General features: G+C 68.6%; 53 protein-coding genes and 1 pseudogene (2 of these 54 cut by a window edge). 27 read left to right on the top strand and 27 right to left on the bottom strand.

Annotation, left to right across the window (positions count from 1 at the left end; translation table 11 throughout):
• Window positions 1-88 carry the 5' portion of a nucleotidyltransferase family protein gene (locus tag ACSVDD_RS22860; protein WP_448191708.1) on the bottom strand. The gene continues 248 nt to the left of window position 1, outside the view, so the window shows 88 of its 336 coding nt (coding positions 1-88); its start codon is at window positions 86-88; the stop codon falls past the left edge of the window.
• Between the two features lie 190 nt (window positions 89-278).
• Between ACSVDD_RS22860 and clpB the strand changes: the two genes are divergently transcribed.
• The 3 genes and pseudogenes from clpB to ACSVDD_RS22875 all read left to right on the top strand — a co-directional run bounded on the left by clpB (window position 279) and on the right by ACSVDD_RS22875 (window position 3616).
• A complete protein-coding gene (gene clpB / locus ACSVDD_RS22865) occupies window positions 279-2909 on the top strand; it encodes an ATP-dependent chaperone ClpB (RefSeq protein ID WP_448191709.1) in 2631 nt (876 codons plus the stop codon).
• 82 nt (window positions 2910-2991) lie between these two features.
• Window positions 2992-3282, top strand: coding sequence for a nucleotidyltransferase family protein (locus ACSVDD_RS22870; protein ID WP_448191710.1), 291 nt, complete (start codon window positions 2992-2994; stop codon window positions 3280-3282).
• Window positions 3272-3616: pseudogene (locus ACSVDD_RS22875) on the top strand (HepT-like ribonuclease domain-containing protein). The gene ACSVDD_RS22870 and the pseudogene ACSVDD_RS22875 overlap by 11 nt, the downstream one beginning before the upstream one ends.
• Window positions 3617-3626: 10 nt before the next feature.
• Here the strand turns inward: ACSVDD_RS22875 and ACSVDD_RS22880 are convergent.
• The 3 genes from ACSVDD_RS22880 to ACSVDD_RS22890 all read right to left on the bottom strand — a co-directional run bounded on the left by ACSVDD_RS22880 (window position 3627) and on the right by ACSVDD_RS22890 (window position 6972).
• Window positions 3627-3983 (bottom strand): RT0821/Lpp0805 family surface protein, encoded by a 357-nt coding sequence (locus ACSVDD_RS22880; RefSeq protein ID WP_448191711.1) that lies wholly within the window; start codon window positions 3981-3983, stop codon window positions 3627-3629.
• 242 nt (window positions 3984-4225) lie between these two features.
• On the bottom strand, window positions 4226-6655 hold the full coding sequence (locus ACSVDD_RS22885; protein WP_448191712.1) for a methyl-accepting chemotaxis protein: 2430 nt from the start codon (window positions 6653-6655) through the stop codon (window positions 4226-4228).
• Window positions 6656-6819: 164 nt separating this feature from the next.
• Window positions 6820-6972, bottom strand: a complete 153-nt coding sequence (locus ACSVDD_RS22890; protein ID WP_448191713.1) for a hypothetical protein — start codon at window positions 6970-6972, stop codon at window positions 6820-6822.
• Window positions 6973-7156: 184 nt separating this feature from the next.
• Here ACSVDD_RS22890 and ACSVDD_RS22895 point away from each other — a divergent pair, with 184 nt between their 5' ends.
• The 5 genes from ACSVDD_RS22895 (at window position 7157) to rpmB (ending at window position 12013) form a co-directional block, all read left to right on the top strand.
• Window positions 7157-8965: an ABCB family ABC transporter ATP-binding protein/permease gene (locus ACSVDD_RS22895; RefSeq protein ID WP_448191714.1), complete on the top strand. Its 1809-nt coding sequence runs from the start codon at window positions 7157-7159 to the stop codon at window positions 8963-8965.
• Between the two features lie 24 nt (window positions 8966-8989).
• The gene (locus ACSVDD_RS22900) at window positions 8990-9547 is read left to right on the top strand and encodes a biliverdin-producing heme oxygenase (protein ID WP_448191715.1); all 558 of its coding nucleotides are present in this window, start codon (window positions 8990-8992) and stop codon (window positions 9545-9547) included.
• Window positions 9548-9566: 19 nt separating this feature from the next.
• Window positions 9567-10586 carry a methylmalonyl Co-A mutase-associated GTPase MeaB gene (meaB, locus tag ACSVDD_RS22905; protein ID WP_448191716.1) on the top strand — a complete coding sequence of 340 codons (1020 nt, stop codon included), beginning with the start codon at window positions 9567-9569 and terminating at the stop codon, window positions 10584-10586.
• Between the two features lie 201 nt (window positions 10587-10787).
• A complete protein-coding gene (locus ACSVDD_RS22910) occupies window positions 10788-11564 on the top strand; it encodes a phasin family protein (RefSeq protein WP_448191717.1) in 777 nt (258 codons plus the stop codon).
• A 149-nt stretch (window positions 11565-11713) separates the two neighbouring features.
• Window positions 11714-12013 carry a 50S ribosomal protein L28 gene (gene rpmB / locus ACSVDD_RS22915; protein WP_448191718.1) on the top strand — a complete coding sequence of 100 codons (300 nt, stop codon included), beginning with the start codon at window positions 11714-11716 and terminating at the stop codon, window positions 12011-12013.
• Between the two features lie 111 nt (window positions 12014-12124).
• Here rpmB and ACSVDD_RS22920 read toward each other — a convergent pair whose 3' ends face one another.
• On the bottom strand, window positions 12125-12691 hold the full coding sequence (locus ACSVDD_RS22920; protein ID WP_448191719.1) for a regulatory protein RecX: 567 nt from the start codon (window positions 12689-12691) through the stop codon (window positions 12125-12127).
• An 81-nt stretch (window positions 12692-12772) separates the two neighbouring features.
• Between ACSVDD_RS22920 and ACSVDD_RS22925 the strand changes: the two genes are divergently transcribed.
• From ACSVDD_RS22925 to ACSVDD_RS22950, 6 genes are all read left to right on the top strand, one after another.
• Entirely contained in the window at window positions 12773-13576 is an 804-nt protein-coding gene (locus tag ACSVDD_RS22925; protein ID WP_448191720.1) for an ABC transporter permease, read from the top strand.
• 127 nt (window positions 13577-13703) lie between these two features.
• Window positions 13704-14885: an aspartate aminotransferase family protein gene (locus ACSVDD_RS22930; RefSeq protein WP_448191721.1), complete on the top strand. Its 1182-nt coding sequence runs from the start codon at window positions 13704-13706 to the stop codon at window positions 14883-14885.
• Window positions 14882-15814 (top strand): ornithine carbamoyltransferase, encoded by a 933-nt coding sequence (gene argF, locus ACSVDD_RS22935; protein WP_448191722.1) that lies wholly within the window; start codon window positions 14882-14884, stop codon window positions 15812-15814. The genes ACSVDD_RS22930 and argF overlap by 4 nt, the downstream gene beginning before the upstream one ends.
• Window positions 15811-16794 carry an Hsp33 family molecular chaperone HslO gene (gene hslO, locus ACSVDD_RS22940; RefSeq protein ID WP_448191723.1) on the top strand — a complete coding sequence of 328 codons (984 nt, stop codon included), beginning with the start codon at window positions 15811-15813 and terminating at the stop codon, window positions 16792-16794. The genes argF and hslO overlap by 4 nt, the downstream gene beginning before the upstream one ends.
• A gap of 57 nt (window positions 16795-16851) precedes the next feature.
• Complete coding sequence (locus tag ACSVDD_RS22945; RefSeq protein ID WP_448191724.1) at window positions 16852-17313, top strand: PRC-barrel domain-containing protein; 462 nt, start codon at window positions 16852-16854, stop codon at window positions 17311-17313.
• A gap of 98 nt (window positions 17314-17411) precedes the next feature.
• A complete protein-coding gene (locus tag ACSVDD_RS22950) occupies window positions 17412-18011 on the top strand; it encodes a hypothetical protein (RefSeq protein ID WP_448191725.1) in 600 nt (199 codons plus the stop codon).
• A 213-nt stretch (window positions 18012-18224) separates the two neighbouring features.
• On the opposite strand, the gene ACSVDD_RS22955 is transcribed toward ACSVDD_RS22950, so the two are convergent.
• Entirely contained in the window at window positions 18225-18707 is a 483-nt protein-coding gene (locus tag ACSVDD_RS22955; protein WP_448191726.1) for a hypothetical protein, read from the bottom strand.
• A gap of 8 nt (window positions 18708-18715) precedes the next feature.
• Complete coding sequence (locus tag ACSVDD_RS22960; RefSeq protein ID WP_448191727.1) at window positions 18716-19687, bottom strand: GGDEF domain-containing protein; 972 nt, start codon at window positions 19685-19687, stop codon at window positions 18716-18718.
• 112 nt (window positions 19688-19799) lie between these two features.
• On the opposite strand from ACSVDD_RS22960, the gene ACSVDD_RS22965 reads away from it, so the two are divergent.
• Window positions 19800-20534: a GNAT family N-acetyltransferase gene (locus ACSVDD_RS22965; RefSeq protein WP_448191728.1), complete on the top strand. Its 735-nt coding sequence runs from the start codon at window positions 19800-19802 to the stop codon at window positions 20532-20534.
• A 23-nt stretch (window positions 20535-20557) separates the two neighbouring features.
• Here the strand turns inward: ACSVDD_RS22965 and xth are convergent, their stop codons facing one another.
• Window positions 20558-21352, bottom strand: coding sequence for an exodeoxyribonuclease III (gene xth / locus ACSVDD_RS22970; protein ID WP_448191729.1), 795 nt, complete (start codon window positions 21350-21352; stop codon window positions 20558-20560).
• Window positions 21353-21358: 6 nt separating this feature from the next.
• Window positions 21359-22042: a fumarylacetoacetate hydrolase family protein gene (locus ACSVDD_RS22975; RefSeq protein WP_448191730.1), complete on the bottom strand. Its 684-nt coding sequence runs from the start codon at window positions 22040-22042 to the stop codon at window positions 21359-21361.
• Between the two features lie 359 nt (window positions 22043-22401).
• Here ACSVDD_RS22975 and ACSVDD_RS22980 point away from each other — a divergent pair, with 359 nt between their 5' ends.
• The gene (locus ACSVDD_RS22980) at window positions 22402-22896 is read left to right on the top strand and encodes a MarR family winged helix-turn-helix transcriptional regulator (protein WP_448191731.1); all 495 of its coding nucleotides are present in this window, start codon (window positions 22402-22404) and stop codon (window positions 22894-22896) included.
• Window positions 22897-22900: 4 nt separating this feature from the next.
• Here the strand turns inward: ACSVDD_RS22980 and ACSVDD_RS22985 are convergent, their stop codons facing one another.
• The 7 genes from ACSVDD_RS22985 to glnK all read right to left on the bottom strand — a co-directional run bounded on the left by ACSVDD_RS22985 (window position 22901) and on the right by glnK (window position 30552).
• Window positions 22901-23647 (bottom strand): gamma-glutamyl-gamma-aminobutyrate hydrolase family protein, encoded by a 747-nt coding sequence (locus ACSVDD_RS22985; protein WP_448191732.1) that lies wholly within the window; start codon window positions 23645-23647, stop codon window positions 22901-22903.
• A complete protein-coding gene (locus ACSVDD_RS22990; protein WP_448191733.1) occupies window positions 23644-24285 on the bottom strand; it encodes a LolA family protein in 642 nt (213 codons plus the stop codon). Before ACSVDD_RS22990 ends, ACSVDD_RS22985 begins: the two co-directional genes overlap by 4 nt.
• A gap of 82 nt (window positions 24286-24367) precedes the next feature.
• Complete coding sequence (locus ACSVDD_RS22995; RefSeq protein ID WP_448191734.1) at window positions 24368-26863, bottom strand: DNA translocase FtsK; 2496 nt, start codon at window positions 26861-26863, stop codon at window positions 24368-24370.
• Window positions 26864-26870: 7 nt separating this feature from the next.
• Window positions 26871-28109 (bottom strand): aminotransferase class I/II-fold pyridoxal phosphate-dependent enzyme, encoded by a 1239-nt coding sequence (locus ACSVDD_RS23000; RefSeq protein WP_448191735.1) that lies wholly within the window; start codon window positions 28107-28109, stop codon window positions 26871-26873.
• 470 nt (window positions 28110-28579) lie between these two features.
• Entirely contained in the window at window positions 28580-28876 is a 297-nt protein-coding gene (locus ACSVDD_RS23005; protein ID WP_448191736.1) for a hypothetical protein, read from the bottom strand.
• Window positions 28877-28985: 109 nt separating this feature from the next.
• Complete coding sequence (locus ACSVDD_RS23010; RefSeq protein WP_448191737.1) at window positions 28986-29852, bottom strand: hypothetical protein; 867 nt, start codon at window positions 29850-29852, stop codon at window positions 28986-28988.
• Between the two features lie 361 nt (window positions 29853-30213).
• Window positions 30214-30552, bottom strand: a complete 339-nt coding sequence (glnK, locus tag ACSVDD_RS23015; RefSeq protein WP_448191738.1) for a P-II family nitrogen regulator — start codon at window positions 30550-30552, stop codon at window positions 30214-30216.
• A 327-nt stretch (window positions 30553-30879) separates the two neighbouring features.
• Here glnK and ACSVDD_RS23020 point away from each other — a divergent pair, with 327 nt between their 5' ends.
• The 4 genes from ACSVDD_RS23020 (at window position 30880) to ACSVDD_RS23035 (ending at window position 33039) form a co-directional block, all read left to right on the top strand.
• Window positions 30880-32130 carry a UbiH/UbiF/VisC/COQ6 family ubiquinone biosynthesis hydroxylase gene (locus tag ACSVDD_RS23020; RefSeq protein ID WP_448191739.1) on the top strand — a complete coding sequence of 417 codons (1251 nt, stop codon included), beginning with the start codon at window positions 30880-30882 and terminating at the stop codon, window positions 32128-32130.
• A 199-nt stretch (window positions 32131-32329) separates the two neighbouring features.
• On the top strand, window positions 32330-32539 hold the full coding sequence (locus ACSVDD_RS23025; protein WP_448191740.1) for a cold-shock protein: 210 nt from the start codon (window positions 32330-32332) through the stop codon (window positions 32537-32539).
• Window positions 32540-32619: 80 nt separating this feature from the next.
• Complete coding sequence (locus ACSVDD_RS23030) at window positions 32620-32799, top strand: hypothetical protein (RefSeq protein WP_448191741.1); 180 nt, start codon at window positions 32620-32622, stop codon at window positions 32797-32799.
• A 15-nt stretch (window positions 32800-32814) separates the two neighbouring features.
• Complete coding sequence (locus ACSVDD_RS23035; RefSeq protein ID WP_448191742.1) at window positions 32815-33039, top strand: hypothetical protein; 225 nt, start codon at window positions 32815-32817, stop codon at window positions 33037-33039.
• Between the two features lie 120 nt (window positions 33040-33159).
• Here ACSVDD_RS23035 and thpR read toward each other — a convergent pair whose 3' ends face one another.
• From thpR to ACSVDD_RS23060, 5 genes are all read right to left on the bottom strand, one after another.
• Window positions 33160-33696 carry an RNA 2',3'-cyclic phosphodiesterase gene (gene thpR, locus ACSVDD_RS23040; protein ID WP_448191743.1) on the bottom strand — a complete coding sequence of 179 codons (537 nt, stop codon included), beginning with the start codon at window positions 33694-33696 and terminating at the stop codon, window positions 33160-33162.
• A 36-nt stretch (window positions 33697-33732) separates the two neighbouring features.
• Window positions 33733-34437 carry a phosphate regulon transcriptional regulator PhoB gene (gene phoB / locus ACSVDD_RS23045; RefSeq protein ID WP_448191744.1) on the bottom strand — a complete coding sequence of 235 codons (705 nt, stop codon included), beginning with the start codon at window positions 34435-34437 and terminating at the stop codon, window positions 33733-33735.
• On the bottom strand, window positions 34434-35171 hold the full coding sequence (gene phoU, locus ACSVDD_RS23050; RefSeq protein WP_448191745.1) for a phosphate signaling complex protein PhoU: 738 nt from the start codon (window positions 35169-35171) through the stop codon (window positions 34434-34436). The genes phoB and phoU overlap by 4 nt, the downstream gene beginning before the upstream one ends.
• A gap of 131 nt (window positions 35172-35302) precedes the next feature.
• Complete coding sequence (locus ACSVDD_RS23055; protein WP_448191746.1) at window positions 35303-36745, bottom strand: ATP-binding protein; 1443 nt, start codon at window positions 36743-36745, stop codon at window positions 35303-35305.
• 93 nt (window positions 36746-36838) lie between these two features.
• The gene (locus tag ACSVDD_RS23060; protein ID WP_448191747.1) at window positions 36839-39115 is read right to left on the bottom strand and encodes an NADP-dependent malic enzyme; all 2277 of its coding nucleotides are present in this window, start codon (window positions 39113-39115) and stop codon (window positions 36839-36841) included.
• 287 nt (window positions 39116-39402) lie between these two features.
• On the opposite strand from ACSVDD_RS23060, the gene ACSVDD_RS23065 reads away from it, so the two are divergent.
• From ACSVDD_RS23065 to ACSVDD_RS23075, 3 genes are all read left to right on the top strand, one after another.
• Window positions 39403-39864, top strand: coding sequence for a (2Fe-2S)-binding protein (locus tag ACSVDD_RS23065; RefSeq protein WP_448191748.1), 462 nt, complete (start codon window positions 39403-39405; stop codon window positions 39862-39864).
• Window position 39865: 1 nt separating this feature from the next.
• Window positions 39866-42052 carry a xanthine dehydrogenase family protein molybdopterin-binding subunit gene (locus ACSVDD_RS23070; RefSeq protein WP_448191749.1) on the top strand — a complete coding sequence of 729 codons (2187 nt, stop codon included), beginning with the start codon at window positions 39866-39868 and terminating at the stop codon, window positions 42050-42052.
• 124 nt (window positions 42053-42176) lie between these two features.
• On the top strand, window positions 42177-43406 hold the full coding sequence (locus tag ACSVDD_RS23075; protein ID WP_448191750.1) for an MFS transporter: 1230 nt from the start codon (window positions 42177-42179) through the stop codon (window positions 43404-43406).
• 6 nt (window positions 43407-43412) lie between these two features.
• Here the strand turns inward: ACSVDD_RS23075 and ACSVDD_RS23080 are convergent, their stop codons facing one another.
• Complete coding sequence (locus tag ACSVDD_RS23080) at window positions 43413-44159, bottom strand: creatininase family protein (protein ID WP_448191751.1); 747 nt, start codon at window positions 44157-44159, stop codon at window positions 43413-43415.
• Window positions 44160-44327: 168 nt separating this feature from the next.
• Between ACSVDD_RS23080 and ACSVDD_RS23085 the strand changes: the two genes are divergently transcribed.
• Complete coding sequence (locus ACSVDD_RS23085; RefSeq protein ID WP_448191752.1) at window positions 44328-45860, top strand: YifB family Mg chelatase-like AAA ATPase; 1533 nt, start codon at window positions 44328-44330, stop codon at window positions 45858-45860.
• 367 nt (window positions 45861-46227) lie between these two features.
• Here ACSVDD_RS23085 and ACSVDD_RS23090 read toward each other — a convergent pair whose 3' ends face one another.
• Window positions 46228-47736, bottom strand: a complete 1509-nt coding sequence (locus ACSVDD_RS23090) for an alpha/beta hydrolase (protein ID WP_448191753.1) — start codon at window positions 47734-47736, stop codon at window positions 46228-46230.
• Window positions 47737-48504: 768 nt separating this feature from the next.
• Here ACSVDD_RS23090 and ACSVDD_RS23095 point away from each other — a divergent pair.
• The gene (locus ACSVDD_RS23095; RefSeq protein WP_448191754.1) at window positions 48505-48873 is read left to right on the top strand and encodes a MarR family winged helix-turn-helix transcriptional regulator; all 369 of its coding nucleotides are present in this window, start codon (window positions 48505-48507) and stop codon (window positions 48871-48873) included.
• Window positions 48870-50210: a chromate efflux transporter gene (gene chrA / locus ACSVDD_RS23100; RefSeq protein ID WP_448191755.1), complete on the top strand. Its 1341-nt coding sequence runs from the start codon at window positions 48870-48872 to the stop codon at window positions 50208-50210. The genes ACSVDD_RS23095 and chrA overlap by 4 nt, the downstream gene beginning before the upstream one ends.
• Before the next feature lie 4 nt (window positions 50211-50214).
• Here the strand turns inward: chrA and ACSVDD_RS23105 are convergent, their stop codons facing one another.
• The 4 genes from ACSVDD_RS23105 to ACSVDD_RS23120 all read right to left on the bottom strand — a co-directional run bounded on the left by ACSVDD_RS23105 (window position 50215) and on the right by ACSVDD_RS23120 (window position 53788).
• Complete coding sequence (locus ACSVDD_RS23105; RefSeq protein WP_448191756.1) at window positions 50215-50817, bottom strand: pyroglutamyl-peptidase I; 603 nt, start codon at window positions 50815-50817, stop codon at window positions 50215-50217.
• Between the two features lie 4 nt (window positions 50818-50821).
• Entirely contained in the window at window positions 50822-51820 is a 999-nt protein-coding gene (gene trpS, locus ACSVDD_RS23110) for a tryptophan--tRNA ligase (RefSeq protein WP_448191757.1), read from the bottom strand.
• 231 nt (window positions 51821-52051) lie between these two features.
• Window positions 52052-53620: a murein biosynthesis integral membrane protein MurJ gene (gene murJ, locus ACSVDD_RS23115; RefSeq protein WP_448191758.1), complete on the bottom strand. Its 1569-nt coding sequence runs from the start codon at window positions 53618-53620 to the stop codon at window positions 52052-52054.
• A gap of 9 nt (window positions 53621-53629) precedes the next feature.
• Complete coding sequence (locus ACSVDD_RS23120; protein ID WP_448191759.1) at window positions 53630-53788, bottom strand: hypothetical protein; 159 nt, start codon at window positions 53786-53788, stop codon at window positions 53630-53632.
• Between the two features lie 773 nt (window positions 53789-54561).
• Here ACSVDD_RS23120 and ACSVDD_RS23125 point away from each other — a divergent pair.
• A protein-coding gene (locus ACSVDD_RS23125) for an HNH endonuclease (RefSeq protein WP_448191760.1) crosses the window boundary here: on the top strand, window positions 54562-55302 show its 5' portion. 24 nt of this gene lie beyond the right edge of the window; only the first 741 of its 765 coding nucleotides appear in the window; the start codon lies at window positions 54562-54564; its stop codon lies beyond the right edge, outside the window.

Consider the following 55302-nt stretch of genomic DNA (forward strand, 5'->3'; position numbering starts at 1 on the left):
CCAGCGCCGCGCGGGCGCGCAGACAAGCCAGCCGGCGCCGCTCTTCGGCGCGCCGCTCCAGAAGCGCTGTCAGCTGCGTCTTCGCCATGGCCGTCTCCGAGACGATCTCTGGGGCCTTCAACCATCCGCCCAGCCAATAACCCTGCGCTGCGGGTGGTCTTGCATCGGCCCGGCCCCTCTCCATATCTACCACAGCATCCTCCTGGATCGCACACATCGCGTGGGTCATGGCCGAGCGAGCTGCCTGGCGGGCGGTCGGCCGCTGAATGGAGAGTCCTATGGATTTCGAGAAGTACACCGAACGCAGCCGCGGCTTCGTTCAGGCGGCGCAGACGCTTGCGCTGCGGCGCGGGCACCAGATGCTCACGTCCGAACATCTGCTGAAAACCCTGCTCGACGACAAGGAGGGCCTCGCGGCCAACCTGATCCGCAAGGCCGGCGGCGATTCCGCCATGGCGCTGGCCGGCGTCGATGCCGAGCTGGACAAGCTGCCGAAGGTGGAGGGCTCGGGCGCCGGCCTGCGCGGCATCACGCCGGAGCTGTCGCGCGTCTTCGAGCAGGCCGAGCAGATCGCCGGGAAGGCCGGCGACAGCTACGTCACCGCCGAACGCATCCTGCTGGCGCTCGCCATGGCCGACGGCACGCCGGCCGCGCGCATCCTGAAGCAGGCGAACGTCAACCCGCAGGCGCTCAACACGGCCATCAACGATGTCCGCAAGGGCCGCACCGCCGACACCGCCTCGGCCGAACAGGGCTACGACGCGCTGAAGAAGTACGCGCGCGACCTGACCGAGGCGGCGCGCGAGGGCAAGCTCGACCCGGTCATCGGCCGCGACGAGGAGATCCGCCGCACCATCCAGGTTCTCGCCCGCCGCACCAAGAACAACCCCGTGCTGATCGGCGAGCCCGGCGTCGGCAAGACCGCCATCGTCGAAGGGCTGGCGCAACGCATCGTCAAGGGCGACGTGCCGGAGGGGCTGAAGAACAAGCAGCTGATGTCGCTCGACCTCGGCGCCATGGTGGCCGGCGCCAAGTACCGCGGCGAGTTCGAGGAGCGGCTGAAGGCCGTCCTCCAGGAGATCCAGGCAGCGGCCGGCGAGATCGTCGTCTTCATCGACGAACTGCACACGCTGGTGGGTGCGGGCAAGGCGGACGGCGCTATGGACGCCGCCAACTTGCTGAAGCCCGCGCTGTCGCGCGGCGAGTTGCACTGCGTCGGCGCCACCACGTTGGACGAGTACCGCAAGCACATCGAGAAGGACGCCGCCCTGGCGCGGCGCTTCCAGCCGGTGTTCGTCTCCGAGCCGACGGTGGAGGACACCATCTCCATCCTGCGCGGCCTGAAGGAGCGCTACGAGGTGCACCACGGCGTGCGCATCACCGACAGCGCCATCGTCGCGGCGGCGACGCTGTCCAACCGCTACATCACCGACCGCTTCCTGCCCGACAAGGCGATCGATCTCATTGACGAGGCGGCCAGCCGCCTGCGCATGGCCGTGGACAGCAAGCCCGAGGAGATCGACGAGCTGGACCGCCGCATCATCCAGCTGAAGATCGAGCGCGAGGCCCTGAAGCGCGAGTCCGACGAGGCGTCGCGCAACCGTCTGGACGATCTCGAGGAGGAACTGGCCGATCTGGAGCAGAACTCCACCGAGCTGACCGCCCGCTGGCAGGCGGAGAAGGACAAGCTCAACAGCGCCCAGAAGATCAAGGAGGAACTCGACCATGCCCGCACCGAGCTGGACAACGCCCAGCGCGCCGGCAACTGGGCGCGGGCGGGCGAGCTGACCTACGGCGTCATCCCCGACCTCGAAAAGAAGCTGAAGGACGCCGAGCAGGCGTCGCAGTCCCGCATGCTGAACGAGGAGGTGCGCGACACCGACATCGCCTCGGTGGTCAGCCGCTGGACCGGCGTGCCGGTCGACAAGATGCTGGCCGGCGAGCGCGAAAAGCTGCTGAAGATGGAGGAGCGCCTGGCAACCCGCGTGGTCGGCCAGGACGAGGCCATCGTCGCGGTGTCCAACGCCATCCGCCGGGCGCGCGCCGGCTTGCAGGACCCGAACCGGCCGATCGGCTCGTTCCTGTTCCTGGGGCCCACCGGTGTGGGCAAGACCGAGCTGACCAAGGCGCTGGCCGAGTTCCTGTTCGACGACGAGACCGCCATGGTCCGCCTGGACATGAGCGAGTACATGGAGAAGCACTCCGTCGCCCGCATGATCGGCGCCCCTCCGGGCTATGTCGGCTATGAGGAGGGTGGTGCTTTGACCGAGGCGGTGCGGCGCCGGCCCTATCAGGTCGTGCTGTTCGACGAGGTGGAGAAGGCGCACCCCGACGTCTTCAACGTGCTGCTCCAGGTGCTGGACGACGGGCGTCTGACCGACGGCCAGGGCCGCACGGTGGATTTCCGCAACACGCTGATCATCATGACCTCGAACCTCGGCTCGGACGTGATCGCCGCCATGCCCGAGGGGCAGGACATCGACAGCGTGCGCACCGAAGTGATGGAGGTGGTGCGCGCCAACTTCCGGCCGGAGTTCCTGAACCGCCTGGACGAGGTGTTGCTGTTCCACCGCCTGACCCGCCGCCACATGAGCGGCATCGTGAAGATCCAGCTGGGCCGCCTGACGAAGATGCTCGCCGACCGCAACATCACGCTGGAACTCGACCCCGCCGCCACCGACTGGCTGGCCGAGGCCGGCTACGACCCGGTGTACGGCGCGCGTCCGCTCAAGCGGGTGATCCAGCGCGAGTTGCAGAACCCGCTGGCGACCATGATCCTCGAAGGCAAGGTCGCCGATGGGGACACGGTGACGGTCTCGGCGGAAGCCGGGGCGCTGACCATCAACGGCCAGCCGGTCGCCGCACACACCCGCACGGCGAAGGCGGGGGGCGAGGCGACGGCGCATTGAGCAGAGGGGGCGAGGGGCTTAGCAAAGCCCCTCGCCCCTTGGAACCCCGGCGCGACTCCGCTACCTTTTACGCATGGCCCATTTGGACGACATCACGGCGCGGTTGCGGAAGCACGAGGCAGAGCTGCGCGCCCGCGGCGTGCTGCACCTGGGCATCTTCGGGTCCGTTGCCCGTGGCGAGGAGCGCCCGGACAGCGACCTTGACCTCCTCGTCGCCATCGATCCGAAGGCGCGTGTCGGCCTCCTCCAGTTCGTTGCGCTGGAACGGCACATTGAGGAATTGATCGGTTGCCCGGTCGACTTGGCCGAATACGATGTCCTTAAGCCGACCTTTCAGGCTGAGGCGCTGAAGGATGAAGTGCGTGTCTTCTGAAAATCCGCGGCGGCGCTTCCAGGACATCGTCGAGAACATCGACCGCATCGAACAATACGTGCTGGGCTTGGATTGCGCTGCGTTTCTGGCGGACCGGAAGACCATTGATGCTGTCGAACGCTGCCTCGCCCGCGTCAGCGAAGCTGCTGTCAAGCTGGGGCCTGAGGCTTAACGTTTTGTTCCCGGTCTGCCTTGGCGTGATATTCGCGGAATTGGCAATCACCTGCGCCATGCTTACGACGCCGTAAGCCCGGCACGCATCTTGCAAATCATCAACGAAGACCTGCCATTGTTGAAGGCAGCCTGCCTGGATCAACTGCGCGAAACCGACTGAAGCCTTGCGCTTACCGCACCACGCGCCACGATCCGTCCGGCTGCTGGCACGCGGTCCCGTGCATCTGCTCCATGCGGCCGCCGATCAGGCCGGAGGTCTGGAACTCGCGACACGGGGCGCCGGCGGGGCCGGCGTACACCGGGCCGCTGGGCGCCGCGGACATGCCGGGCGGCGGGGCGTACACGACCGGCGGCGGGGCGTAATAATAGGCCGGGGGCGGCGGGTAATAGACGGGCGGGCCGTAGGCGAACAACGGGAAGCCCAAGCCGATCCCGATGCCGACGCGCGCGCCGCCCGCCGATGCCGGCGTGGCGGCCAGCGCCAGAGCGGCAGCGACCAACAGAACCCCTACGATCTTCCGTGACATGGCGCACCCCTGCCCGCGGGCAACGCGTTGCGAATACTGAGGATGTATAAAACACCCACAAGGCAGGCAAGGTCCAGAGCGCACTTGCGCCCCGACACGCAGGCACAAAAAAGGGGACCGTTTCCGGTCCCCTTTCTCACTGTCCGAGCCTGTTCGGCTCAGGACCCTCTCGCACATTGCTGCGCAATGTACTGCCGGGTTGAGCCGAAGGCGCTTGATGGAAAACATCAAGCGCCTTCGGCTCAGAACTCCTTCCAATCGTCGTCCGGCACGTCGCCGGTGTGGCGCAGCGTGCCGCTCGCGGCGATTTTGGGCGCCGCCGCCGGACGCGGCGCCGGGGCGGGGCGGGTCGCCTTGACCACGCGCTGCACTGCCGGACGCGCCGCCGGCTTGGCCGCCGGAGCCTGCCACGCCGCCGGACGGGCGGACGCGCTCTGCTCCAGCTTGAAGAAGCCGACCAGCGTCTTGAGGTCGCCGGCCTGCCCGGCCATCGCCTGGGCGGCGGCCGTGGTTTCCTCGACGAGCGCCGCGTTCTTCTGCGTCATCTCGTCCATCTGCGCGACGGCGGAGTTGATCTCGTCCAGAGCGCTGGCCTGCTCGCCCGACGCCGAGGCCATCTCGGAGATCAGGCTGGCGACCTGATGGACGCCCGAGACGATGCCGCCCAGCGCGTCGCCGGCCTTCTGCACCAGTTCCACGCCGTCGTGCACCTGACTGTCGCTGGCGAGGATCAGCGCCTTGATCTCCTTGGATGCCTGGGCCGAACGCTGGGCCAGATTGCGCACCTCCTGCGCCACCACGGCGAAGCCGCGCCCGGCGTCGCCGGCCCGCGCCGCCTCGACCGCGGCGTTGAGCGCCAGCAGGTTGGTCTGGAAGGCGATCTCGTCGATCACGCCGATGATGTCGGTGATCTTGCGCGACGCGTCCTCGATGCGGCGCATCGCCTCGATGGCCGAGCCGGCCACCGCACCGCCGCTCTCCGCCGCCTTCTTGGCGTCCTCGGCCATGCGGTTGGCGCGTTGCGCATTGTCGGCGTTGGAGCGCACGGTGGCGCCCAGTTCCTCCATCGACGCCGCCGTCTCCTCCAGGTTGGAGGCCTGCTGCTCGGTGCGCTCGGCCAGATCGGTCGAGCCCATCGACACCTCGGACGCCGCGCCGGCCATGGCGTCGGCAGCCTGGCTGATCTGGCCGACGATTTCGGCGAGCTTGGTCGAGGTGGCGTTGACGTCGGTCTTCAGGCGCTGGAAGGCGCCCTGGTAGTCCTTGTCGATGCGCGTCTGCAAGTCGCCCTGGGCCAGCGCGCCGAGCACGGTGCCAAGGTCGGCGATGACGTTCTCGACGGTGTCGGTCAGGCGGTTGATGCCCTCGGACATGGCCCTGTAGAAGCCGTCCTTGCCCTCCAGGTCGAGGCGGCGGGCGAGGTCGCCCTTGGACACGCCCTCGATCAGCGCGGCGATCTCCTGGCCGATGGCCTGCTCGCGCAGGCGCTGGGCCTCGGCGGCCTTGCGCTCGGCCTCCAGGCGGTCGCGCTCGGCCTCGTCCATGTGCTTCTTCTCGATGGCGTTGTCCTTGAAGACCTGGACCGCCTGCGCCATCTCGCCGATCTCGTCCTTGTCGGCCAGCGCCGGGATGGTCACCGACAGGTCGCCGTGCGCCAGATTGGTCATCGTCTCGGTCATCGCGCGCACCGGACGGACGATGGAGCGCGCCACCACCCACGCCAGAGCCAAGCCGAGCAGCACGGATGCGACGCCGATCCAGATGTTGGTGTTGGTGGTGCGGACCAAGCCGGCGTCGATCTCGACCATGGTCTTGGCGAGCGTTTCGAGCGCCGCGGCCTTGGTCGCGTCGGCGACCTGGGCGAACTCCGCCACGTCCCGACCCATCTGCGCCGTCACGCGGGTCGTCTCGTTGGCCGCTTCCACGGTTTCCATGAACGCCGGAAGGTACTTGCGGGCACCGTCCACCGCATCGGCGGCCAGAATCTTCAGCGCCGGGTCCTGCAACTGCGCCTGAAGCACCTCCACGTTGGCGAGGAACTGCACCGAACGCTGGCGGAACTGCTCGACCCACTTCATGTCGGCATCGATCAGGAAGCGCGCCGCGAAGAGGCGCATGGTCAGCACGTCCTCCACCGCCGCGCCGGCCAGAACGGCGCTCTGAGACTCGTTCCGCTCCTTCAGCACCTTGAAGATTTCGGCCAGGCTCTTGCGCGCCGTCTCACCCACCGGGGTCAGCACCCGGTACATCAGGTCGTCGCGCTTGTCGCGGGCCTTCGACATCGTCGCGAACTGCTGCGAGTAGGTGTCGAGGATGCGGCTCATCCGTTCCAGGCTGGCGCGGCGCGCCGGATCGCCGGACTGCGCGATGGCCTTGCCAAGGGTCGCCTTGAGGCCCTCCTGGAGTTCCAGCACGCGTTTCTGCGCCGCATCGTCGCCGGTGTTGGAGAAGTTCAGCACGTTCCGGCGCATGTCGGCCACCGTGCCGGCGATCTCCGACACCCGCAGCGCGCCGTCGGCGACACCGGCATACTCGTCGAGCTGCTTTTCCGCGGTGCCCATCGCCTGCACGCCGATGATGACGAGCACCACCAGGAGCACCAGGATGGAGAGGAAACCGCTGGAGATGCGCGTTGCCACCTTGAAGCGGCCGGCAAAGCTGGCGTTCTGCATGATCGACCTTCCCAACTGCGGATGCGCGCGACCGGCAGTCACTGGCCAAGCCACGCGTGAATGGGAAACGGGAACCCCGTTCCGGAAAACGGGGCAACATACTCCGATGACGACGACAAAAAACTACGCAAAAGCTTGGTACATGCCATGCGTTTCCATGACCTTTATCGGACAGGCGCCGTCACGACATCCACCGTCGTCTCGACCGCCGTCGTGGTGACGCTCACCGCCGTGCCGACGACGCTGGCCGCACCGGTCACCACGCCGCATCCGGCGAGGAACGACAGCGCGAGAACGAGACAGGCAAAGCGGGTCATGGCGGCGGGCTCCAAAGGTCGCACGGAAACCCTGAGAAAAGCATACATATGACAAGCAAAACGTTAATGCCGCCACGCAGCCTTTGCGAATCCGCTCTGCGCGCCTAGGTTAGCGACAGCACGCCTTTTCCCTCCCGCTGCCCGGCCATTGCCCATGCTCGCCCCCGCTCCCGACAGCCCTCCCATGCCCCGCCCCGGCGAGGGTGGGGCGTTGCGCATGCTGCTGCCCTATCTGTGGCCGCGCGATTCCGTGGAGATGCGGGTGCGCGTCGTCGTGGCCTTCCTGTTCCTGATCGCGTCGAAGTCGGCGACCGTCGTCATCCCGATCTACTTCAAGAAGGCCATCGACGCGCTGACCGTCACGCCGGAGCACGCGGTGCTCGCGGTCCCCCTGGGGCTGATCCTCGCCTACGGCTTGGCGCGGGTGCTGTCGCTGGCGTTCGGGGAGTTGCGCGACGCCACCTTCTCCAAGGTCGGCCAGCGCACCATCCGCCGGGTGGCGCTCAGCGTCTTCCGCCACCTGCACGCGCTCAGCCTGCGCTTCCATCTGGAGCGCCAGACCGGCGGCCTGTCGCGCTCGCTGGAGCGCGGCACCTCGGCCATCGAGACGCTGCTGCGCTTCTCGCTGTTCTCCATCGCCCCGACGCTGGTGGAGATCGCGCTGGTCACCATCATCCTGTGGCGGATGTTCGACGCGTGGTTCGCGCTGGCGACCTTCGTCACCGTGGTCGCCTACATCGGCTACACCTTCACCGTGTCGGAGTGGCGCACCAAGTTCCGCCGCCAGATGAACGAGGAGGACCGCCGCGCCAACACCAAGGCCATCGACAGCCTGCTCAACTACGAGACGGTCAAGTATTTCGGCAACGAGGAGCACGAGGCGCGCCGCTACGATCAGGCGCTGAGCGGCTACGAGGGCGCTGCGGTGAAAAGCCAGCGCACCCTGTCCCTGCTGAACGTCGGGCAGGCGGCGATCATCTCGGTCGGCCTGACGGTGGTGATGGCGATGGCGGCGCGCGGCATCGTGCAAGGCCGGATGACCATCGGCGACTTCGTTCTGGTGAACACCTACCTGCTCCAGCTCTATCAGCCGCTCAACTTCTTCGGCTTCGTCTACCGCGAGATGAAGCAGGCGCTGGCCGACATGGAGCAGATGTTCACACTGCTGTCCGTCGAGCGCGAGATCGCCGATTCGCCGGCCGCCAAGCCGCTGGTGGTCACCGGCGGCGCCATCGCGTTCGAGGATGTGTCCTTCGGCTACGACCCGCGCCGGCCGATCCTCAAGGGCGTCAGCTTCGCGGTGCCGGCGGGCAAAACGGTCGCCATCGTCGGGCCGTCCGGGGCCGGCAAATCGACGATCAGCCGCCTGCTGTTCCGCTTCTACGACACCTCGGGCGGGCGCATCCTCATCGACCGGCAGGACATCCGCGACGTGACGCAGGCGAGCCTGCGCGCCTCCATCGGCATCGTCCCGCAGGACACGGTGCTGTTCAACGACACCATCTTCTACAACATCGCCTACGGCCGGACCTCCGCGTCCCCGGCGGAGGTGGAGGAGGCGGCGCGGCTGGCGCACATCCACGACTTCGTCATGGCGCTGCCCGACGGCTACCAGACCACGGTGGGCGAGCGCGGGCTGAAGCTGTCCGGCGGCGAGAAGCAGCGCGTCGCCATCGCCCGCACCATCCTGAAGAACCCCGCCATCCTGATGTTCGACGAGGCGACCAGCGCGCTCGACACCCACACCGAGCGCGAGATCCAGGCCAATCTGCGCGAGGTCAGCCGCGGCCGCACGACGCTGGTGATCGCGCACCGGCTGTCGACGGTGGTGGACGCCGACGAGATCCTGGTGCTGGAGCAGGGCCACGTCATCGAACGCGGCCGGCATGCCGAACTGCTGGCGCTGAGCGGCGCCTATGCGGCACTCTGGGCGCGCCAGCAGGAATCCAGCCAAGGGCCGGAGCCGGTGCCTGGGGTGCTGGCGCCGACATAACGGCGTCCCAACGAAGGAACCTCCATGGGTCCCACCCGCCAAGCGTTGCGCGACGCCACCGAGGACATCCACGACCGCCTGGACCGCGCCGCGCTGCTGCGCCCGCTGACCGAGCCGACCCTCGACACGGACGCCTACCGCGCCGCGCTGGTCGCCCTGCACGGCTTCCACGCTTCCATCGAAGCCCAACTGGCTGAGGGCGGACGCTTGTCCTTGCTGCGCGCCGATCTCGCCGACCTGGGCGTGGACGCGGCGGCCCTCCCGGTGATGGACGACGCACCGGACCTCTCCACCACCCCCGCGCGGCTGGCGGCGCGCTATGTGCTGGACGGCTCGGCGCACGGCGGGCGGGCCATGCTGCCCAACATCACCCGCGCGCTGGGCTTCGACGCCACCCGTGGCGCGCGGTTCCTCGCCTCGGCGGGCGCGGACGTGAAGACTGACTGGGCGGCGCTGCTCGCCCGCCTGGAAACCGACATCGCCACCGCCGACGACCGCGCCCTCGCCTGCGCCACCGCGGTCGGGCTGTTCGCCGCCCTGGAGCGCTGGCTGGAGCGCTGCCCTCTTTATTCGCCGACCTGACGCCGCTAGGTTGGCGGTCATGACGACCACGCCCCTTAAGAACGTGTTGGCCGACCCCCACGCCCTCGCCGACGCCGTCCGCCGCGGCGAGCGCCGCGCGCTGGCCCGCGCCATCACGCTGATCGAATCCACCAAGCCCGAGCACCGCGCCGTTGCCGAGGCCCTGCTGGAATCCCTGCTGCCGCACACCGGCAACTCGGTGCGCGTGGGCATCTCGGGCGTGCCGGGGGTGGGCAAGTCCACCTTCATCGAGGCGTTCGGGCTGCACGTCATCGGCCAGGGGCACAAGGTCGCGGTGCTCGCCATCGACCCGTCGTCGCAGCGCACCGGCGGTTCGATCCTCGGCGACAAGACGCGCATGGTGGATTTGTCGCGCGACCCGCACGCGTTCATCCGCCCCTCGCCCGCCGGCTCGACGCTGGGCGGCGTGGCGCGCCGCACGCGCGAGGCGATGCTGGTCTGCGAGGCCGCCGGCTTCGACGTGATCGTCGTCGAGACGGTCGGCGTCGGCCAGTCGGAAACCGCGGTGGCCGACATGGTGGATTTGTTCCTGCTGCTGCTGCTGCCGGCCGGAGGCGACGAGTTGCAGGGCATCAAGAAGGGCATCATGGAGCTGGCCGACGTGGTGGTGGTCAACAAGGCCGACGGCGATCTTGCCACCACCGCGCGCCACACCGTGGCCGACTACCGCCACGCGCTGACCCTGCTGCGCCACGGCGGCGCGTGGCGGGTGCCGGTGCTGAGCTGCTCGGCCTTCCACAAGACCGGCATCGACACGGTGTGGGACACCATCGGCGAGCACCGCGCCGCCACCGAGGCCGCCGGCATCCGCGCCGCCCGCCGCGCCGAGCAGGCCCGCGCGTGGCTGTGGAGCGAGATCCGCGAGACGCTGCTGGACGCCTTCCGCCGCCATCCGGGCGTGCGCGCCGACCTTCCGACGCTGGAGGCCGGCGTCACCCACGGCACGCAGATCCCGACCGCCGCCGCTCGCACGCTGCTGGAGCGCTTCCTCGGGCGCGCGGTGGACCGTTTGGACTGACCGTCTATACCGCACTGCAAAAAAATGTTGCAGTGCGGCATACAGATGCCTACCCTAACATTAAGCGAAGTGCAGGCGCCGTCGGTGACGGCGCTGAGGCAGGGTCATGTCCGTGAGTTTTCCGGAGCGGCCGGCCAGGATCGCCCAGCCGGTGTGATGAACACGCCTCTGCCACATCAGAGTTTTCGGGAGACTTTACCAATGAACGCCAATCTCTTCGGTTTCTACGCCCAGGCCGGCGCGCTGGCCAAGACCAACGCCGAGACGGCCGCCGCCCGCTCCGCCCGCATCGCCGGCCTGCTCCAGGACGGCGCCCGCCGCTGGGTCGACGGCGTGACCGCCTCGGTCGGTGAGACCGCGCGCATCGTCCAGGATCTCGGCAAGGTGCGCAGCCCGGCCGACATCGCCGAGCTGCACCGCACGTGGCTCCAGACCGCCTCGGCCCGCGCCACCGAGAACGTGAAGTCGTTCATCGACCTGTCGCAGAAGATCGCCGCCGAGATCGCCGCGCCGGTCGCCCCGGCCGCCGCCGAGACGCCGAAGGCCGCCCCGGTCGCCAAGGCCGAAGCCCCGAAGCCGGTGGCCCCGAAGGTTGAGGCGAAGCCGGTCGCCAAGGTCGAGGCTCCGAAAGCCGCCGCTCCGGCCGCGAAGAAGGCCGAGGTGAAGAAGCCCGCCGCCAAGCCGGCCGCGCCGAAGGCTGCTGCCAAGGTCGAGGCCAAGCCGGTTGCCAAGGCCGAGGCTCCGAAAGCTGCCGCTCCCGCCCCGAAAGCCGAGCCGGTGAAGGTCGAAGCCCCGAAGGCCGCCGCCCCGGCGCCGGCGCCGCAGGCCGCCCCGGTCGCCAAGGCCGAGGCCCCGAAGCCGGTGGCCCCGAAGGCCGAGCCGAAGCCCTCCGCGGCTCCGGTTGCCGCTCCGGTTGCCGAGGCCCCGAAGGCCGAGCCGGCGAAGGCCGCGGCCCCGAAGATCGTCGCCGCCGAGTAATTCGGCATCGCCGGCTGTCGTCAGGCGCGCGCTGTTTGAGTCTTCCTGCCTTGACGGGTGCGCGCCTGTTCGACTATAACCCCGGCCTTCTCTGGGCGGAGCGCCGCCCGAGACCGGTATTTCATTTGTTAAGACGAAGGAACAGTCCGATGGCTCGTCGGTGCTCCGTGACCGGCAAGGGCACGCAGTTTGGCAACAATGTCTCGCACGCCAACAACAAGTCCCGCCGCCGCTTCCAGCCGAATCTGCAGGAGACCTCGGTGCTGAGCGACGCGCTCGGCACGTCGGTCCGCCTGCGTCTCTCCACCAACGCGATCCGCACGATCGAGCACAAGGGCGGCCTCGACGCCTTCCTGCTCGACGCCAAGGACGCGGTCCTGAGCCTCGAGGCGCGCCGCCTGAAGCGCCGCATCGCCAAGGCCCAGGAAAAGGCCGCAGCCGCGGCCTGATCCGGTACCGGGATCGCTGAGGGGCCAGCCCCCTCAGCCGCAAGCCTGCCGCGGAACACCGTGGCGGGCTTTTCTCGTTTGGGAGTGGTGAGTGGGGGCTCGGCGCAGACGCTACTCCACGCTGTCCGGGTCCTCGGCATCCACCACCCGCCGGGCGATGTCGTAGGCGAACCCCGCCCGCCCCAGCGCCGCCAGATCCTTGTCGCGGTGCGCCGCGCGCGCCTCCGGCAACCGGTACGGCCCGAGTCGCCGCCGCCGCGCCAGCGCCAGGGCGGCGGTCAGGTCCACATCGCCCTCCACATCCTCCTCGACGCGGTCCAGCGCCTGATCCACATGATCGCGGGCCACTCCCTTGGACGCCAGCTTCTCGCGGATGGCGCGCGACGAGGTGCCGCGGCGGTGCAGGCTCTCCGCCTTCATGCGGGCGTAACCGGCGTCGTCGAGCAGACCGCTGGCGCTGTAACGCGCGATCAGCGCGTCCACCCAGCCCGCCGCCTCCTCACGGTCGGTGCCGTGCGCCCGAACGGACAGATCCACCTTGCGCATCAGCACGCGCCGCAGGTTCGCGGCCGAGCTGGCGAAACGCTCCAGGTAATGCAGCGCGGCGTTCTCCAGGTACTGCGGCGTGACGCGCCGGGGCTCGCGGCGTTCCCTTGGCCCCGGTCGTTCGGAGGTCATGCCTGTTCCTTTCTCGCGGCGGGTTGCGGCGGCGGGGTGGCCGCCCTACAGTCCAACGCCACAGCGTTTTATCATGGTCCGATGACTCATCCGCTTCCTCCCATGCCGCGCACGGTCGGTTCCGTCAACTGGATCGGGCTGTGGACGCTCTACGCCCGCGAGGTGCGGCGCTTCCTCAAGGTGCACCAGCAGACCGTCTGGGCTCCGGTGGTGACCACGCTGCTGTTCTATGCCGTGTTCGTGCTGGCGCTGGGCGGGGCCGTGCGCATGGTCGGCTCCGTGCCGTACATGGAATTCCTGGCGCCCGGCCTGATCATGATGGCAATGACGCAGAACGCCTTCGCCAACACCTCGTCGTCCATCGTCATCTCCAAGGTGCAGGGCAACATCGTCGACATCCTGATGCCGCCCATGGCGCCGCTGGAGCTGGTGCTGGGCTTCGTCGGCGGCGGCGTGACGCGCGGCATTCTGGTCGGGCTGGTGACGGCGCTGGCGATCCGGCTGTTCGTGCCGTTCGAGGTGGCGCACTGGGGTTTCGTCGTCTACCACGCGGTGATGGCGTCGATGCTGCTGTCGCTGCTCGGGCTGGTCGGCGGCATCTGGTCGGAGAAGTTCGACAACATCGCGGCGGTGACCAACTTCGTGGTGACGCCGCTGTCCTTCCTGTCCGGCACCTTCTATTCGGTGGAGTCGCTGCCGCCGGTGTTCTGGTGGCTGGCCCACTTCGACCCGTTCTTCTACATGATCGACGGCTTCCGCTACGGCTTCATCGGCCACTCGGACGGCACGCTGGCGGTGGGGCTGGTGGTGATGGCGGCCATCAACGCCGGCCTGTGGTGGCTGGCGTGGCGCATGCTGAGCAAGGGTTACAAGCTCAAGGCGTAGGAATTGAAGATCCGCCATGTCCTCCGGGCGTAGTCCTTCCGTTGACACGGCCGCATGATCCCAGGATATTGGCCGCTCTCCGACGGGCCGCCGGCCCGCCGGATGTTTTTCCTTTGGGGGAATGCCCGTGATTCCGGTCGTCATGCCCACGTACGCCAAGCCCGACATCGAGTTCGAGCGGGGCGAAGGTTCGTATCTTTTCGATACGAACGGGCGACGATTCCTAGACTTCTCGGCCGGTGTCGCCGTCACGGCGCTGGGCCACGCGCATCCGCATCTGGTCGCGGCGCTGACCGGGCAGGCGCAGAAGATCTGGCACATCTCCAACCTGTTCAAGGCCGCCGGCAACGCCGGGCAGGACGGGCTGGCCAAGCGGCTGGTGGACGCCACCTTCGCCGACACGGTGTTCTTCACGAACTCCGGCGTCGAGGCGTGGGAGTGCGCCGTCAAGGTCTGCCGCAAGTACCAGTACGAGACCGGCCACCCCGAGCGCTGGCGCATCATCACCTGCGAGCAGGCTTTCCACGGCCGCAGCACCTCGGCGATCTCCGCCGCCCAGCAGGAGAAGCTGGTCAAGGGCTTCGGCCCGCTGGTGCCCGGCTATGATCTGGTCGCCTTCGGCAACCTGAACGAGGTGCGCGCCGCCATCACGCCGGAAACCGCGGCGATCTGCGTCGAGCCCATCCAGGGCGAGGGCGGCATCCGCGTCGCCTCGGAGGATTTCCTGCGGGGCTTGCGCGCCGTGTGCGACGAGTTCGGCCTGTTGCTGCTGCTGGACGAGATCCAGACCGGCATGGGCCGCACCGGCACGCTGTTCGCGCACGAGTGGGCGGGCATCACGCCGGACGTCATGGCGGTCGCCAAGGGCATCGGCGGCGGCTTCCCGCTGGGCGCCTGCCTCGCCACCGAAAAGGCCGCGGTCGGCATGACCGGCGGCACGCACGGCAGCACCTACGGCGGCAACCCGCTGGCGATGGCGGTCGGCAACGCCGTGCTCGACGTCATGCTGGCGCCGGGCTTCCTCGAGCAGGTGAACAGTGTCGCGGCCCTGCTGCACCGCCGCCTGGAAGCGCTGGTGCTCAAGCATCCCAAGATCTTCACCGAGGTGCGTGGCAAGGGCCTGTTGCTGGGCCTGAAGTGCGTGCCGGCCAACACAACCGTCATTGAACGCCTGCGCGCCAACGGCATGCTGAGCGTCGCCGCTGGCGACAACGTGGTCCGGCTGCTGCCGCCGCTCGTCATCGGCGAGACCGAGGTCGATGAGGCCATCGGTATTCTCGACCGTACCGCCCAGGAGCTGGCGTCATGACCGCCCCCCAGAACATTTCCCCCAGGCATTTTCTCGACCTGCATCACTTCGATTCCGCCACGCTGCGGGGCATCCTCGACCGCGCCGCAGCCATGAAGCGGGACCGCGCCGCGTACAGCGACCTGCTGCGCGGCCGCACGCTGGCGATGATCTTCGAAAAGCCCTCGACCCGCACCCGCGTGTCGTTCGAGGTCGGCATGCAGCAGCTCGGCGGCAATGTCGTGGTGCTGAAGCACGACGACATGCAGCTCGGCCGCGGCGAGACCATCGCCGACACCGCCCGCGTCCTGTCGCGCTACGTCGACGCCATCATGGTGCGCACCGGGCCGGAGACGCGGCTGCTGGAACTCGCCGAGCATGCGGCTGTTCCGGTGATCAACGGTCTCACCAACGAATCGCACCCCTGCCAGCTCATGGCCGACATCCAGACCTTCGAGGAGCGTTGCGGCCCCATCGCCGGCCGAATCGTCGCCTGGACCGGCGACGCCAACAACGTGGCCGCCAGCTGGGTGCACGCCGCCGTGCGCTTCGGCTTCGAGCTGCGCCTCGCCTGCCCGGACTCGCTGTGCCTGGCGCCGGAATTGCTCGACTGGGCTAAGCGTGAAGGCACCGGCAGCGTTGTGCAGATGACCTCGGCGGACGAGGCGGTGCGCGGCGCCGACTGCGTGGTCACCGACGCCTGGGTGTCGATGAACCACAGCGACGCGGAGAAGGAGCAGCGCTACGCCGCCCTCGGCCCCTATCAGGTGAACGAGCGCCTGATGGGCCTCGCCAAGCCGGACGCCATCTTCCTGCATTGCCTGCCGGCGCACCGCAACGACGAGGTGACCGACGCCGTCATCGACGGCCCGCAATCCGCCGCGTGGGACGAGGCGGAAAACCGCCTGCACGCGCAGAAGGCGGTGCTGGCGTGGTGCATGGGCGCATGACCGGCACCGAGGGACTTACCCCCGCCGCCGCCAATCCCGCGGTGGACGATCTGGTGCAGCCGTTCCAGATCGAGGCGTCGCACCTGCGCGGCCGCATGGTGCGCCTGGGCCCGACGCTGGACGAGATCCTGTCGCGGCACGCCTACCCGGACACCGTCGCCGCGATCCTGGGCGAGTTGATGACCCTCGCCATGCTGCTGTCCAGCATGCTGAAGTACGAGGGCATCTTCACCCTGCAAACCAAGGGCGACGGGCCGATCAAGCTGATGGTGGCCGACGTCACCTCGGTGGGCGACGTGCGCGCCTACGCCCAGTTCGACGAGGCGGCGGTGGCCGCCGCCGAGGACGACGCGCGGATCGCCCCCGCCCCGGCGCTGCTCGGCAAGGGCTACATCGCCTTCACCGTGGACCAGGGCCAGCACACCGAGCGCTACCAGGGCATCGTCGAGCTGTACGGCAAGACGCTGGCCGACTGTGTGCAGCACTATTTCCGCCAGTCGGAGCAGCTCGACACCGGCCTGACCGTGACGGTCGGCCGCTCGGACGAGGGCCACTGGCGCTCCGGCGGCATCATGCTGCAACGCCTGCCCGAGCAGCAGCCCTCGGCGGACGGCGCGGCGCCGATGCTGCCCAGCGACGCCGAGGACGGCTGGCGCCGCGCCATGGTGCTGCTGGCCAGCGCCACCGCCGACGAGTTGCTGGCCAACGATCTGCGCGCCAACGACCTGCTGTTCCGCCTGTTCCACGAGGACGGCGTGCGGGTGTGGCCGCCGTCGCACCTGCGCTTCGGCTGCCGCTGCTCGCGCGAGCGGGTAGTGACCATGCTGTCCAACCTGCCGCGCGAGGAAGTCTCGACCATGAAGGTCGAGGGCACGGACGAGGTGGAGGTGGTCTGCCAGTTCTGCTCGACCGCCTATCGCTTCGGCGACGCCGAACTGGACCGGGTATACGGCGCGAAAGGCGGCGACCAGCCGGCGTGAGGAAACGCCGCCTTGGCTGTTCTCCCTGAATCGACAACTTTCAGGGGGAGGTGCGCCATGCGCACGTCAGCCTTAGCGCTCCTGTCGGCGTTCGCGTTGCTGTCCATGGCGGGCTGCGCGCAGACGACGGAGGATTTGTTCGGGACCTCGTCCTCGCAGGCCTCACAACCGATCACCCAGCGCAACACCACCACCGTCGCCTCGCTCACCCCGCAGGAGATGATGGGCAAGAGCGTCATCACCGCGGACGGCAGCAAGGTCGGCTCGGTCGAGGATGTGCTGATGCGCAACCGCAGCAACCGCGCCTCGCACGTGGTCGTTGGGGCCGGCGGCTTCTTGGGGCTAGGCGAGCGGAACGTGGCGCTCGACGTCGACCGCCTGCGCTGGTCGGGCGAGCGCAACGCGCTGGTCGCCATGAACATGACCCGCGACCAGATCGCCGCGCTGCCCGAATACCGGTACGACGGCAGCATGGTCTCGCTGAACCGCTCCCGCGGCGGCAGCGGCGGCAGCTACTGATAAGGCGCCGCACCCGGCGCCGCCCCGGCCTGCTTGGTCCGGCGCGGCGCCGGGGGTATACAAGGGACGCCGATCCCCCCTCCCCGACCGGAGAGCGCATGCCGTCCCGCCGATCCCTTCTCCTCGCCGCCGCCGCTGCCGCGGCGCTCGCCGCTTGCCAGAACGCGCCGATCCGCCCCGCCCCGCGCCCCATCGACTTCTCGTCGTTCGGGCCGATCGTGCTGAACGCCGCGAAGATCGACTTCGTGGACGCCTCCCGGCCGGCCGGCGGCGTCGTGCACGTCGAGCAGCGGGCCTCCACCCCGCCCCTGGAAGCCATGCGCCGCTGGACCGCCGAGCGCCTGCAAGCCGCCGGCCGCGCCGGCACGATGCGGGTGACGGTGCGCGACGCCAGCATCATTGAGGTGCCGCTGCCGACCACCGGCGGTGTGAAGGGCTATTTCACCAACGAACAGGCACAACGCTACGAGGGCCGCCTGGAGGTCGAGGTGACCGGCGAGGGGCCGGTGGCGAACGGCGGCAGCTTCCGCGGCACCACCAAGGCCGTCGCCACCCACACCAGCACCGTGCCGGAAAACGTCACCCTGGCCGACCGCGAGGCGACGATCAGCGAGATTTCCCGCCATCTGGCAGAGGAGATCAACGCCCGCCTCGACGCCGGCATCCGCAAGGATCTGACGCCGATGGTGACCCGGTAGGGGGCCGCAAGCGCATCGGTTCGAACGGTGCGCTTGCTCTTGCTGGCGGGCCGCATATAGGATTGCAGTCTTCGTTGGGAGAGCCGCGTCCGCGCGCTGCCGGTCGAATGAAACACCACCATGATTCGCGTTTCATAGCGTTGCATTGTGTTGCATCCAGCGCCGCCGAAGTGCCGATGGAACACGTCGCTTTCTGCCGGACGGCAAGCGCCGCTATAGGTCGATACCCAGCGCCAGCAGGTTGTCCTGCGTCGCGCGGTCGAGGGGAACGGCGTTGCGCCGGGCGGCCTCGGCGGCGCGCTCGGCCAGAGCGTCGAAACCGTCCAGCGTCGACTCCACGCGCACCCGGCCGCCGCCGGTGAGCGTCAGCACCAGCCAGCCGTCCGTGCGGTCGCGCCGTGTCGCGTAATAGCGCAGGCGCAGGCCGCTCAACGCGTCCCAGCGCACGGCACCGCCCAGGGGCCCTTCGGCGCGCACGCCGTCCTCGTCCACCACGACGCGGGTCACGTGGCGTTGCGCCGTGCGGGCGGCAAAGGCGGCGAACAGGATCGCCGCCAGCCCCAGCGGCACCGCGATCCAGACGGTGAGGGTGAGCAGCAGCAACGGCGACACGGTCATCGCCAGCCCGGCCGCGGCGCGGGCGTAGTCACCCATCAGACCAGCGGGCGGGTAGCGCAGGATCAGCCGTTCCGTCACGGAAGGGTCTACACGAAGGCGATGTCGATGGCGCCTACCACACGGTTGCGCCCCTGACCCTTGGCCTGATACAGCGCCTCGTCGGCGCAGGACAGCATGGCGTCGATGCCGCGTTCGCCGCTGTGGCAGGACGCCAGACCGATGCTGACGGTGAAGCGCACCGTCTCGGCGCCGGCCGGCACCTCGATGGCCATGACGCCCGTGCGGATGCGCTCGGCCACCTGGCGGGCGCCGGCGCCATCGGTTTCCGGCAGCAGGACGGCGAACTCCTCGCCGCCCATGCGGCCCAGCACGTCGTTGGTGCGCAACGCGTGCTGGCAGGCGGCGGTGAACGCCTTCAGCGCCTCGTCGCCCACCGCGTGGCCGTGGGTGTCGTTGATCCGCTTGAAGTGGTCGATGTCCAGCGCCAGCAGGCTGAACGGCCGGGCGTAGCGGCGGCTGCGCTCCTCCTCCGACTCGGCGACGTCGATGAAGTGGCGGCGGTTCCAGACACCGGTCAGCGGGTCGGTGTTGGACAGCACGCGCAGCATCGACTCGGTCTGCTTCATCGCGGTGACGTCGTTGATCAGCACGTAGATGACCGGCAGCCCCTCCCAGGGCAGCGGCGACATGCTGATCTGCGCGCTGGTGAGCCGGCCGTTGGCGCCGGTCACCACGCAGTCCTTGGTGCGCACCAGCTCGCGTTTGCGCAGACAGGCGGTGAAAAAGGCGGCTTGCGCCTCCGCGTCGGCTTCGGTGACGAAGTCCAGGTAATGGAGGCCGACCAGCGCCTCCTGGCTGAAGCCGAGGACCCGCGCCGCCTCGATGTTGGCGTAGACGATGCCCTGCTCCTGATGGATCAGCAGGCCAGCCGGCAGCAGGTCCAGCAGGTCGCCGAGCTTGCTGCGGGTGATCGACAGCTCATGGCTGGTGACGACCGCGTCCGTGTCGTCGCTCAGATCGAAGAAGTCCAGAGTGTCCGGCTGATCCGGTACGGGCATCGGGTGCATGGGAAAGTTGGGCTGGGAGGAAGTTCGAATATATGCGTAAGTGTATAGATCACGGGGAAGCGGGGCAACGCATCGCCCGCATTCATCACAGGATCGGATCGCCATGACCACCGAGCGCAACGCTTTGAACCAGCCCATCGGTTTTCCCGTGCCCGGCTGGACGCCCCGCCCCCGGCCGCCGCGCACGGCCATGGAGGGCCGCTATTGCCGGGTGGAGCCGCTCGACCCCGCCCGTCACGCCGACGATCTGTTCGACGCCAACGCCAAGGATGCGGAGGGCCGCAACTGGACCTACCTGTCCACCGAGCCGCCGAAGACGCGCGAGACCTACCGCGCCTGGGCCGAGGCCATGGTGACGAGCGAGGACCCGTTGCTCCACGCCATCATCGCGCGCGACACCGGGCGCGCGGTGGGCGTGGCGGCGTACCTGCGCATCGACCCGGCCAACGGGAGCATCGAGGTCGGACACATCAACTTCAGCCCGCGCCTGCAACGCACCCGCGCCGCGACCGAGGCGATGTTCCTGATGATGCGCCGTGCCTTCGACGAGTTGGGCTATCGGCGGTACGAGTGGAAGTGCGACTCGCTGAACGCGCCGTCCCGCGCGGCGGCTCAGCGCCTGGGGTTCCGGCACGAGGGGGTGTTCCGGCAGGTGATGGTCACCAAGGGGCGCAACCGGGATACGGCGTGGTTCTCGATCCTCGACAGCGAATGGCCGGCACTGCGCGCAGCGTTCGAGCAGTGGCTGGACCCGGCGAACTTCGATGAGGCCGGGCGGCAGAGGATCAAGCTGTCGGAACTGGCTCCCTCCCCCAGTGGGGCCGGGGGAGGGAGTTAAGTTTCACTAGCGAAACGATCCTTTCAAACCGCCAGTTCCACCACCACCGGCACATGGTCGGAGGGCTTGGGCTCCCAGCCGCGGGCGTCTTTGAGCACGCGGCAGCTTTTCAACGCCGGCTTCAGGGGCTCCGTCACCCAGATATGGTCCAGGCGGCGGCCACGATTCGACGCCGCCCAATCCCGCGCACGGTAGCTCCACCACGTGTAGAGTTTATCCGTTTCGGGAACGAAATGACGTATGGCATCCACCCAGCCGATGGAGTTCTGCATGGCTGTCAGCTTCTCCACCTCGATCGGCGTGTGGGAGATGACATCCAGCAACTCCTTGTGACTCCACACATCGTGCTCAAGTGGCGCGATGTTGAAGTCCCCCATCACGACCATCGGCTTGTCGCCGCTGCGCTTGGATGCCCACCACTCAGTCATTTCGTCTACGAAACGAAGTTTGTGGGCGAACTTGTCATTTTGTTCCGGGTCCGGAACGTCTCCGCCGGAGGGGATGTAGACGCTGTGCAGCTCGATGCCGTTGGGCAGCGTCGCCAGGATATGGCGGCAGTCCTGCTTCTCGCACCAGTGCTGGATGTCGCGCGTCTCCAGCGGCAGCTTGGAGAGGATGGCGACACCATTGTAGCTCTTCATCCCGTGCACGTGATTGTGCACGAAACCGCGCTCTTCCAAGGGTTTGTGCGGAAACTCCTGGTCGACGCACTTGGTTTCCTGCAAGCAGATGACGTCCGGGTTGGCCTCGTCGATCAGGCGCAGCAGCAGGTCCATCCGCAGGCGGACGGAGTTGATGTTCCAAGTGGCGATGCGCATGGGCGGTCAGCCGATGGTGACGGTGAGCGTGCCGACACCCTCGACGCTGCCTTCCAGGCGATCGCCCTTGACCACCGGGCCGACGCCCTCCGGCGTGCCGGTGTAGATCAGATCGCCCGGCTTCAGCTCGACAAGTCCAGACAGATACGAGATCGTTTCGGACACGGACCAAATCAGGTCGTTGAGGTCGCCGTGCTGCCGCTGTTCGCCGTTGACGGTCAGGGCGACGGCGCCCTTGTCCGGGTGGCCGATGTCGGCGGCGCGGCGGATGGTGCCGCAGGGGGCGGACAGGTCGAAGCCCTTGCCCATGTCCCAGGGCTTGCCTTCCTTCTTGGCGGCGTTCTGCAGGTCGCGGCGCGTCATGTCCAGGCCGACGGCGTAGCCGTAGACGTGCTCCAGCGCGCTCTCAACCGGGATGTTCGCCCCGCCCTTGGCGATGGCGACGACCAGTTCGATCTCGTGGTGCAGGTTCTTGGTGGCCGGCGGGTAAGGCACCGTGCCGCCATCCGCCACCACGGCGTCGGCCGGTTTGGTGAAGAAGAACGGCGGCTCGCGGTCGGGATCGGCGCCCATCTCGCGGGCGTGCGCCGCGTAGTTGCGGCCGACGCAATAGATGCGGCGCACCGGGAACGGGTCGCCACCGGCGACGGCGACCGTCGGCTGGGGCCACAGGGGAACGGCGTAGGCCATGGCGACACTCCTGTCAGGAACGATCCGACCTCAAGGGGGCCGGCCTCAAGAGGTAACGGGCCGGCCGCCGCTTGCCAAGGCTGCAAAAACAAGACGCCCGGTCTGGGGGAGACCGGGCGTCGGAAGCTCCGTGGGGAGCCCGCGCGCAGCAGGGGAAACCACGGCGCGGGCGACCGCTCCCGGGGGAGGAAACGGCCACTTCATGCCCAATCAGGTTGGGTGGTGCTCGTCCGGGGACCAATGCGCATCACGAATACGCGCTATGCAATGCAGGTGATACGCACTGTTCTTGCTGACAAATGAAGCTGGTCCCTGCATTTTACCGCCGACACGAATCCTACATAAAAGTGGCTTTCCCCTTGACCGACACCGATCGTACCGCGCCCGCGGAGCGGCGCACCCGCGCGCGTCCCGGCCGCACCGGCAAGCTGGGCCTCGGCCCCCTGCCCGAGCTGGTCGGCTACAACCTGCGCAAGGCGCAGGTCGCCGTCTTCCAGAGCTTCCAGGCCGCCGTGGCGCCCCACGACATCACGCCGGGCCAGTTCGGCGTGCTGATCATGATCAGCGAGAATGAAGGCCTCAGCCAGTCCGACCTGGGTGCTGCAGTGGGCATCGACCGTTCGACCATGGTGGCGGTGATCGACCGGCTCGAGTCGCGCGGCCTCGTGGTTCGCGCGCCGTCGCCGAACGACCGCCGCTCCTACGCGCTGAAGCTGTCGCCCGAGGGCGAGAAGCTGCTGGGCGAACTGGTGCCGCGCATCCAGTCGCACGACCAGGCCATGATGAAGGACCTCTCCGCGCAGGAGCAGGCCCAGCTCATGGACCTGCTGCGCCGCGTCTCCAAGGCCGGCTGAGCGTCTACCGCCGCCGGGCCCGCTCGGCGGCGGCTTCTCCGAAGGCGGCGAACAGCGCGGCCGACAGCGGGGTGTCGCGGAAGCGCCATTCCGGGTGCCACTGCACGGCCAGCGCAAAGGCCGGCGCGCCCTCGACGCGCACCGCCTCGACCAGCCCATCGGGCGCCGTCGCTTCCACCGCCAAGCCGGGCGCTAGGCGGTCGATCCCCTGCCCGTGCACCGAATTGACCCGCACCTCATCGCGCCCTGCCAGCCGCGCCAGCACGCCGCCGGGCGTCAAAGTCACGGGGTGGGCCGGGCCGTACTGTACCTCCAGCGGCGCCGTCTCGTCCTCGCGGTGGTCGGCCAGCCCCGGCACCTCGTGCAAGCGCTGGTGCAGTGTGCCGCCCAGGGCGACGTTCAACTCCTGAAAGCCGCGGCAGATGCCCAGCAGCGGCACCCCGGCCGCCAGCGCGGCGCGGATCAGCGGCAGCGTGGTGGCGTCGCGGGCGGGGTCGTGCAGCGTGCCCTCCGCGCTGGGCGGGCCGCCGTAGAGGTGCGGCTCGACGTTCGACCCGCTGCCGGTGAACAGCAGCCCATCGAGTCGCGCCACCAGATCGTCGATGTCGAGCCCGCCGCCCAGCGCCGGCACCAGCAACGGCAGCGCGCCAGCGCCATCGGACACGGCGCGGATATACTTGTCGCCGGCCACGTGGAAGGGGGGGTCGCCCAGCGCGCGGATGCAGGTGGGGATGCCGACCAGTGGTGTCATTTGAACTGATCGCGGCGGCGCGCCGGCTCCTTGAAGTAAAAGAAGCTCGAATCGAACTGCACGCCCTGCCGGGGGTTGAGCAGCGCCACCTCCGTGGTCAGGCCCTGCGCGTCGACCACACGCCATTTGCGCAGCTGGAACGGCCGATCCTCGAACACCAGCGTCATCGATCCCTTGCCGGGGTCCTTGGCCTCCAACAGCGTGATCTCCACCGCGCCGGGCGTGCGGAACACGTCGGTGACCGTCACGTCGCCGGACAGCCGGATTTCCGGCCGCAGGATGAAGTCGGCCAGGGTCGAGCCGATGGGCGTGCTCGACTGCTGCTCCATCTCGCCGTCCCAGTAGGTGAGGATGCGGCCGTCGGCGACGACGAAGTCCTTCACCGGCGGGTCGTACTCCAGCCGCATCCGCCCCGGCCGCCACAGCGAAAAGGTGCCGGAGAGCTGTCGGCCATCGGCGCCGGTTTGCAGGAACTTGGATTGCAGCGTCTGGATGCTGTTCAGGTACTGCTCGGCCTGGGTGATGGAGGCCTTGTCCTCGGGCGTGAGCGGGTGGGCCTTGGGCACGGCCCAAGCCGGCGCGGCAAGCGATGCCAGGAGGACGAGAGAGGCGAGGATTCGGCGAAGCACGGCGTTCATACCCCAATAGCTGCCCGACATTCGTGGCGGAAACGCGGCGCAGGGGCAAGGGGGTCCGAATCGCTACCCCCCTACTCGCCCCCTACTCGTCGATGTTGCGCGCCAGCACCTCGCGCTTGCCGGCGTGGTTGGGTTTGGAAACCACGCCCTCGCTCTCCATGCGCTCGATCAGGCGGGCGGCGGAGTTGTAGCCGATGCGCAACTGGCGCTGGATGAAGCTGGTGGACGCCTTGCGCTCGCGGCAGACGATGGCGACGGCCTTGTCGTACATCTCGTCGCCGGTGGCGCTGCCGCCGCCGGAGCCGCCACCGTCGTCCTCGAACACCGCGTCGTCGTCTTCCTCGGTGATGGCGTCCACGTAGTTGGGCTCGCCCTGCGCCTTGAGGAACTTGACGATGTGCTCGACCTCGGCGTCCGAGACGAAGGGGCCGTGCACGCGGGTGATGCGGCCGCCGCCCTGCATGTACAGCATGTCGCCCTGACCAAGGAGCTGTTCGGCCCCCTGCTCGCCGAGGATGGTGCGGCTGTCGATCTTCGAGGTGACCTGGAAGCTGATGCGGGTCGGGAAGTTGGCCTTGATGGTGCCGGTGATGACGTCCACCGAGGGGCGCTGCGTCGCCATGATGATGTGGATGCCGGCGGCACGGGCCATCTGGGCGAGGCGCTGGATCGCCGCCTCGATGTCCTTGCCGGCCACCAGCATCAGGTCGGCCATCTCGTCGACGATGACCACGATGTACGGCAGCTCCTTGAGGTCGAGCGGCTGCTCCTCGAACAGCGGCTTGCCGGTGTCGGGGTCGAAGCCGGTCTGCACGCGCCGGGTCAGCGACTCGCCGTTGGTGCGCGCCTCGCGCAGGCGGGCGTTGTAGCCCTCGATGTTGCGCACGCCCAGCTTGGACATGTTGCGGTAGCGGTCCTCCATCTCCCGCACCGTCCACTTCAGCGCGACCACCGCCTTCTTCGGGTCGGTCACCACGGGGGTGAGCAGGTGGGGGATGCCCTCGTAGACCGACAGCTCCAGCATCTTCGGGTCGATCATGATGAAGCGGCAGCGCTCCGGCGGCAGCCGGTAGAGCAGCGACAGGATCATCGTGTTGATCGCCACCGACTTGCCGGAACCCGTGGTGCCAGCCACCAGCAGGTGCGGGAAGCGGGCAAGGTCGGCCACCACCGGGCCGCCGCCGATGTCCTTGCCCAGCGCCAGCACCAGCTTGCCCTGGTTGCGCTCGAAATGCTCGGCGGCGAAGATCTCGCGCAGCAGCACGGTCTCGCGCTTGGCGTTCGGCATTTCCACGCCGATGACGTTGCGGCCGGGCACCACGGCGACGCGCACGGACACCGCGCTCATGGACCGCGCGATGTCGTCGGCGAGGCCAATGACGCGCGAGGACTTGGTGCCCGGCGCCGGTTCCAGCTCGTACAGTGTGACGACCGGACCGGGGTGGACCTTCTGCACCTCGCCGCGCACGCCGAAGTCGGCCAGCACGCGCTCCAGTTCCTCGGCGTTGCGGCGCAGGGTGGCCTCGTCGAGCTGCTCGGCACGCGCGGTTGGCAGCGGCATCTGGAGCAGGTCGAGCGGCGGCAGCTCGTAGCCGTCCCCCTCGGCGTTGTCGAGGTGCAGCGCGGGCTGGCGCGGGTCGGGCTTGCGCGGCGTGGGCTCGGCCTTGGCCTTCGGCGGCGTCACCACGGGGACGGCGCGCGGGCTAGCCGGCGGCTCGTCGTCGCAGGTGTCGCGGGAGGGCGCGCGGAGCGCGTTCGGATTCCCGGCGGGGGTGTCGAAGGTCGGGTCCTTGAAGACTGGCGCGGCGGCGACTGGCGCGTCCGGCTCGGCGCCGCCCAGGCTCGGCTCTCGGCGCATCATGTCGCCGGCGGCGGAGCGCGCGGCACGGGCGGCGTCGGCGCCGCGGCGGCCCACTTCCGAGGCGCCCGTGCGGGCCAGGGTGCCGGCGCGGCCGGCCATCCCGCCCAGAGCGCGGAAGCCGCCGATCCACTCGCGCACCGAAAAGCCGAAGGCGACGAACAGCGTCAGGCCGGACAGCACCGCCGCGGTGGTGGCGACCATCTCGCGCCCGCCGTGGGCGAACAGCGCCTTGGCCGCCGCCTGCATCAGCAGCGTGCCGGCGCTGCCGCCGGGCGGCAGCAGGCGCGGCTCCGGGGGGGCGTAGCCGGCGAACGCCGTGGCGGCCAGCAGCACGCCCCACAACGCCAGCATCAGCCGCAGCACCGGGTGACGGACGATCTTCTGGTTGCCCAGCCGCCAACCCCAGGCGACCGGCACGAGGGCCAGCAGCCACGCCGCCCAGCCCAGCGTCTGCATGAGCACATCCGCCAGATAGGCGCCGGGCAGGCCCAGCAGATTGTGCGCCTTTCCGGCGGTGGCGGTGTTCCACGACGGGTCGGCAGCGTTGTAGCTGCCCAACACGACGAACAGCACAAGACCGACGCAGCCCAGCGCGAACCCCGCCATCTCCTTGGCGCGGGCGGCGACGAAGGCGCGCGCCGCGGGTGACAGCAAAGGCGGGCGTTCCGACCGTCCGGGGGATTTGGCGGTGCGGCTGCTGGGCATCGGCTTTGCCATGGGGATCTTACCCGAGGATGCGGGAAAGCGTCGAACAGGCGCGGGCGATGGTCTCGGTGTCGTGCACCAGCGCCACGCGGATGTAGCGGGCTCCGGCGTTGGGCTCGCCGGGCCGCGCGCGCGTCAGGTAGGCGCCGGGCAGCACGCGGATGCCGCCCTCGGCCCACAGCCGGCGCGTCGCCTCCTCGCCGTCGCCGACGTCGAGCCACAGGAAGAAGCCGCCCGCCGGCCGGTAATAGCCGAAGCGGCCCTGCAACGCATCCTCGGCGGCGTCGAACTTGGCGCGGTAGGCGGCGCGGTTCTCCACCACGTGCGCCTCGTCGCGCCACAGCGCGGCGGAGGCCGCAAGCAGCGGCAGCGGCGTGCCGGCGTTGGAATAGCTGCGCAGGCGGGCGAACTTGGCGATCAGCTCGGGGTCGCCGGCCACGAAGCCGGAGCGCAGGCCGGCGGCGTTGGACCGCTTCGACAGCGAATGGAAGACCAGCAGGTTGGCCCACGGCTTGCCGCCGGGGTCGCCGCCTTGTTCGAGGGTTGCCGCCACCTCCAGCACGCCGGTGGGCGGGGTGTCGAGGTAGATCTCGGCGTAGCACTCGTCCACCGCCAGGACGAAGTCGTATTGCCGGGCCAGCGCGATGGCGCGCTTGAGGTACGCGGCGTCGGCGGCGGCGCCCTGCGGGTTGGCCGGCGTGCACAGGTAGAACAGCGCAGTGCGGGCTAGCAGCTCGGGATCGAGCGCGTCCAGGTCGGGCAGGAAGCCGGTCTCGCGGGTGGCCGACAGGAACACCGGCTCGCCGCCGGCCAGCAGCCCGGCGCCCTCGTACACGGCGTAGAACGGGTTCGGCATGAGAACCGCAGGGGTCTGGCCGTTCTTGACGGTGGGAACCGCGAGAATCGCGGCCTGGAACAGCGCCTCGCGCGTGCCGGCGGCGGGCAGCACCGAGGTTTCCGGGTCGAACAGGCCGGCAGGCAGACCGTAGCGGCGGCTCAGCCAGCCGCCCACGGCGGCGCGCCAGTCCGGCGTGCCGGCGACGGGCGGGTACTTGCCCCAGAGATGGGCGTTGGCGCGGATCGCCTCGTCGATGAGGGCCGGCGGCTGGTGCTGCGGCTCGCCGATGGACATGATCGTCGGCTCGACGTTGGCGCGCGGCGTGATGCCGGACAGCAACGCCGCCAGCCGCGTGAACGGGTAGTCGGACAGCAGGTCCAAACGGTCGTTGGCCAGCGCCGGGGCAAGTGCCGAAGTCATGGGTCCGCGGGTCCGCGCAAAGGATGGGAATCAGGCGCGAAGTCTACCGGCGGGCTGGTGGCGGTACAAGGGCGCTGGGCGGGCGCCGGGTGCGCCATTCCTGGGAGAAGCAGAGCGGGTCAGGTGTTTGTCGCTTGATTTCGACGGAGGGTGTGCGGAGGTGGCGCAGGCAGGAACGCCCCACCGTTTTCCATTGGAGCGAATTCCTGTCCGGCAGGAAACGCCATGTTTCCTTCGGAAGACTGCGGCGCCGAATGGAACGCTGTGGAACACTATGGAACAGTGTGCAGGGGGTGTTCCATTCGTTCCGCACCACGCGGACGCGGTTCGTCGGCAAGGACTTATATCCTATGTTAGATTACCGGCAAGAGCAAGCGCACCGATCGAACCAACGCGCAAAACCGCTGTACGGAACGGGGCTGCCACTCGGGACAGCCCTGTCGACCGGTGGGCAAACGGCTTGAGCCGAATTACAGACAGGTCGCCTGCGCCGTCATCATGAGTTCCACGCCCTTGGCGTGCTGGCTGTTGACCATGACGGCCTCCTCGGGCTTGCCGCTGGCCATGGCGGCTTTCATAGCCTTGACCGCTTCCATGGCGGCGGTGCGGTCGGCCCCGGTGAGCTTGCCCGCCGCACACTTGCAGATCTTGGCGTTCTGCGGACTCTGGGCCGTCTCGCACAGAGCCTCGAAATCGTCGGCGAACGCAACGGCAGGGAGCAAAACAGCGGCGAACGTGGCAGCAATGGCAATTTTCAGTGCGCGCATTTCGGCAGATCCTTCAGCGTGGATTCACACATGGATTCTTGCCTCAAAATCTCTCGACTGGAAATCCGTAAAAACCATTCTGTGATTTCGATGCATGCTGTTAACACCATCAAGGCCTTGTGAGCGTCATTACTTTTTGCGAACGGTACAAGTACATTAAAGATCTTGCGTATAGATCACCAATAGAATGAGACATCGAGAACGAAATTAGATATGTCCATAGAAATGGAATGTTGGATAAATGTATGTTATAGGGTCGCCGCGAACCAGGCTGCCAATCTATCCAACGCATTTTTGCCAAAAATGCGTAGAACGTTATCGCCATGCAAAGAAATAAAAATGGATAAAAGCCAGCTCGCTGGATAGCTTTAAGGCGCACATCAGGCGGAAGCATTGCCTCGCCGGCCGCGATGAGATGGGCATGGCGCCAGGACGCGCTCCACAGAAAGGCCGCCGTAGCGATGATGAATGTAATGTAGTAAACAGTGTATAGATGGGCGGCTAGCAGCGCACGATCAAGATAACCATGGACTGCGAGGTCCATCGTATGCCGCCGCATAATTTCAACGAACGTGCTAAAGACGCCGTGAATGGGCGCAAATACCTGTAGATAAGATTGCGCAGTATCGCCAGTCGGCGCGGCGAACACCCAGAATGCCGTGTAAACCAACGGCAGTGTATAGATTGGTACGATGACGCGGTAGAGTGCCCTGGCATGCTCAGCCTTCGCTGCCTCCGGGTCCGCGGCGCTGGCCGCAAGTTCCCGGACGATGGCAGCCTCGTCGCGCTGAAGGTCGGGCGCGCGGTGGTGGCGCAGCAGATCCAGAGCAATACCAGCGACGAGCAGTACGACCGCTACGGCCATCGTCTCCGCTCCAAGCAAGGCCATCATCAGCGCGACCACCGTTGCGGCGGTGAGCCGAAAAAGACGGACCAGGGAGCAGCCGAAAGCTGCGGCAAAGGACTGCTTTGGCATGGTGGTCGAAGGCGTTCCTTCACAGCCTGCCCAGCCGGTTGGACTGGCGCTTTCCGCTTCGTCATGTCGGAATTTTTTCGCGCCCCGGTAGTCACCAAAACGGCCTACCTGCTTATACTGAACGTTAGGGAGAGCGCCAAGGCGCCGAGCCGAAATCAACCTGGGATAGGCACCACGAGCCTCCGCCGTGCCGATCGTGCCACATGGGCCGGACTCCCGGCCTGCCGCCAACAGCAAAAGCCCCGCAGGCCCGGAACAGGCCGCGGGTACCAGACAAGGGTGCCGGCCCGAAGCTGGCCCCCGGAACCTCGTCAGCAACGACGGAACACGGGCCCGGGGCGCTTCGGGGTCTCGGGAGCCCTTACAGGGCCTCGGAGTTCGTCTCGCCGGTGCGGATGCGCACGGCCTGGGCGATCTCCACCACGAAGATCTTGCCGTCGCCGATGCGGCCGGTGTTGGCGGCCTTCTGGATCGACTCCACGACCTGCTCGGCCTGATCGTCGGACACCGCAACCTCGATCTTCACCTTGGGCAGGAAGCTGACCGAATACTCGGCGCCGCGGTAGATCTCGGTCTGGCCCTTCTGGCGTCCGAAGCCCTTGACCTCGCTGACGGTGAGCCCCTGGATGCCGAGCGAGGTCAGCGCTTCGCGCACTTCGTCGAGCTTGAACGGCTTGATGATGGCCATGACGAGTTTCATGTGGCTCCCCTTGAAACAAAGTGATCCGGCCCGGATCGTCGCCCGGCTGGATCCGGCGCAGCGCCGAATTCAGCCAGAGCGTGTTCGCCCCGGCCGCAAAAATCAATGTTTTCAAGAATCATGCCGAAAGATCCGGCCAAGGGAAACTGCCTGCCGCTTGCGTCAGCCCTGCCGCATTCGGATGCAGGTGCCCATATCATGTGCAACAACGGGGTGGCTTTCGCCTTTGCCGGCCCCAGCGGCTCTGGACCCAACCTCTGGACAAGCCGGCGCTCAGCACCGATTGTTGCACCCCGATACGTCATCAAGGGAAGGACGGCACCGGTCATGACCGACTCGGCGCGCGGCGCGGAAACGGAGATCAGCACGGAGGTCGTGGTGCTCGGCGGCGGGCTCGCCGGCCTGACCATGGCCGCGGCGCTTGCCACCGCCGGGGTGCCGGTGGTGTGCATCGACCGCGACAGCCCGGAAAATCACCAGCGCGACGCATTCGACATCCGCACCACCGCCATCGCCTACGCCTCCATGAAGGTGCTGGAGGGCGCGGGCGTGTGGCGGCACATGGCGGAGCAGGCCGGGCCGATCCTCGACATCCGCGTCGCCGACCAGTTCTCGCCGCTGTTCGTCCACTACGACCACCGCGAACTGACGCTGGACGGCACCAGCCGGCCGTTCGGCTGGATTCTCGACAACAAGGACATCCGCCGCGCGCTGTTCACCCGCGTGAAGGAACTGCCCGGCCTCGTCCACCTCGCCCCGGCGCAGGCCGTGGCGGTGGAGCGCGAGCGGGCGCAAGCCCGCGTGGTGCTGGCCGATGGGCGGGTCATCAAAGCGCGGCTGGTGGTGGGCGCCGATGGCCGCGCGTCGATGGCGCGCGAGGGGGCCGGCATCAAGGTGCGGCGCTGGGCCTACGACCAGAGCGCCATCATCTGCACCATCCGCCATTCCGAGCCGCACGGCGGCGTGGCGGTGGAGCATTTCCTGCCCAACGGCCCGTTCGCCGTGCTGCCGATGACGGAGAACCGCTCGTCCATCGTGTGGAGCGAGAAGACGGCGCTGGTGCCCATTTACCTGGGCCTGTCCGACGCCGAGTTCATCGAGGAGCTGCGCCGCCGCTCCGGCGACTATCTGGGTGAGATCGAGCTGCTGACCAAGCGCGAGGCGTGGCCGCTGTCGGTGCTGCTGGCCGATGAGTTCGTCGCGCCGCGGCTGGCGCTGGTGGGGGAATCGGCGCACGCCATCCACCCCATTGCCGGCCAGGGGTTGAACCTGGGCCTGCGCGACGTGGCGGCGCTGGCCGAGGTGGTGGTGGACGCCTACCGGCTGGGGCTGGACGTGGGCGGGGAGAGCGTGCTGGCGCGCTATCAGCGCTGGCGGCGGTTCGACACGGTGCTGCTGGCCACGGTGTGCGACGGGCTGGTGCACCTGTTCTCCAACAACATCGGCCCGGTGAAGCTGGCGCGCGATCTGGGCATGGCGGTGGTCAACCGCCTGCCGCCGATGAAGCGATTCCTGATGCGGCACGCCATGGGCGTGGTCGGCGACCTGCCGCGGATGATCCGGGGTATGCCCCTCTGACCGAAGGTTCCCTCTGACGGAAGGCTAGGTGGATCGGCCTTGCATTCACAGGCTGGGAGGCCCACGTTGTTTCGGTCATTCTGCTTCGGACGTTCGGCCTGTTAAGCCCACTGGGCACGAGACCGCTGCGATTCCTGGAATACAGATATGATGCGCCCCGCCGGTGGTGGGGTGCTACCCGCATCATAGGAGGACAGCGATGCCCGTCGGCACCGTGAAGTGGTTCAACGGCACCAAGGGTTATGGTTTCATCCAGCCCGACAACGGCGGCCCGGACGTTTTCGTCCACATCTCCGCCGTTGAGCGCGCCGGCATGCGCGGCCTCAACGAGGGTCAGAAGGTTTCCTACGAGGAACAGCGCGACCCGAAGCGCGGCAAGACCTCGGCCGAGAACCTCAAGGCCGTCTGAGCCAGAGAGCGTTTTTGGTGAAGGGGGCACCGGACGGTCCGGTGCCCCTTTTCGTTTGACCGCGTTCCGGAGGCCGTCCCATGGCATTCAAGCCCAACTACAACCAGCAGCGCGCCGAGCGCAACCGCGCCAAAGAGGCGAAGAAGCAGGAAAAGCTGCAACGGCGCGAAGAAGAAGCCGCCAGGCGCAAGGCCGACCCGGATGGGACCGAACCCGCGGGCGAGCCCGACGCCGAAGCCGGCGATCCCGAAAACACCTGAATCCGGAGGCCCAGCATGGCCCGCAAGAAACAACAGCCGGCCGACAACGGCTTCGTGCTGTTCGACATCCTGTACGAAGACGGCGCCCGCACGTCCAACCGCAAGGTCCCCAGCGCGCTGGTGAACGGTGGGGAGGGCGATGGCCCGATCCGCGGCTTCATCGAAGAGCAGGACCGCAAGATCGCCGAAATGTCCGGCAACCCGCGCGGGCCGATCAAGTCGATCGCCCGGTCGGCGTGAGTTGGCGCTTTTCCGTCATGGCCGGGCTCGACCCGGCCATCCACGGCACCTCAAGGCCGTTCTCGCGTCGGCGTGGATGCCCGGCTCAAGGCCGGGCATGACGATGAAAGGAAAACGGCGTCAGGAAAGCGGATACTCCCTGAGCGCCTCGTACACCGCACCGCCCTTGCCGAGCAGGCTGCGGTAGAGCGTGAAGTGGTCGATGCGCATCGGCCCGGCGCGGAACAGCCCGCGCTCCTCCAGAAAGCGCCCGATGCGCTCCTTGGGCGCGTCCCGCAACCGGGCCAGCGTCACGTGCGGGGAGAACTTGCGCTCCTCGGGGGCCAAGCCACAGCGCACCAGCGCCGATTCCACCTTGCCCTGAAGATGCGCCAGCGGCTCGCTGCGCTCCACCCCGGCCCACAGCACCCGCGCGTGGCGGCTGGAGCCGTACATCCCCACCCCATCCAGCACGAGGTCGAAGCCCGGCGCCTCGATCTCCGCCAGGGCGGCGTCGATGTCGGCGGCGGTGTCGCCCGGTACCTCGCCGATGAAGCGCAGCGTCAGGTGCAGGCTGGCGGCGTCGTTCCAGCGGGCGCCGGGCACGCCGCCGCCCAAGCCCACCAGCCGTTCACGAACGTCGTCGGGGAAGTCGAGCGCTACGAAGAGTCGGATCATCGGCCTTGCGGGGGAAAGGGAAAGCCTCCCCCTAATTTAGGCGGTCTTCTCGTCCAGTGCATAGCCGGCCGAGCGGACCGTACGGATGATGTCCACCTCGGTCACGTCGTTGAGCGCCTTGCGCAGGCGGCGGATGTGCACGTCCACGGTCCGCGGCTCGACGTACACGTCGTGGCCCCAGACCATGTCCAGCAGCTGCTCGCGCGAAAAGACGCGGCCGGGGTGCTGGAGGAAGTGGCGCAGCAGGCGGAACTCGGTGGGGCCGAGGTGCACGTCGCGGCCCTGCCGGCGCACGCGGTGCGCGGCGAGGTCCATTTCCACGTCGGCGAAGCGCAGCATCTCGTCGTTCAGCGCCGGGGCGGCCCGGCGCAGCACCGCGCGCATGCGCGCCACCAGCTCGGTCGGCGAGAAGGGCTTGGTCATGTAGTCGTCGGCGCCGGAGTTGAGGCCGCGCACGCGGTCGCCCTCCTCGCCGCGCGCGGTCAGCATGATGATCGGGATGTCGCGGGTCTTGGGGTTGCGGCGCAGCTGGCGGCACACCTCCAGCCCGGACATCAGCGGCAGCATCCAGTCCAGCAGCACGATGTGCGGCGTCTGCTCGCCGGCCAGCAGCAGGGCCTCCTCGCCGTCGCTGGCGGCGACCACGCGGAAGCCTTCCTTTTCGAGGTTGTACTTCAGCAGGGTGACGATGTCGGCTTCGTCCTCGACGACCAGGACGAGCGGCTTCAGCGCCGAATTCATAGGTTCCCCATCTCCTGCAAGATCTCGTCGGCCCCGATCACGGTGACGCTGGACGTGTCGCTCTTCGGGCGCTCGCCCGCCAGCGGCTCGCCCACCACCAGGAAGTGAATGGTTTCCGCCACGTTGGTCGCGTGGTCGCCGATGCGCTCCAGGTTCTTTGCCATGAACAGCAGGTGCGTGCACGGCGTGATGTTGCGCGGGTCCTCCATCATGTAGGTGAGGACTTCGCGGAACAGGCTGGTGTAGAGGTCGTCCAACTCCTCGTCGCGCTCCCAGGCGGAGACCGCCTTGGCGACGTCGCGCTCGGTGTAGGAATCGAGGACCTCCTTGAGGATGCCCTCGACCAGCGTGCCCATGCGCGCGATGCCGACCACCGGCCGCACCACCGGCACCTGCGCCAGCACCAGCGAGCGTTTGGCGATGTTGGCGGCGTAGTCGCCGATGCGCTCCAGATCGGAGGATATCTTCAGCGCCGAGACGATCTCGCGCAGATCCGCCGCCATGGGCTGGCGCAACGCCAGCAGGCGGAAGGCCTCGGCGTCGATGGCGCGCTCGTAGGCGTCGAGGCGCTGGTCGGCCTGCGTCACCTGGGCGGCCAGGGCGATGTCGCGCTTGGCGACCGCCTTCACCGCCGCGGCGACCTGCGCCTCCGCCACGCCGCCCATCTGGGCGACGAGGTTGGAGACGCGCTGAAGCTCCTGCTCGAAGGAGCGGACGATGTGCTCACCGGACATGATCTGTGCTTTCGCGCGCTTGATCGCGGACGGCCGGAAGGTAGCGGGAGACGGCGACCGGTTTATTGCGGTTTCTTGACCGTTTCGTGACAGCGGTAACCTCGCCGTCATGCCCGTGGCGGCTTCGGGCGTTACGCCGCATCCCCCGCCCGCCGCTTCGCCGGCACGGCGGCTTCGGATGCCACGGGGAGGTAGACGGTGAAGGTGCTGCCGACGCCGACCTCGCTTTCGATGGTCAGGCGGCCGCGGTGGCGGTTGACGATGTGCTTGACGATCGCCAGCCCCAGCCCCGTCCCGCCCATGGCGCGCGAGCGCGCGGCGTCCACCCGGTAGAAGCGCTCGGTCAGGCGGGGCAGGTGGGTGCGGGCGATGCCGTCGCCGCGGTCGGCCACCGTCACCACCAGCGTCGGCCCCAGCGGCGCGCGGCGCGCGTGCAGCGGCAGCACCGAGCCGGCGGTGGCTGCGGTGGACAGCGCGACGGTGACCGTCACGTCGGTGTGCTCGCGGGTGTACTTGATGGCGTTGCTGATCAGGTTCTGGAACACCTGGGTCAGCTGGTCCTCGTCGCCGACCGCGGCGGGCAGGTCGTCGGGCGCCTCCAGACGCAGCGCGATGCGGCGGGCGGCGGCCTTCAGCTCCAGCGAATCGATCACCCGCCGCACGCAGGCCGGCACATCCACCCGGCCGTCCGGGGGCATGTGCTCGTCCAGTTCGATGCGCGACAGCGACAGCAGATCGTTGACCAGCCGGGTCATGCGGCTGGCCTGGTCGTGCATGATGCCGAGGAAGCGTTCGTGCGCCTCCAGATCGTCGCGCGCCGGGCCGCGCAGCGTCTCGATGAAGCCCAGCAGCGAGGAGAGCGGCGTGCGCAGCTCGTGGCTGGCGTTGGCGATGAAGTCGGCGCGCATCTGCTCGGACCGGCGGAGCGTCGTGATGTCGTGCAGCGTCAGGATCGCCATGCGGGCGGAGCCGGGGGCGCGGCGCTGGAACGGCTTGACGCGCACCTCGAACATGCGCTCGACCGGGACCGGCTGGCTGAACTCGACGATGCGCGAGGCGCCGCCGCCCAGCACCGCGTCCACCGCCTCCAGCACGGTCGGATTGCGCAGGCTTGCCGCGAGGTCGCGGCCCGCCACCTTGTCGCCGAACAGCTCGCGCGCGGCGGCGTTGGCGCGCGCCACCTGACGCTCGGAATCCACCAGCACCAGCGGGTCGTGCAGCGCCTCCAGAATGGCCTCGTCGGCTTCGAGCTGGGCGTGCGCCCGCTCGGCGTCGTCGCGCAGCGTGGTGCGGAACCGGGAGATCGCCGCGGCGAGGTCGCGGGCGGCGGGGGAGGCGGCCTCCTCCTCGTCCTCGGTGCCGTGCTGGACGCTGTCGGCGATGGCGGTGAGGTCACGGCGGTGCTGGCGCCGCAGCAGCACCGCGCCGGCCACGGCGGCGAGCAGCGCGATCACTCCGAGCGCAGGGAGCGTCACGCCGGACAGCGCCTCGACCACCAGCCAGACGGCAAGCGGCACCACCACCAGCGCGGCGGATGCGAGGGAGCGGAGCGGCAGCGGCGGCTTGCTGGTCATGGCGTTACCAGTACACCATCACGGCGGCGTCGGCGCGACCGACATAAAAGATTCATGGGAGCGCGGGGGCCTCGCAGCCCCCGCACCCTTACCTCACCACGGCAGCGAGTCGTGCGCCGCGAGCGCCGCCATGGTGACCATGTCGTTCACCGTGGCGCCCATCGTGACGATCTGCACCGGCTTGTCCATGCCGATCAGCAGCGGGCCGAACACCGTGCCGCGCGTCATCTTCTGCAACAGCTTGGCCGAGATGTTGGCGGCGTGCAGCGCCGGCATCACCAGAACGTTGGCCGGTCCCGACAGGCGGCAGAACGGGTAGACGCGCTTCATCAGCTCGTGATCCAGCGCCACGTCGGCCGACATCTCGCCGTCGTACTCGAAATCCACGTTGCGGGAATCGAGGATCGCCACCGCGTCCTGCACGCGCTTGACGTTCTCGCCGTGCCGGTTCTGCCCGAAGTTGGAGTAGGACAGCAGCGCCACCCGCGGCTCGTGCCCCATCTGGCGCGCCTTGGCGGCAGCCTGGATGGCGATGTCGGCCAGCGTCTCGCTGTCCGGCACCTCGTTCACCGTGGTGTCGGCGATGAACACCGTGCGCGTCCGGTTGACCAGGACGGTCAGGCCGAACACCAGCTCGCCCGGCTTCGGGTCGAACACGCGGCTGACCTCCTCGAAGCAGACCGGGAAGGTGCGGGTCAGGCCGGTCACCACGGCGTGCGCGTCGCCCTGCGCCACCATCAACGAGGCGAAGACGTTGCGGTCCTGGTTCACCATGCGCTGGCAGTCGCGCAGCAGCACGCCCTTGCGCTGCAAGCGGCGGTACAGGAATTCCGAGTAGCGGCGGTTGGCGTCGGAGAGCCGGGCGTTGTGGATCTCCAGCTCGGCCACCGCGTGCTGGCCCATGGCGGCGAGACGCTCCTTGATGACCTCCTCGCGGCCGATCAGCACCGGCGTGCCGTAGCCGGCCGCCTTGAAGGCCAGCGCGGCGCGGATCGCCCGCTCCTCCTCCCCCTCGGCGAAGACGACGCGCCTGGGGTTGGTGCGCACCTTTTCGAGGATCAGCTCCAGCGAGTCGGCGGTCGGGTCGAGGCGGGTGCGCAGCGTGTTGCGGTAGCCGGCCATGTCGACGATGGGCTTGCGCGCCACGCCGCTTTCCATGGCGGCCTGCGCCACGGCGCACGGCACGGTGACGATCAGGCGCGGGTCGAAGGGCACGGGGATGATGTAGTCCGGGCCGTAGCGCAGCCGCCGGCCGGAGTAGGCGGCGTCCACCTCGTCCGGCACGTCCTCGCGCGCCAGGGCGGCCAGCGCGTTGGCGGCGGCGAGCTTCATCGCCTCGTTGATGGTCGAGGCGCGCACGTCCAGCGCGCCGCGGAAGATGTACGGGAAGCCCAGGACGTTGTTGACCTGGTTCGGGTAGTCGGAGCGGCCGGTGGCGACGATGGCGTCGGGGCGCACCGCCTTGGCTTCCTCCGGGGTGATCTCCGGGTCGGGGTTGGCGAGCGCGAAGATGATCGGCTTGTCGGCCATGGTCTTGACCATCGCCTGCGTCATCGCCCCCTTGGCCGACAGGCCGACGAACACGTCGGAGCCGGCGACCGCCTCCTCAAGCGTGCGCTTGTCGGTGTCGACGGCGAAGGACGACTTCCACTGGTTCATGCCCTCGGTTCGGCCGCGGTAGACGACGCCCTTGGTGTCGCACAGCATGATGTTCGCGCGCGGCACGCCCAGGTCGCAGAACAGCTGGGCGCAGGCGATGCCCGCCGCACCGGCGCCGTTCACCACCATCTTGACGTCGCTCAGAGTGCGCCCGGTGATGTCGCAGGCGTTGATCAGGCCGGCGGCGGCGATGATGGCGGTGCCGTGCTGGTCGTCGTGGAAGACCGGGATATCCATGATCTCGCGCAGGCGCTCTTCGATGACGAAGCAGTCCGGCGCCTTGATGTCTTCCAGGTTGATGCCGCCGAAGCTGGGGCCGAGGAAGCGCACGCAGTTGATGAACTCGTCCACGTTCTTGGTGTCGACCTCCAGGTCGATGCCGTCCACGTCGGCGAAGCGCTTGAAGAGGACCGCCTTGCCCTCCATCACCGGCTTGCCGGCCAGCGCACCCAGGTCGCCCAGGCCGAGCACCGCCGTGCCGTTGGAGATGATCGCCACGATGTTGCCCTTGGCCGTGTAGTCGTAGGCCAGCGACGGGTCTTCGGCGATGCGCAGGCACGGCGCGGCGACACCCGGCGAATAGGCCAGCGCCAGATCGCGCTGCGTGGTCAGCGGCTTGGTGGCGGTGATTTCCAGCTTGCCCGGACGGCCGCTGGCGTGCATCAGCAGGGCTTCTTCGTCGGTGACGCGCTTGTTGTCGGTCTCGGCCATGGGGTTTGCGATCCTCGGAGGTCTGACGCCGGGCCGGTTCTGTTGGGGGTGCCGGCTCTTGGGGAGGGCGATGTTAGCGGCGGAATTCACAACCTGCCAGCCCGCGTTGCACTGCGAGAGCACGATTCGGTCAATTTTTTATCCCGGCGGGACAGAAACGACACGTCGCGGAGTTTCCATCCCCCCCTTTCGGCGGGATTGATTACCGCCGCCGCAAGGCGTTCACTTCCCCCTTTCTCCCAAAGCCCCCCGCAAGAGGGCACGACACGCATCCATGAGGAGGGATCATGGCCATCAGCCTCATGCTCAACGGCCGCAGCGTGACCCTGGACGTCGACCCGGACATGCCGCTGCTGTGGGCGATCCGCGAGGCCGCCGGCCTCACCGGCACCAAGTTCGGCTGCGGGGAAGCGCTGTGCGGCGCCTGCACCGTCCACATCGAGGGGGAGCCGGTGCGCTCCTGCTCCACCCCCGTCTCCCAGGCCGCCAACCGCGCCGTCACCACCATCGAGGGCGTGCAGGGCAAGGTCGCCCAAGCGGTGCAGGCCGCGTGGCAGCGCCTGGACGTCGTCCAGTGCGGCTATTGCCAGTCCGGGCAGATCATGTCGGCGGTGGCGCTGTTGACCAACACGCCGAAGCCTTCGGACGAGGACATCGACGCGGCCATGCAAGGCAACCTGTGCCGCTGCGCCACCTACCACCGCATCCGCGCCGCCATCCACGCCGCGGCCAAGACGCTGGAGGCCTGAGATGCAACCCGGATTCCGCTTCGCATTGCCGCGCGCCAGCCGCCGCGACGTGCTCAAGGCCGCCGCCGCGACCGGCCTCATCGTCGGCTTCCAGTGGCCCGGCCGCGGGCTGAAGTTCGCCCAGGCCGCGGTTCAGGACGGCACCTTCCGCCCCAACGCCTTCATCCGCATCGCGCCCGACAACAGCGTCACCGTGCTGGTCAAGCACCTGGAGATGGGACAGGGCACCTTCACCGGCCTGACCACCATCGTCGCCGAGGAGCTGGACGCCGACTGGGCGCAGATGCGCGCCGAGCACGCGCCGGCCGACCCGCTGCTCTACAACAACCTGCTGTGGGGACCGGCGCAGGGCACCGGCGGGTCGAGCAGCGTCGCCAACTCTTGGGAACAGCTGCGCAAGGCCGGGGCTGCGGCGCGCGCCATGCTGGTGCAGGCGGCGGCCGAGACATGGGGCGTTCCGGCGGCGGACATCACCGTCGCCAAGGGCGTCGTCGCGCATCGTGGCGGCAACCGCACCGCCAGCTTCGGCGAACTGGCCGAGGCCGCGTCCAAGGTCACCCCGCCCACCGATCCCAAGCTGAAGGACCCCAAGGACTTCACGCTGGTCGGCCAGCGCATTCCGCGACTCGACTCCGTGGAGAAGACGACCGGCAAGGCGGTCTACGCCATGGACTACACGCTGCCCGGCGCGCTGGTGGCGCTGGTCGAGCGCCCGCCGGTCTTCGGCGCCAAGGCGACGGGCTTCGACGCCGCCGAGGCGAAAAAGGTGCCGGGCGTGGTGGACGTGGTGCAGATCCCGCGCGGCGTCGCCGTGCTTGCCACCGGATTCTGGGCGGCGAAGAAGGGCCGTGAGGCGCTGGAGGTGACCTGGGACCAGAGCGGCGCCGAACTGCGCGACTCCGCCACGCTGTCGGATATCTACCGGGCGCTCGCCCAGACTCCCGGCGTTCCGGCGTGGAAGGACGGCGACGCGGACGGCGCGCTGGCCAAGGCCGCAAAGGTGGTGCGGGCGGAGTACGACTTCCCCTACCTGGCGCACACGCCCATGGAGCCGCTGAACTGCGTGGTCAAGCTGGCGCCGGACGGCAGCGTCGACATCTGGGCCGGCGACCAGTTCCAGACCGGCGACCAGGGCAACGTCGCCGCCTTGCTGGGCATCACGCCGCAGCAGGTGCGCATCCACACGCTGTACGCCGGCGGCAGCTTCGGCCGCCGCGCCAACGCGGAGTCCGACTACATCGTCGAGGCGGTGTCCATCGCCAAGGCGACCGGCGGCAAGGCGCCGATCAAGCTGATCTGGACGCGCGAGGACGACGTGCGCGGCGGCCGCTACCGCCCCATGTACCACCACGCCATGGCGGCGGGGCTGGACGCGCAGGGCAAGCTGATCGCCTGGAAGCACCGCATCGTCGGCCAGTCGATCCTCGGCGGCACGCCGTTCGAGGGGGTGATGGTCAAAAACGGCATCGACGCCACGTCGGTGGAGGGGGCGGCCAACCTGCCCTACCACGTCCCCAACGTGCTGGTGGACCTGCACAGCGTGAAGGCCGGCGTGCCGGTGCTGTGGTGGCGCTCGGTGGGCAGCACGCACAACGGCTTCGCCACCGAGGTCTTCATCGACGAGCTGGCGCATGCCGCCGGCCAGGACCCCTACCGCTTCCGCCGCGACCTGCTGGCCAAGCACCCCCGGCATCTGGCGGCGCTCGATCTGGCGGCGGAGAAGGCCGGCTGGGGCAAGCCTCTGCCGGCCGGCAAGGCGCGCGGCATCGCGGTGCACGAGTCCTTCAACTCGGTGGTCGCCCAGGTCGCCGAGGTGTCCATGCAGGGCGGGCGGCTGAAGGTGGAGCGCGTGGTGTGCGCGGTGGACTGCGGCATCGCCGTCAACCCCGACGTGGTGCGCGCCCAGATGGAGGGTGGAATCGGTTTCGGCCTGGGGGCGGCGCTGGCCGAGGCGATCACGCTGTCGCAGGGCCGGGTCGAGCAGTCGAACTTCCACGACTACACGCCGTTGCGCATCGACCGCATGCCGGACGTGGAGGTGCACATCGTGCCCTCCGCCGCCCCGCCCACCGGCGTCGGCGAGCCCGGCGTGCCGCCGATCGCACCGGCGGTGTCCAACGCGCTGTTCGCGCTGACCGGCAACCGCGTCCGCAACCTGCCCTTCGCCACGCATGGGGTGGAGGTTTAGGAAACCTTCAAGCCCCTCTCCCTCTCCGGGAGAGGGGCTCTTTGCTCCGCATGACAGCCCTGAATTGTGCGTTGGGCCAACCAGCCCTACACTCACCACCACCAATCCCACCCGGAGCCCACCCTTGTCCCTCACCGCGCCGGAGCGCCGCGCCGTTCTGGTCATCGCCGCGGTCCAGTTCATCAATGTCCTGGACTTCATGATGGTGATGCCGCTGGGCCCCGACTTCGCGGCGGCGCTGGACATCTCCACCTCGCACATCGGCTATGTCGGCGGCAGCTACACGGCGGCCGCGGCGGTGGCCGGACTGCTGGGCTCGCTGTTCCTCGACCGCTTCGACCGGCGCAAGGCGCTGGCGGTGGCGCTGGCCGGGCTGGTGGCGGCGACCGCGCTGGGCGGGCTGGCGGTGGATCTGGAAACCCTGCTGGCCGCCCGCGTGCTGGCCGGGGTGTTCGGCGGACCGGCGGTGGCGCTGGGCACCGCCATCATCGCCGATTGCGTGGCGCCGGAGCGGCGCGGGCGCGCCATGGGCATCGCCATGGGGTCGTTCTCGCTGGCCGCGGTGTTCGGCGTGCCAGTGGGGCTGGAACTGGCGCGGCTCGGCGGCTGGCGGCTGCCGTTCTTCGCCGTGGCCGCACTGGCGGCGGTCGTGGCGGGCGCGGCGATCTCGCTGCTGCCGCCGCAGCGCGGGCACCTCGCGCACGGCCCCGGCCCAGCCGTGCTGGCGCGATTCCGCAGCCTGCTCAACCGGCGCGCGGTGTGGCTGGCCTACGCCACGGCGGGGCTGTTGCAGATGCAGGCGTTCATGGTCATCCCCAACATCTCCGCCTACGTGCAGGGCAATCTGGGCTTCCCGCGCGACCAGCTCAGCCTGCTCTATCTGATCGGCGGCACGCTGACCTTCTTCGGCATGCGCGCCGCGGGGCGGCTGGTGGATCGTTTCGGATCCGGTCCGATGACGCTCGCCAACACGGTGCTGATCACCATCGTCGTGTGGGCGGCGTTCATCGGCTACCAGCCGTGGATGCCGCTGCTGGTGCTGTTCCCGCTGTTCATGCTGACCAACGGCATGCGCATGGTGGCGAACAGCGCCGCCTTCTCCAAGGTGCCGCACGCGCACGAGCGCGCCGGCTTCATGGCGCTGGTCTCCTCGGTGCAGCACATCAGCGCGGCGCTGGGCGCCTTTCTGTCCGCGCACATTCTGGAGGCGACGCCGGAGGGCCGGCTGCTGGACGTCACCACCATGGCGACCGTCGCCATCGCGCTGGGCCTGATGGTGCCGCCGCTGATGTTCGCGCTGGAGCGCGCCATCCGCCCAGCGCCCCCGGTTCCGCGGGAAGCACTGGCGGAGTAAAGGCGCTTACGTCTCCGAAACGAACGTCCGGTACTGCTCGGCGATGGCGCCCGCCGCGGCTTCCAGCAGGCGTTGGCCGTGCTCCGGCCGGGCCAGCGACGGGTCGGAGCCGATGCGGCCGTCCGGGTAGCGGCGGCGGAAGTCGCGGGCGTCGTGGAAGCCGCCGGACGGCGCCACCTGCGGCGCCATGGCCGCGGTCTTGATGGCCTCGGGGTAGGCGAACTGGGTCACCGAGACCTCGGACGGCGTGGCGTGCGAGCCCTCGGCGTTGGGGTAAAGTTCCTTCGACAGCCGGCCGACGGCGTCGTTCTCCCACCAGTTGACCAGCCCGCAGCGCAGCTCGGGAGCGTTCGCGCCCTTCTGCGCGCGGTTCTCGGCGTAGATCTCGTAGAAGGCGGCGCGGATGCTGGCGATGTTGCCGCCGTGGCCGTTGACGAAAAGGAACCGCTCGAACCCGTGCTCGGCCAGGGAGAGCACGTAGTCGCGGATCACCGCGATCAGCGTCGAAGGCCGCAGCGTCATCGAGCCGGGGAACTCCATGTGGTGGACGGCCATGCCGACGGCGATGGTCGGCCCGACCAGCGCGCCGGTCGCCTCGCCGACCGCCTTGCCGATCACCTCGGCGCAGATGGCGTCGGTGCCCACGAGGCCGTTCGGCCCGTGTTGCTCGGTGGAGCCGATGGGCATGATGATGCCCTTGGAGTCCTTCAGATAGGCCTCGACCTCGGCCCAGGTGCACAGGTGGAGTTGCACGGGTCTCTGTCCCTTCATTGGGTTTGTTCGGCAGGAATGATAGGGCAGAGAGGCCGCGCGCCCAACCCTCGGCGAAAAAGGGGCTCTGTGCAAGACAGCCCGCGACGCTGGCAAAGCGCGCGGGTCGCGCATACACTCGCGTGCATTCGGCACGGGAGGCACGGCGGCTTGGTTGCGCGCGTCAATACGGTGGCCTTTCAAGGCATCGAGGTCATGGACATCGACGTCCAGGTGCAGATGTCCAGCGGCGTGGTGGCCTTCACCATCGTCGGGCTGCCGGACAAGGCGGTGGGCGAGAGCCGCGAGCGGGTGCGCGCGGCGCTGCACGCGCTCGGCCTGTCGCTGCCGGCCAAGCGCATCACCGTCAACCTCGCCCCGGCCGACGTGCTGAAGGAGGGCTCGCACTTTGATCTGCCCATCGCGCTGGGGCTGCTCACCGTCATGGGCGTGCTGCCGGACGAGGAGATGGCGCGCTATTCGGCGTTGGGCGAGCTGGCGCTGGACGGGGCGCTCACCCCCGTGGCCGGGGTGCTGCCGGCGGCGATCAACGCGCTCGCCACCGAGCGCGGGCTGATCTGCCCGGCCGCGTGCGGCGGCGAGGCGGCCTGGGCCGGTGAGGATCTCGACGTGCTGGCGCCGCCGACGCTGCTGGCCTTGATCAACCATTTCAAGGGGTCGCAGGTCCTCACCCCGCCGAAACCGCGCCTTCAGGAGGATACTGCCGGTCAGCAGCCGTGTCTGCGCGACGTGAAAGGCAATGAGACGGCCAAGCGCGCGCTCGAGGTTGCCGCGGCTGGAAACCACAATCTCCTGATGATCGGGCCGCCGGGGTCGGGCAAGTCGATGCTGGCGGCGCGGCTGCCGGGCCTGCTGCCGCCGCTCGACGCCGCCGAGGCGCTGGAGGTCTCGATGATCCACAGCGTCGCCGGGTTGCTGGAGGGCGGGCGGCTGCTACGTCACCGGCCGTACCGGTCGCCGCACCAGTCGGCCTCGCTGCCGGCGCTGGTGGGCGGCGGCACGCGCGCCAAGCCGGGGGAAATATCTTTGGCCCACCAAGGCGTTCTCTTCTTGGACGAACTCCCTGAGTTTCCCCGCCAAATGCTGGAAGCGTTGCGCCAGCCGCTGGAGACCGGCAAGGCGGTGGTCTCGCGGGTCAACGCGCACGTCACCTATCCGGCGCGCGTCCAACTGGTGGCCGCCATGAACCCGTGCCGCTGCGGGCATCTGGACGACCCGGCGCTGGCCTGCGCCCGCGCGCCGAAATGCGCAGCGGAGTACCAGTCGAAGATCTCCGGCCCGCTGTTCGACCGCATCGATCTGCACATCGACGTGCCGGCGGTCAGCCCCGCCGACCTCAGCCTGCCGCCCCCGGCGGAGGGCAGCGCCGAGGTGGCCGAACGCGTCGCCATCGCCCGCGCCATCCAGACGGAGCGCTACGCCGCCCATGCGTCGACCGGCGGGCGGCCGGTGCGCACCAACGCCGACGCGGACGGCGAACTGCTGGAGGCGGTGGCCGCCCCCGACCAATCCGGCCGCGCGCTGTTGACCGACGCGGCCGAGCGGCTGAAGCTGTCGGCGCGCGGCTACCACCGGGTCATGCGCGTCGCCCGCACGCTGGCCGATCTGGAGGGCGCGGGAAGCGTGCGCCGCGTCCACATCGCCGAGGCGCTCAACTACCGGCGGATCGCTCCGGGGCGGTAGCGGACTCCCCCTCTTCGGGTGCCGGTTCGTCGGGCACGGCGGGGCGGGTCGCCTTGGACGGGCCGGTGACGACGTCGAAATCGAAATCCAACATGAGATGTGACCTCCGCTTCAAGTGGAGGCCGCTGCGACGGTCTGGCGGGGTTTTCGTGCACTGGGTGCATGAGATGCGAAAAGCCGCCTTGCGTCGGGCGGCTTCGGGTGCATCGTGGGTGTGCGATACCTCAGGCCGCCGGTGTGTACCAGCGGTACCAAAATCGCGCCGTGGTGAGGGCGCCGATGAGGGAACGAACACGTGTCATGGGCGAGGACGCTACCCGCACTCCGGCCCCGGCGCAAGCCCCTTTGGACGTCAGCGCACCTCGAACTAGCGCACCTCGAACACCGGTGGCCGGTCGGCCTCCGCGCAGGCCATCAGCCGCACCGGGTCGGGGCGCTCGACGAAGGCTGCCGCCGCGTCCAGGGCGCAGGGCTCGCCGGCCGTCACGCCGTGGCCGGCGGCGCGGAACACCATGTGGCGGCTCTGCGGCAGGGTGAGGGCGGCGCGCTGGCCCCACTCCGGCGGGGTCACCGGGTCATAGGCGCCGGAGAACAGCAGCACCGGCACCGTGCTCGCCACCGCCAGGCGCTCGATCGGTTCCGGGACGCCCGCCGGCCAGACGGAACAGACGCGCCGGCCGGTGTCGTCCCCGGCGAGGCCGGGCAGCACCGCCCAGCGGCGGCGGGTGTTGGCGGCGCGCGCGGGGTCGGCGGCGTTCACCGTCTCCCGGCACTCGATGGAAAAGGCCATGCCCTCGGCGGTGTCCGGGTCGCCCAGGCGGGGCGAGGGCACGTACTGTGCCAGCCGCTCCGGCCGGCCGCGGGCGGCGCGGTCGATCAGCGCGGGCAGGCGCGGAACCGGCTCGTCCTCGGCCATGCCCTCCAGCACCGCGGCGACCAGCGCCTGGGCGTCCAGGCGCACGGTGATCGGCACCAGGGCATCGCCGACGCCCACCGTGGCCGGCGACTCGTCCAGCTTGGCCGCCAGTTGCAGGAAGCGGCGCTCCAGGTCGGGGAAGGCGGCGCGGCAGGCGCGGCTGGCGGTGCAGTCGTCGAACAACCGGCGCAGCGCCCGCTGGGTGAGCCACGCCTCCTCCTCCACCGCGTTGACGTCGGGCGGGTAAACGCCGTCGAGCACCGCCGAGCGGACGCGGCCCCCATGCCGGCGCAGCACTTCCAGGGCGACACGGGTTCCGTAGGACACGGCGACCAGATTGACGCGCGCAGCCCCCAGCGCCGCGGCGATGTCCAGCACGTCGTCGGCCGCCGCGGGGGTGGTGAAGCTGTTCAGATCGATGCCCGACGCCCGCAGCCGGGTGGCGCACCCCTCCAGCGCCGCGCGTTCCGCCGCGTCACGCTCGGGGCGCGTCGGCGGGTGGGCGCGGATGGTTTCGGCCATGCCGTCCAGTTCGGTGCAGTTGCTGTCCGGCTCGCTGCGGTTGACGCCGCGGGGGTCGAACAGCACCACGTCGCGCGTCCGGCGGTAGAGCGCCGACTGCTCCCACCAGCCCTCCATGCGCTCCTCGCCCATTTCGCCGAAGCCGAAGGGGGAGGCGCCGGGACCGCCCTCGATGAACACCACCGGGTCGGGCGCCGGCTTGGCGGCGGTGCTGCGCAGCACGGCGACCGTCAGCGCCAGCGTCCGCGGCGAGGGGCGGTCACGCCGTTCCGGCACTGCAACGGTGCCGCACAATGCGACCTCGCCCGGCGGCGGGGTGAACCAGCAGGGCGCCGGCACGAACCGGCTCTCCGCGCCGTCAGCGGGCGCGCACAGCGCCGCGCCCAGCAGCAGGCCGAGCACAGGCAACCAGAACGGTCGGAGGGCGGAGACAGGCACGCGGGATTCCGGGGAAGGCGGGGCGGCCCCAGAGTCGCGTGGCAATGCGCGTCCGTCCAGCGTCGTCGCAGGTGTTGCGCGCCTGCGACGGTGAGCGTGTCCGTGCGGCCACAGGATGGCGGAATCACCGATGCGCTGTTGACGCGACGCATCCGATGGCGGATGTTTTCCACGAACGCAAACAGAGGAGCGCGCCATGCCCAGTTTATGGAGTCAACTGCTGAGCCGGTGGCTGGAGCCCAGTCCCACGGCCGGAATCGAGCATTTGTGCGAGCGCATGCGGCGTGACATCGGCATCGCCGGTGACGGGGCGTGCGTGGTTCCGGCCGAACCCATCCCCTATCGGAACCTTTCTGACGCGCGGATTTTTTGCGCCTTGTCAGCGTATCGCTGATTGGTGATCCTGTCGGCGCGTGGCGACACGCGGTCCATCACTCCCAACCAATCTCCAACGGAGACCATCATGAAACTCGTAACCCCCATCAACCCGATGACCCGAGCTTGGCTCATGCATCGAGATTCCCAAGGGCTTCACGCCGGACCGTTCAGCGAATTCAGGATAACGAGAGGGTGTCATGAGTGTTTTTCTGGCTTTGGGCGGTCACCGGGTCTTTGCTGAACGCGCCCTCTGGGCCTCTCCGGGGTCGTTCGACATCCGGCGGGAAAACGGGGAATTCGTGGTATGGCTTGGACGCCTTCACCTCATATACACGCCGGCACGATGGTCGCCGCCGCCGACTCCTCGGCGCAGACGGGAGGGGTCCGCTGATGCCGACCCGCTTCCGTCCTGACGAGATTGCGACCGTCACGCGCGTGCTCGAGGCGTTCCGTACGCTCGACCCCGACCTGCCGATCCAGTACGCGCTGTCGTTCATGACGATCGCGCAGAACGAGGGCATCTCCATCGGCGAGCTGGCGGAACGCCTGGGCATCGCCCAGTCGTCCGCCTCGCGCAACGTGGCGGCGCTCAGCCGCTGGCATTCCTTTGGCAAGGCCGGCCTTGATCTGGTGAGCGCGCAGGAAGACCCGCGCGAGCGCCGCCGCAAGGTGGTGGCGCTGACCGACAAGGGCCGCGCCTTCCTCGGCGATCTGCGCGGCATCGTCAACCCGGTCGACCTCCGCCGGAAAAGCGCGTGAGCGGCGGCCCGCCCCCCGCGCCGGTCACCTTCCGCGAGGCGTTGCGGGTGTGGACGCGGGTCGGGCTGCTCAGCTTCGGCGGGCCGGCCGGGCAGATCGCCACCATGCACCGCATCCTCGTCGAGGAGAAACGCTGGATCGGCGAGGCGCGCTTCCTGCACGCGCTGAACTTCTGCATGCTGCTGCCGGGGCCGGAGGCGACGCAGCTCGCCACCTATGTCGGCTGGCTGCTGCATGGGACGCGGGGCGGCATCGCCGCCGGCGTGCTGTTCGTGCTGCCGGGATTCTTCGTCATCGTGGCGCTCAGCACGCTCTATGCGCTGGGGCGCGATCTGGCGCTGGTGGCCACGCTGTTCTACGGGCTGAAGGCCGCGGTGTTCGCCGTGGTGGTCGAGGCGCTGCTGCGCATCGGCAAGCGCGCGCTGAAAGGCCGCACGCATCTGGCGCTGGCGGCGCTGGCGTTCCTGGCGATCTTCGCGGCCGGGGCGCCGTTCCCGCTGATCGTGCTGGCGGCGGGGATCATCGGGCTCGTGGGGGCGCGGGTGTGGCCGGACGTGTTCGCGCCGCTGCCGCGCAACGGCGCAGTGGCCGACGATGCCTTGGCCGTGGGCACAATGGCGCCGGGCGAGTCGCGCGGGCTGGGGCGCTCGCTGCGCGTGGTGGCGGTGTGGGGGGCGCTGTGGGTGGCGCCGGTGCTGGCGCTGACGGCGATGTTCGGGCGGGACAGCATCTATCCGAACATCGGGCTGGTGTTCAGCCAAGCGGCGATGGTGACCTTCGGCGGCGCCTACGCGGTGCTTGCCTACATAGCGCAAGCGGCGGTCGAGACGCTGGGCTGGCTGCAACCGGGCGAGATGGTGGACGGGCTGGCGCTGGCCGAGACGACGCCGGGGCCGCTGATCCTGGTGCTGACCTATGTGGGGTATCTGGCGGCGTTCCGCGATCCGGGTGGGGTATCGCCGCTGATGGGCGGCTTCATCGGTGCGGCGCTGACCACCTGGGTCACCTTCGTGCCGTGCTTCCTGTGGATTTTCCTGGGCGCGCCGTACATCGAGGCGCTGCGGCACAGCCGCGCGCTGGCCGGAGCGTTGTCGGCGATCACCGCGGCGGTGGTCGGCGTGGTGCTGAACCTGACGGTCTGGTTCGGCCTGCACGTGGTGTTCCGCGAGGTCGGCGAACTGGCCGGCGTGCCGTGGCCGGTGTGGGGCAGCGTGGACTGGGTGGCGCTGGCGCTGTCGGCGGCGGCGATGGTCGCGATGCTGCGCCTGCATTTCGGCATCGTGTGGACGCTGGCGGGCTGTGCCGCGGCGGCGGTGGCCGTGCGGATGGTGTCGTGATCGATCAGGCGATCCCGTTCCGCACCGCGTCCACCAGCGCCCGCACCCCCGCTTCCAGCCGGTCGATCTCCAGGCCGCCCACGCGGTCGGTGCAGTGCTCCGGCAGGGGCGGGACGTGGAGGAAGGCCATGGGCAGGGTCAGGCCGCGCGTCTCGATGGCGTGGCGGGCGCGGTAGTACAGGTGATTGCAGACAAAGCCGCCCGCGTCGTCGCTGACCGACACCGGCACCCCCGCCCCAGCCAGCGCCCGCACCAGCAACGGCACGGGCAGGCCGCAGCCGTAGGCGGGCGGAGCGCCCTCGACGATCACGGCACCGTTGCGCACGATGCCGGCGTTGTCCGGCTGCTCGGTCTCGTCGCGGTTCCAGGCGAGGCGTTCGACCAGCACCACATCGGTCCGGTAGGACAGGCCGAAGCACAGCGCAGCCGCCGGCGCATGCGTGTCCAGCAACGCCTGGAAGGCGTCGCCCGCCGTGCCGTACTCGACCGGCAGGGTTGCCGTCACCACCCCCGCCGTTCCGGCCAGCCGGTCCATCAGCAGCATGGTCGGGTTGACCGCGTTGCTGCCGAACGGCTGGAAGCCGGTGAGCAGGAGGGGTGCGGTCATGCGGTTACGGGCGCAGCAGGCCGATGATGTCCTTCACCTCGGCCAGATGCGTGTCGGCGAGGGCGGCGGCGCGCTCGCCGCCCCGGCGCAGGATGCGGTCGATCTCGGCCTTGTCGGACAAGAGCTGGGTCATGCGCGTGGTGATCGGCGCCAGGTGCGCCACCGCCGCGTCGACCAGCGCCGCCTTGAAGCCGGAGAACTGCGCGCCGGCAAAGCGCTGGATCGCCTGCTCGCGCGTCTCGTTGGACAGGGCCGCGTAGATGGTCACGAGGTTGTCGGCCTCCGGGCGCTTCTCCAGGTCTTCCAGGTTGTCGGGCAGCGGCTCGGGGTCGGTCTTGGCGCGGCGGATCTTCTGGGCGATGGTGTCGGCATCGTCCGTCATGTTGATGCGGCTGTACTCGGACTCGTCCGACTTGCTCATCTTCTTGGTGCCGTCGCGCAAGCTCATGACGCGCGTCGCCTCGCCGAGGATCTGCGGCTCGGGCTGCGGGAAGTACTCGGTGTCGTAGTGGCGGTTGAAGGCGCCGGCGATGTCGCGGGCCAGCTCCAGGTGCTGCTTCTGGTCCTCGCCGACCGGCACGTGGGTCGCCTTGTACAGCAGGATGTCGGCGGCCATCAGCACGGGGTACGCGTACAGGCCGAGGTTGGCGTTGTCGCGCTGCTTGCCGGCCTTCTCCTTGAACTGCGTCATGCGGTTCAGCCAGCCCAGCGGCGTGTGGCAGGACAGGATCCACGACAGCTCGGAATGCCCGGCCACGAAGGACTGGTTGAACAGGATGTTCTTGTCCGGGTCGATGCCGGCCGCGATGTAGGCGGCGGCGACCTCCCGGATGTTGTTGCGCAGCACGTCCGGCTCCTGCGCCAGCGTCAGCGCGTGCAGGTCGACGACGCAGAAGATGCACTCGTACTCGTTCTGCAAGCCCACCCAGTTGCGCAGCGCGCCCAGATAGTTGCCGAGGTGCAATTGGCGGGTCGGCTGCATGCCGGAGAAGATGCGGTTCACAGGGTGCCCTCTCGCTGCGCTCTAAGCGTCCGGAAGGCGGGTTTTATGGGCCGGCGAGGCGCGCGGGTCAAGACGCGTGGGGCGGGGTTGGGGGTGGGAGGTTCATGCCTTTGGGGGTGGGGCAAGATTCACACGGATTTCACGGATTTTTCCACGGATTACACGGATTTTCTTGAGCTTGCCGAAGCGGAGGCTTTTGGGGAAACCGACTTCCGTGAAATCCGTGTGAATTCACGGCTCCTCCGCGACAGCCGCCCGCCGTCCCGCCAGCGCTTTCAGGTCGGCGAGGTCGGTGCCGCCCAGCACATGCGCCAGCGCGAAGAACAGCCCGCCACCGCCCGCCACCAGCAGCGCCAGCGCGCCGAAGCGCACCGCCGTGGAGCCCGCCTCCAGGAACGGCGCCAGCCCGGTCATCCCCGCCGCCAGCCCGGCCCCCATGCCCAGCGCCGCCAGCACGATGCGCGGGGTGCGTCGCTTGACGCGGGAATCCACGTCGAACTGGCCGCGGCGGTGCAGGCCCCAGGCGAGCAGCCCGGCGTTGAGCCACGCGGCGATCCCCGTCGCCAGCGCGATGCCGACGTGCGCCAGCACCGGGATCAGCGCCAGCGCCAGCGCGACGTTCGCCACCGTCATCGCGACGGCGGCGCGCACCGGGGTGGCGGTGTCGTGGCGGGCAAAGAAGGCGGCGCTGAGCACCTTCACCAACACCGCGGCGGGGATGCCCGCGGCATAGGCGGCCAGGGCCTGCGCCGTTGCCAGAGTCTCCGCCGGACCGAAGGCGCCGCGCTGGAACAGCACGGCGATCATCGGATGCCCGGCCACCGCCAGCGCCGTCGCCGCCGGAAGGCCGAGCAGCAGCGAGTACTCCAGCGCCCGGCTGACGTGCGCCCGCACGGCCTCGGCGTTGCCGGCGGCGACGTGGCGGGCCAGCACCGGAAGCAGAGCCGTGCCGATGGCGATGCCGATGATGCCCAGCGGCATCTGGTTCAGCCGGTCGGCGTAATACAGGTACGACACCGCACCGCTGGGCAGCAGCGAGGCCAGCACCACGTTGAGGAAGACGTTCACCTGCATGACGCCCGCCCCCAGCGCCCCCGGCCCGACGAGGCGGAACAGGCGGCGGATGCGCTCCGACAGGCGCGGCGGACGCAAACGCAGCGCGATGCCCTCGCGCCGGCAGGCCCAGGCCATCCAGGCGAGCTGCACGATGCCCGACAGCGTCACCGCCGCCGCCATCGTCGGGCCGGGGTCGAGATCCAGCCGCGGCGCCAGCAGCAGGGCGGCGATCAGCGTCAGGTTGAAGGCGACCGGCGCCGCCGCGAACGGCCCGAAACGGTCCAGCGCGTTGAGCACGCCGCCCAGCAGCGCCACCAGCGAGATCAGCACCAGATAGGGGAAGGTCAGCCGGGCCATGCCGACCGCGAGGCCGAACTTGGCCGGCTCGTCCACGAAGCCGGGGGCCAGCACGTGCATCAGGGCCGGCATGCCGAGCACGGCCAGGATGGCGAAGGGGACGAGCACCGCCAGCAGGACGCCCATCGCCTCCTCGGCGAAGGCGATGGCGGCGGCGCGGCCGGAGGTGTGCAGCTCGGCGGCGAACAGCGGGACGAAGGCGACGGAGAACGCCCCCTCGGCGAACATGCGGCGGAACAGGTTGGGCAGCTTCAGCGCCACGAAGAAGGCGTCCGCCACCGGCCCGGCGCCGAGCACGGCGGCGGTCAGGATGTCACGGGCGAAGCCGGCCAGCCGGCTCAGCATGGTCAGGCCGCCGACCGTGGCGATGGAGCGCGCGAAACTCATGAACAGTCCTCAGATCGGCACGCCCAGCCACCAGTCCAGGTGATGCTCGCCGCCATGGATGTGCACATCGATGGGCGGGCGCCACCCCGTGCAGCCGGCCAGCAGCAGGAGGACCAGCAGCGCTGGCGTGGAGCGGACTGCGGAGCGATGGGAGCGTCGGCGTTGCATTGGCACCCCGGCAGCGTTCCAAGGCGGGGAACGGGTTTGTTGGAAATCAACGGTTTGGCTTGAGACGGCGGCGGTGAATGCAACGTTGTGTAACGCTATGAAACACCTTTCGGGCTGTCGTTTCATGCGGCCACCGGGCGGACTCACCTCGTTAATAAGGACTGTTATCCTATGACGAATCGCCGGCCAGGGCAAGCGCGGCGTTCAGGTCGGGCGTTCGGAGCGATGTGCGGAAGGGTTGGGAGGGGCGAGGGCCTGACCCGCTTCCGTTCGGTCATGCGCCTCCCCGGATTGGAGCCCTGGGTTGCCTCCGTTTACGAAACCAGTTCGACCGCTTTTGAGCCATTGGGGACGTTCAACAGGCGGCGGTAGCTTTACTGTTGACCTGGAAAGGCTGCAGTGGCAGTGAGCACCCGAACTGGTGTATTAAGATCCGCGCCATTCGCGTTTTGCTGTATCGCTTAAGTTGCTCTAGTTAACTATAAGAAATCGCATAGGCGCCGTACTGGCTTAAACTGGATGATGGACGAGGCGGGGAAGAAGCGATGCGAAGATTTGACACAATCATGCGGTGTTTCAGGGACCGTTTGGAAACCCCTCTCACCCCTTTCAGGGCGGAAAGGGACGGCTACGACGATTTTAAAGCTATCTCTAATATGGAGTGATGTCTCTTTGAGCATCGGAGCGCAATGCGACGAAATGGCCACTCAATAAGATGCAGCTCTCAAATTCTATTTCCCCATGAATACAACGAAAAAAGGTGAGGTGGCACGATGAATCGGCCGAGATCGGAAAATTACTATGAAGCCCGTGGGTTTAGCGTATATTATTTTGCCAATGCGATATTCAATATCGTCAAGGATTCCGGCAACTATCTGCGTGGTCTTGAAGACATTTTAGGGGACATGCGGACTCTAGCCTTGATGCGCCCTTTCCATCAGTATACAAACCTCCACGAATTCATCCGAGAAATCGCGATCGATATCATTACGGAAGAGATCCAGCAGGAGGGAAGTGACTGCCGCTTTCTGCGAGAGTTCTTCGCAGCTTTCAGTATCACTTGCCCAATCTCCGCGTTCAAAGACGAAGATTTGTTCTGGGCTTGGGTCTCGGAATCTGCTCGTTTCCACGAAGCTGTGGATGAGCTGACGGATGAGATTTTCCACGTTCTGTTCAACGACGTCGGTTTTCTCCAAGCCTTTAATGAGCTTTGCGCCTCGCATATTGAGGATTCTGGCTTCGGCGAGGAACTAAAGACTCGCGCCGGAACACTGAAGCGCGTCCGTATTCCAAAGTGGGCGCGACGGGCTATTTTCCACCGTGACAAAGGGGAGTGCCGTGCCTGCAAGCGCAGCTTGGCTGCAATGATCAATCAACTGGAGAGCGAGCGATACGACCATATAGTACCGCTCGCGCAATTCGGGGCGAACGATGTCACTAATCTTCAGTTACTCTGCGAGCCCTGCAATCTAAAGAAGGCGGCCGAGCGTGAACCAGTGTCTAAGTTTTATCAG

The organism is Azospirillum terrae (assembly GCF_053470425.1).

Excerpts from the sequence above, each read along its gene's own strand:
- ACSVDD_RS23070 (WP_448191749.1), top strand. The coding sequence starts at position 39,866 with ATGCAACCCGGATTCCGCTTCGCATTGCCGCGCGCCAGCCGCCGCGAC.
- ACSVDD_RS23055 (WP_448191746.1), bottom strand. The coding sequence starts at position 36,745 with ATGACCAGCAAGCCGCCGCTGCCGCTCCGCTCCCTCGCATCCGCCGCG.
- clpB (WP_448191709.1), top strand. The coding sequence starts at position 279 with ATGGATTTCGAGAAGTACACCGAACGCAGCCGCGGCTTCGTTCAGGCG.
- ACSVDD_RS23030 (WP_448191741.1), top strand. The coding sequence starts at position 32,620 with ATGGCATTCAAGCCCAACTACAACCAGCAGCGCGCCGAGCGCAACCGC.
- ACSVDD_RS22975 (WP_448191730.1), bottom strand. The coding sequence starts at position 22,042 with ATGGCCTACGCCGTTCCCCTGTGGCCCCAGCCGACGGTCGCCGTCGCC.
- ACSVDD_RS23060 (WP_448191747.1), bottom strand. The coding sequence starts at position 39,115 with ATGGCCGAGACCGACAACAAGCGCGTCACCGACGAAGAAGCCCTGCTG.
- xth (WP_448191729.1), bottom strand. The coding sequence starts at position 21,352 with ATGCGCATCGCCACTTGGAACATCAACTCCGTCCGCCTGCGGATGGAC.
- ACSVDD_RS22950 (WP_448191725.1), top strand. The coding sequence starts at position 17,412 with ATGCCGTCCCGCCGATCCCTTCTCCTCGCCGCCGCCGCTGCCGCGGCG.
- ACSVDD_RS22910 (WP_448191717.1), top strand. The coding sequence starts at position 10,788 with ATGAACGCCAATCTCTTCGGTTTCTACGCCCAGGCCGGCGCGCTGGCC.
- ACSVDD_RS23005 (WP_448191736.1), bottom strand. The coding sequence starts at position 28,876 with ATGCGCGCACTGAAAATTGCCATTGCTGCCACGTTCGCCGCTGTTTTG.
- meaB (WP_448191716.1), top strand. The coding sequence starts at position 9,567 with ATGACGACCACGCCCCTTAAGAACGTGTTGGCCGACCCCCACGCCCTC.
- ACSVDD_RS23035 (WP_448191742.1), top strand. The coding sequence starts at position 32,815 with ATGGCCCGCAAGAAACAACAGCCGGCCGACAACGGCTTCGTGCTGTTC.
- ACSVDD_RS22920 (WP_448191719.1), bottom strand. The coding sequence starts at position 12,691 with ATGACCTCCGAACGACCGGGGCCAAGGGAACGCCGCGAGCCCCGGCGC.
- argF (WP_448191722.1), top strand. The coding sequence starts at position 14,882 with ATGACCGCCCCCCAGAACATTTCCCCCAGGCATTTTCTCGACCTGCAT.
- hslO (WP_448191723.1), top strand. The coding sequence starts at position 15,811 with ATGACCGGCACCGAGGGACTTACCCCCGCCGCCGCCAATCCCGCGGTG.
- ACSVDD_RS22990 (WP_448191733.1), bottom strand. The coding sequence starts at position 24,285 with ATGAACGCCGTGCTTCGCCGAATCCTCGCCTCTCTCGTCCTCCTGGCA.
- ACSVDD_RS22900 (WP_448191715.1), top strand. The coding sequence starts at position 8,990 with ATGGGTCCCACCCGCCAAGCGTTGCGCGACGCCACCGAGGACATCCAC.
- murJ (WP_448191758.1), bottom strand. The coding sequence starts at position 53,620 with ATGAGTTTCGCGCGCTCCATCGCCACGGTCGGCGGCCTGACCATGCTG.
- ACSVDD_RS22985 (WP_448191732.1), bottom strand. The coding sequence starts at position 23,647 with ATGACACCACTGGTCGGCATCCCCACCTGCATCCGCGCGCTGGGCGAC.
- phoU (WP_448191745.1), bottom strand. The coding sequence starts at position 35,171 with ATGTCCGGTGAGCACATCGTCCGCTCCTTCGAGCAGGAGCTTCAGCGC.
- ACSVDD_RS23010 (WP_448191737.1), bottom strand. The coding sequence starts at position 29,852 with ATGCCAAAGCAGTCCTTTGCCGCAGCTTTCGGCTGCTCCCTGGTCCGT.
- thpR (WP_448191743.1), bottom strand. The coding sequence starts at position 33,696 with ATGATCCGACTCTTCGTAGCGCTCGACTTCCCCGACGACGTTCGTGAA.
- ACSVDD_RS22995 (WP_448191734.1), bottom strand. The coding sequence starts at position 26,863 with ATGGCAAAGCCGATGCCCAGCAGCCGCACCGCCAAATCCCCCGGACGG.
- ACSVDD_RS22885 (WP_448191712.1), bottom strand. The coding sequence starts at position 6,655 with ATGCAGAACGCCAGCTTTGCCGGCCGCTTCAAGGTGGCAACGCGCATC.
- ACSVDD_RS23095 (WP_448191754.1), top strand. The coding sequence starts at position 48,505 with ATGCCGACCCGCTTCCGTCCTGACGAGATTGCGACCGTCACGCGCGTG.
- ACSVDD_RS23000 (WP_448191735.1), bottom strand. The coding sequence starts at position 28,109 with ATGACTTCGGCACTTGCCCCGGCGCTGGCCAACGACCGTTTGGACCTG.
- ACSVDD_RS23065 (WP_448191748.1), top strand. The coding sequence starts at position 39,403 with ATGGCCATCAGCCTCATGCTCAACGGCCGCAGCGTGACCCTGGACGTC.
- ACSVDD_RS22925 (WP_448191720.1), top strand. The coding sequence starts at position 12,773 with ATGACTCATCCGCTTCCTCCCATGCCGCGCACGGTCGGTTCCGTCAAC.
- glnK (WP_448191738.1), bottom strand. The coding sequence starts at position 30,552 with ATGAAACTCGTCATGGCCATCATCAAGCCGTTCAAGCTCGACGAAGTG.
- ACSVDD_RS22895 (WP_448191714.1), top strand. The coding sequence starts at position 7,157 with ATGCCCCGCCCCGGCGAGGGTGGGGCGTTGCGCATGCTGCTGCCCTAT.
- ACSVDD_RS22880 (WP_448191711.1), bottom strand. The coding sequence starts at position 3,983 with ATGTCACGGAAGATCGTAGGGGTTCTGTTGGTCGCTGCCGCTCTGGCG.
- rpmB (WP_448191718.1), top strand. The coding sequence starts at position 11,714 with ATGGCTCGTCGGTGCTCCGTGACCGGCAAGGGCACGCAGTTTGGCAAC.
- ACSVDD_RS22890 (WP_448191713.1), bottom strand. The coding sequence starts at position 6,972 with ATGACCCGCTTTGCCTGTCTCGTTCTCGCGCTGTCGTTCCTCGCCGGA.
- ACSVDD_RS23120 (WP_448191759.1), bottom strand. The coding sequence starts at position 53,788 with ATGCAACGCCGACGCTCCCATCGCTCCGCAGTCCGCTCCACGCCAGCG.
- ACSVDD_RS23105 (WP_448191756.1), bottom strand. The coding sequence starts at position 50,817 with ATGACCGCACCCCTCCTGCTCACCGGCTTCCAGCCGTTCGGCAGCAAC.
- ACSVDD_RS22945 (WP_448191724.1), top strand. The coding sequence starts at position 16,852 with ATGCGCACGTCAGCCTTAGCGCTCCTGTCGGCGTTCGCGTTGCTGTCC.
- ACSVDD_RS23025 (WP_448191740.1), top strand. The coding sequence starts at position 32,330 with ATGCCCGTCGGCACCGTGAAGTGGTTCAACGGCACCAAGGGTTATGGT.
- phoB (WP_448191744.1), bottom strand. The coding sequence starts at position 34,437 with ATGAATTCGGCGCTGAAGCCGCTCGTCCTGGTCGTCGAGGACGAAGCC.
- ACSVDD_RS23020 (WP_448191739.1), top strand. The coding sequence starts at position 30,880 with ATGACCGACTCGGCGCGCGGCGCGGAAACGGAGATCAGCACGGAGGTC.
- ACSVDD_RS22965 (WP_448191728.1), top strand. The coding sequence starts at position 19,800 with ATGACCACCGAGCGCAACGCTTTGAACCAGCCCATCGGTTTTCCCGTG.
- ACSVDD_RS22960 (WP_448191727.1), bottom strand. The coding sequence starts at position 19,687 with ATGCCCGTACCGGATCAGCCGGACACTCTGGACTTCTTCGATCTGAGC.